Here is a 55001-nt window from a genome sequence, read left to right as displayed (position 1 = left end):
ACCGGCCTGTTCCGCGAGTTCATCCTCGGCGACGACCTGCGCGCCCCCTCGGCCGACCTGGTGATCACGGCGGAGCACGGCCACCTGACCAACTTCGCCTTCGCCTATCTGCTGTTACGCACGTTCTCCTCGGGCTGTGCGGCGCTCACCGGCGTCGAGGCGATATCCAACGGCGTGCCCGCGTTCAAGCCGCCGAAGAGCAAGAACGCGGCGACCACGCTGCTGCTGCTCGGCGTGACCGCGATCATCATGCTGGTCGGCATCGTGGTGCTGTCGCGCATGACACACCTGCAGTTCGTCGAGGACCAGACCACCCAGATCGTCTCGGGGCCGCCCGGATACGACCAGAAACCGGTGGTCGCCCAGCTCGCCGAGACGGTCTTCGGCAACGGCTCGCCGCTGCTCTACGTGGTCAGCGCGGTCACCGCCCTGATCCTGTTCCTGGCCGCGAACACCGCCTTCAACGGCTTCCCGGTGCTCGGCTCGATCCTCGCCCAGGACCGCTACCTGCCGCGCCAGCTGCACACCCGCGGCGACCGGCTGGCCTTCTCCAACGGCATCATCTTCCTGGCCGGCGCCGCGATCGTGCTGGTCTTCGCCTTCCAGGCCGAGACCACCCGGCTCATCCAGCTCTATATCGTGGGCGTGTTCGTCTCGTTCACGCTGTCCCAGGGCGGCATGATCCGGCACTGGAACCGGCTGCTGCGCACCCAGCGAGACCCCGCGCGCCGCCGCCGGATGAAACGCTCCCGGGCGATCAACGCGTTCGGCATGGGCCTGACCGGCGCCGTCCTGATCGTCGTGCTGGTCACGAAGTTCCTGCTCGGCGCGTGGATCGCGATCGCCGCGATGCTGGTCATCTACGTGACCATGCTCGGCATTCGCAAGCACTACACGCGGGTCGCCCAGGAGCTGCAGCCCACCGACGAGCGCTCGGTGCTGCCCAGCCGCAACCACGCGGTCGTGCTGGTCAGCAAGGTGCACATGCCGACGCTGCGTGCCGTTGCCTACGCCCAGGCGACCCGGCCCGACACGCTCACCGCGGTCACGGTCAACGTGGACGACAAGGACACCCGCGCCATCCAGCAGGAGTGGGAGCGCCGGCAGATCCCGGTGCCGCTCACGGTGGTCGACTCGCCCTATCGCGAGATCACCCGCCCGATCATCGACTTCGTCAAGGGCATCCGTCGCGGCTCCCCGCGCGACGTGGTCACGGTCTTCGTGCCCGAATACGTGGTCGGCCGCTGGTGGGAGAATCTGCTGCACAACCAGAGCGCGCTGCGGATCAAGAGCCGGCTGCTGTTCGAGCCGGGCGTGATGGTGACGAGCGTGCCGTGGCAGCTGCGCTCCAGCCAGGATCGCGATCTGGATCGCTTCGACCGGGGCCTGAGCCATGCGCCGCAGCGTGGTCCGCGCGCCCGCCCCGAGCCACCGGCCGAGCCCGCCGAGGACGTGCGCACATGACCGATCCCAGCCTCGATCCCGGCGTCGATCCCAGCCTCGATCTCGTCGAGGGCGACCGGGTGGAGGTCGAGGTGGGCGCGCCCGCGCACGGCGGTCACTGCGTGGCCCGCCTGGACGGCCGCGTGCTGTTCGTCCGGCACGCCCTGCCCGGCGAGCGGGTCACCGCCGAGATCACCGAGCGTCACCGTGGCTACCTGCGCGCCGACGCCGTCGAGATCCATACGCCGTCGCCGGACCGCGTCGAGCCACCGTGCCCCTACGCCCACCCCGGTGGTTGCGGCGGTTGTGACCTTCAGCACGTCGCAAGCGACGCCCAGCTGCGCTGGAAGGCCGACGTGGTCCGGGAACAGCTTCGGCGTTTGGCCGGGCTTGATTTTCCCGTACGGGTGGAAGCACTGTCCCCGGTTCTGGGGTGGCGCAGCCGCGTTCGCTATGCCGTCGACGCCGCGGGCCGTCCCGGCCTGCTGCAACACCGCTCCCACCAGGTCGTCCCCATCGACCGCTGCCGCATCGCCCATCCGGCCATCCAGGAGCTCGACCTGCTCGACCGCGAGTGGCCGGACGTCGACGCGCTGGAGGCGGTGGCCTCGACCGGCGGCGACGTGGCCGCGCTGGCCCGCCCCGCGGGCAGCGGGCCGCTGCCCGTGGACGATCCCACCGATTCCGGCGTCGGGTCCGGCGTGGTGTCCGGCGTTTTGCCTGGCGGGCGGGTCCGGCTTTCGGGCCCTGACGAGGTGGCCGAGGAGGCGATGGGACGGCGCTGGCGCGTACCCCCTGAGGGTTTTTGGCAGGTTCACCCGGCCGCTGCCGACACGCTCGCCGCGACCGTCGTCGACCTTCTCCGGCCCGCCGCCGGCGAGATCTCCTGGGACCTCTACGGCGGAGCCGGCCTGTTCGCCGCGGCCGTCACCGATCGCACGGGCGCCCGGACGACCCTGGTCGAGTCGTCGCCGATCGGCTGCGCCGCCGCCCGCGCCAACCTCGCCGACCTTCCCGCCGTCGAGATCGTCGAGGCTCGCGTGGAGACCGCGCTGCACCGCCGCCGCGTGACCGGCCCGGTCGACCTGGTGGTCCTCGACCCGCCGCGCTCGGGCGCCGGCGCCCACGTGGTGCGGGCGATCGCCGCGGCCCGCCCCCGAGCCGTCGCCTACGTGGCTTGCGACCCGGCCGCGCTGGCTCGCGACGTGGGCACGTTTGGCTCGCTGGGCTGGCGGCTGACCGCCTTGCGCGCCTTCGACTGCTTCCCGATGACCCAGCATGTCGAGTGTGTCGCACTCCTCGAGCCCGCGCCTCAGCCCCTGGTCTGACATACCTGGGTCCGATGTGCCCCGGCCCGTCCTCCGGCATCGTTGTCCGCGACGTCGTTGTTCGCGGAGTCGTTGTTCGCGGAGTCGTTGTCCGCAGCGTCGTTGTCCGCAGCGTCGTTGTCTGCAGCGTCGTTGTTCGGAGGCCAGAGGGGGTGAGGTCTAAGGCTCGGGGTAGCGAGGCAGGCGAAGGCGCCAGGCGAAGAGGGCGTAGCTGCCGCCCGCGCAGACAAGCCAGGTCACGGCGGCGTGCAGGAGGGCCCTCCACAGATAGCCGCTGTCGGCGCCGTCGACGACGTAGGTGCCCAGCTCGCGAGCCGACCAGAAGGGCATCAGGCGGGCCGCCAGGCCGGCGGGGTCGGCCAGCATCTGTACCGCGCAGATGCTCAGCAGGGCCAGCGCGCCTTCCAGCTCCCGGGGGAGGAGGGCCGCGACGAGGCTGCCCAGCGGGGCGGCGATGGCGGCGGTGAGCGTCATCATCAGGCCGGCCGCCAACGGGCGGTCGAGGCGCTGGTCGGCCTCGGCCAGCACCCAGTAACCGGCCGCCAGGACCACGCCGCCGCTGGTGAGGGCGAGGAGCCGGCCACCGATCACGGCGAGGGTGGAGGCGCCGGTCAGGCGCAGGCGAGGGTCGATGCCGCGGGAGGCGTTGACGACGAAGAGGGTGAGGGTGGAGACCGCCCAGCCGATGCCGAGGGTCAGCATGCGCACCGACTGGCCCTCCAGGTCGCGGCGCACCAGATAAAACCACAGCGGAAGGGTGACGACGAGAGCCAGCGCCACGCGCCGGCGCCCGACCTCACGCGCGGACAGGGTCGCTACCACCAGGGCGGTCATCGGGCGGCTCCGAGGTCGTAGACGTGGTTGACGTGTTGCAGGTCGTGCAGCAGGTGGGTGACGACCACGACCGCCTTCCCGGCGTCGCGCCAGGAACGGACCTGCGTCCAGAAGTCCAGGTAGGTGCCCTGGTCGAAGCCCTGGTAGGGCTCGTCCAGCAGGAGCAGGTCGGGGGCGTGCAGCTCGCCGAGGACCAGGTTGAGCTTCTGCCGCGTGCCGCCGGAGAGGTGCTGGGTGAGCTGGCCTCGATCGGGGCGCCAGGCCAGGCGGCCGGCCAGGTGCTCACCGGTGGAGCGAGCCCGCCGGGAGGCCAGGCCGGCCGCCGCGCCGAAGAGAGTGAAGTGCTCCTCGGCGGTGAGCCAGCCGACGGTGCCGCCGTCCTGGGGGACGAAACCGACGCGGCGGGCGCGGTGCACCGTGCCGGCGGTCGGGCGGGTCAGGCCCGCGCAGATGCGCAGCAGGGTGGATTTGCCGCAGCCGTTGGCGCCGACGATCGCGGCCACCTCGCCCGCTCGGACCGTCAGGTCGACGCCGGAGAAGACCGTGCGGCGGCGGTAGCGCTTGCCCACGCCGGTGAGGCGCAGCCGGACGGCGCCGGGGTGCGGGTCGGACGCCGCCGGGTGCGCCGCGGTGTTGAGCTCGGTGAGCAGGTGCCGGGCGTACAGGTACGCGGGGCCGAACAGACTGTCCGGCGCGGTGGCGGACTCGGCGGCCTGCTGGGCGGTCTCCTCGGTGAGCTCTCGCGCCCGGGCTGGCTGGAGGCCGAGCCGCAGCAGCTCGTCCTCGAAGCGGCCGGCCCAGCTGGTGCCCGGTCCGGCCCAGCTGCTGCCCGGTCCGGTCGAGCCGCTGCCCGGTCTGGTCGAGCCGCTGCCTGGTCCGGTCGAGCCGCTGCCCGGTCCGGTCGAGCCGCTGCCCGGTCCGGTCCAGCCGGTTGGGTCGCCGGGGCGGGCTTCGCCGCTCATCGGGGGGCTCCCGCGGCCACCAGCAGGTCGATGCCGTCGCGGAAGCGCTGCCACTCGGCCACCTGGGCGTCGAGGGTGGCCCGGCCGGCGTCGGTGACCGCGTAGTACTTGCGGCGGGGGCCGGATTCGGACGGCTGCCAGCTGGGCTCGGCCAGGCCCTGCTGCTCGAGGCGCAGCAGGGCCGGGTACAGGGTGCCACCGGGCACTTCGGCGACGCCGGCCGCGGCCAGGCGCTGGGCCAGGCCGTAGCCGTAGTCGGGGTGCTCGCGCAGCATCGCCAGCAGGCAGAGGTCGAGGAAGCCGTGCAGCCACGGCCGTGGTGCGTTCACCATGGCTAGGTAGGCTAGCTGCTAACCAGGCAGACTGGCTAGCCGGCGAGCTGGGCCTGGCTGGCGAGCTGGGCCTGGCTGGCGAGTTGGGCTGGCGAGTTGGGCTGGGCTGGCGAGTTGGGCTGGCGAGCTGGGCTGGGCTGGCGAGCTGGGCTTGGGGCGCGTCGGATTCAGCTGGCGCGCTCGGCCGCCTGGATCGCGTTGCGGAAGAGCATGGCGACCGTGGTCGGTCCTACGCCGCCCACCCGGGGAGTGATCGCGCCCGCCACGGCCTCGCAGGACTCGTCCACGTCGGGGAGCAGGCGGCGGCCCTCGTAGCGGACGCCGGCGCCGATGACGACCGCGCCCGGCTTCACGTGCTCGGGCTGGATGATGCCGGGGACGCCGGCCGCGGCGACCAGGATCTCGGCGCGCTGGGTGTAGCGGGGCCAGTCCTTCACGCCGGTGTGCACCACGGTGACGGCGGCGTTGGCGGTGGGGCGCTTCTGGGCCAGGAGCATGGCCAGCGGGCGGCCGAGCGTGGCGCCGCGGCCGAGGATGACCACCTCGCGGCCGGCGACGGGAATCTCGTAGTGGGCCAGCAGGGCCTCGATGCCGGCGGGCGTGCAGGGGAGGGGGCCGGGCATGCCCACGGCCAGGCGGCCCATGTTGAGCGGGTGCATGCCGTCGACGTCCTTGTCGGGGTCGAGGGTCTGCAACGCGGCGTCGTAGTCGAGGTGGGCGGGGATCGGGTACTGGATGAGCACGCCGTGCACGTCCTTGTCGGCGTTGAACTCGTCGATCACCCGCAGCAGGTCGGCCTGGGCGGCCCCGGCCGGCAGGTGGCGATGCGGCGAGGCGAAGCCCAGCTCGGCGGCCTGGCGCTGCTTGATGCGGATGTAGCCGGCGCTGGCGTCGTCGTCGCCGACCAGGATGGTGGCGAGGCTCGGGACGATGCCGCGCTCGCGCAGCTTGGCGGCGCGGGCCGTCACGTCGGCCAGGACGGCCTCGGCGACGGGCGCGCCGGGCAGGAGGCGTGCGGAAGACATGGAGACTCCTCGAGGGCACGGGAACCCAGGCGGTCGATTCCCGTGGCCGGCTCCCCGATGGTCACCCATCCCCGTGCCGCCAGTCGCGCAGAGGTTTCCCAGGATGCCATATCGCCTCGCATGTGAGCGAAGTCACCGATCCCGGTGATGTGGAGGTTGTGTGTAGGACCAGGCTCTGTCCGTTCGCGCGGCGTGCGCCCCCACCCAGCGCCGATAGACTTCGCACCCATGAGCGAAGCCCACCCCGCCTCGACCGGCCTGCTGGCGTCCATCACCTCTCCGGGTGACCTCAAGCGCCTCACTGGAGAGCAGTTGACCCTGCTGGCCGCCGAGATCCGCGACTTCCTGGTGGCCAAGGTGTCCCGCACCGGCGGCCACCTGGGGCCCAACCTGGGCGTCGTGGAGACGACCCTGGCCCTGCACCGGGTCTTCGAGTCCCCGCGGGACAGCCTGCTCTTCGACACCGGCCACCAGGCGTACGTTCACAAGATCGTCACCGGCCGGCAGGACGGCTTCGACCTGCTCCGCCAGCGCGGCGGCCTCTCCGGCTACCCGAGCCGCGCCGAGAGCGAGCACGACTACATCGAGAACTCGCACGCCTCGACCGCCCTGTCCTACGCCGACGGCATGTCGAAGGCGTACGCGCTGCGCGGCGAGGAACGGCACGTGGTGGCCGTGGTCGGCGACGGCGCGCTCACCGGCGGCATGTGCTGGGAGGCGCTCAACAACATCGCCGCCGCGAAGAACCGGCTGGTCATCGTCGTCAACGACAACGGCCGCTCGTACGCGCCGACCATCGGCGGCCTGGCCGACCACCTCTCCACGCTGCGCCTCAACCCGGGCTACGAGCGGGTGCTCGATCTGGTGAAGGACGCGCTCGGCTCGACCCCGGTGGTGGGCAAGCCGGTCTACGAGGTGCTGCACGCGGTCAAGAAGGGCATCAAGGACGCGGTCAGCCCGCAGCCGATGTTCGAGGACCTCGGCATCAAGTACATCGGTCCGGTCGACGGCCACGACATCGTCGCCATGGAATCGGCGCTGCGCCGGGCCAAGGGCTTCAACGCGCCGGTCATCGTGCACGCGGTGACCCGCAAGGGCTACGGCTACCGTCCCGCCGAGCTCGACGAGGCCGACCGCCTGCACGGCCCGGGCAGCGCCTTCGACGTCGAGACCGGCAAGCTGCTCGCCAAGCCGTCGGTGAAGTGGACGCACGTCTTCGCCGAGGAACTGGTGCGGATCGCCGACGAGCGGCTCGACATCGTCGGCATCACCGCGGCCATGGCCGAGCCGACCGGCATCGCCGCGCTCGCCCGCAAGTACCCGGCTCGCGCGTACGACGTGGGCATCGCCGAGCAGCACGCGGCGACCAGCGCGGCCGGCCTGGCCATGGGCGGCCTGCACCCGGTGGTGGCGGTCTACGCCACGTTCCTCAACCGGGCGTTCGACCAGGTGCTGCTTGACGTGGCGATGCACCGGCTGCCGGTGACCTTCGTGCTCGACCGGGCCGGCATCACCGGGCCGGACGGCCCGAGTCACTACGGCATCTGGGACATGAGCGTGTTCGGCGTGGTGCCCGGCCTGCGTATCGCGGCGCCGCGCGACGCGGCCACCCTGCGCGAGGAACTGCGGGAGGCGGTCGCGGTCGACGACGGGCCGACGATCGTACGGTTCCCGACCGGCTCGGTGGCGCCCGAGACCCCCGCCGTGCGCCGTTTCGGGCAGGTCGACGTCCTGCGCGAGGGCGACCGCAAGGACGTGCTGCTGGTGGCCGTGGGCTCATTCGCCGGGATCGGCCTCGAGGTCGCCGACCGGCTCGCCGAGCAGGGCTACGGCGTGACCGTGGTCGACCCGCGCTGGGTGCGTCCGGTGGCGATCGAGCTGATCGGCCTGGCCGGCCAGCACCGCATGGTCGTCACCCTGGAGGACGGCATCCGCGCCGGCGGGGTCGGCGACGCGGTGGCCAGCGCGCTGCGCGACTCGGCGATCGACGTGCCGTTGCGCGACTTCGGCGTGCCCACCGGTTTCCACCCGCACGGCACTCGGGCCGAGATCCTGACCGCGCTGGGCCTCACGGCGCAGGACATCGCGCGTGACGTCACCGAGTGGGTCTCCCGCCTCGAGGACGCGGCCGAGCCGCAGAGAGCCCTCTGACGAACGGGCCTCACAAAGTCGCACGGGAGAAAGCCTAAACAGCCTAAAGGCGCCGGAATGGGACCGCTTCGCGGCGGTTCCGTTATCTAGTCGTTATTTTTGGGCGATGAGCGACACGGTTGTCATCGATCTTGGCCTCGAGCGTGGCGAGCCACCCACCTACGATTCGCCGGGTCGACGGACCACCCCGATCTGGCTTCCGGCCGCGCTGCTCGCGGCGCTCGTGCTGCTGCTGACGGCCGGGTCGGTGGCGCCCGCGAAGTCGCCGCTCTCCACAGTCTTCCGCTTGCAGGTCGGCCCGGCCGACACCTACGCGATGACCGGCGACGGCCAACTGCTCGCGCAGACCTTCGGGCTGCTCACCTCGTACAACCTCGACGACGGGCGGCTGCGCTGGCAGGCCGGGCAGTCCACGCCCGCCTACCGGCTGCGGCTCGCCGACGACATCGTGCTGATGCGGCCGTGGACGACCGGCGCGACCGAGCCGGGCACCACGGCCGTCTCCACATTCACCGGCGGCGCCATGTGGGAGCGGCCCGGCAATGTCGTCAACCTCGCCGGCTCGTCGACGCTGCTCGCCGTCTCGTCGGTGCGCAGCCTCAGCGGCTCCGGCCGCCGGGTGCAAGGCCCGATCGACGCGGTCGACCCGACCACCGGGCGCACCCTGTGGACGGTGCAGGTGCCCTCGACCGCGGTGCTGCTCGGCGTGCCCGGCGTCGGCGACGACGAGTCCCGGATGCTGCTCGTCCACGACGACCGCACGCTCGCGATCCACGACCTCGAGACCGGCAAGGTGCTGGTCAGCCGCAAGGTGCCGGCCGCCGACTACAACCCGGCCAACCCGGTGGTGGCCGGCGGGCGGATCCTGCTGCGGCACCCCGGCGTCGTCGGGGCGGAGATCTCCGCGTACGACCCGGTCACCCTCAAGCAGGTCTGGACCGTGCCGGCCGGCAGCTCGTACCAGATCGAGGCCTGCGGCATCAACGCCTGCCTGAGCGGTGCGGACGGCGTGCGCGCGATCGACCCGTTCACCGGCGACACCCTCTGGGCCCAGCCCACCTGGCACAGCATCACCCAGTACGGGGAGATGTTCGTCGCGTACGGCGACCCGGACGGCACCTCACCGATCGGCGTGATCGACCCGGACACCGGCGCGCAGCAGGTCTCGCTGGAGGGCTGGCGCCCGGTCAACGGCACCGGCGAGGACGGCGGGCTGCTGCTCACGCGGTCCACCGACGGCGGAAGTCGTACCATGGTCGCCGTCGCCCGGCCGGGCGACACCAGACCGCGCCTGCTGGACACCCTGCCCCAGGGCACCGGCGAGTGCCAGGCCGCGCCCGCCCGGCTCGTCTGCCGGACGATGTACGGCGAGCTGGTCGTCTGGGCGTACCGGGAGGGGTAGGAGCGTTGGCGCTGATCGAGCTGGACCTGACCATCCAGCCCGACCCGACGCTCAGATCGCTGCCACCCGCCCACCGTTACCGGATCCCCGGCCTGCTCCTGGTCGCCGTGCTGCTGCTGGCGCTCGGCGGCGCTTCGACCGGCGCTCCCACGCTCTGGCGGCACCTCGGCGCGGTGCCCCCGCCCGGCGGTACCGAGACCCAGTCCCGGCTGGTCGGCGACCGCGTCTACACGATGGCTTCGGCCGGCGCCGAGCGGATCACCACGGCCTGGCAGCTCGACTCGCCGCCGCGCCGGCTGTGGACCGTGCGTTTCCCGGCCCAGGTGACCGGCCCCGACGACGTGGGCTTCGGCGGAGTGGAGGCCCGGCCGGCCGGCGACATGCTGCTGCTCTCCGACGGGCCGGCCACCACCGTCGTCGACGCGGCCACCGGCGGGATCCGCTGGCGCTCCCCGGTCGGCGTCACCCCGCTGGCCGGTGGCCGGATCGGCGTCACACAGACCCAGGTGTTCCGGCCCGGCACCGTCTACGACCAGGATTCGGGCGAGCCCGGCCTGCTCTACTTCTCGTCCACCGGCGAGCCGCACGTCGAGCCGCCGGTGCGCACCGAGATCCGCGGCGTCGACCTGCGCACCGGCGCGACGGTCTGGACCGACGCGGTGGGCGGCTCGGTCAACGTCTTCACCGCGCCTGGCGACGCCGCGACCGTGCTCGTGCTCGCCTCCGACCGGCTCGAGCGGATCGACGGCGACACCGGCGAGGTCGGCCGGACCCTCCGGCTTCCCAAGATCGGTGACAGCGGCCCGGCCGGCGGCTCGCTCGCCGACGGCCTGCTGCTGGTCCGGTACGGCGACTACGCCTTCGACGGGCAGGAGGTCGCCTACGCGCCCGACACGCTCGCCAAGCGCTGGCAGCGGTCCGTCCCCGAAGTGCTGCTCGACCCGCCGGACTGCGCCAACCTGCTCTGCGCCGGGCCGCGTGCCGCGCTCGACGTGCTCGACCCCGCCACCGGCCGGGCCGCCTGGCGGGCGCCGGCCGAGGTCGACCTCGGCGAGCACGACGGGTACGTGCTCGAGAAAGAGCCCGACACCGGCGCGCCGCTGCGCCTGGTCGACCGGGCCACCGGCGCCGCCCGGGTCGACCTGACCGGCTGGGACGCCGGCCTCACCGCCGACCAGAGCCTGCCGCTCGTGCTGCGCCGCAGCCTCGAGGCCGGGAAGAGCGCGTTCGGCGTGGTGCTCGCCGGCAAGGACCAGGTGCAGCTGCTCGGCGCCAGCACCGGCCCCGTCAGCGACTGCACCTCCGACCGGCATTACGTGATGTGCCGCGGGAACGAGGGCCTCGAGGTCTGGGCCTACAGCCCTTGACGGCTGCACAATGGATCCACCCGTGAGTCACCCCATGATCGATCTTGGTGAGGTGCCGGACCGCCGGGCTGCGCCGGCCACGATCCCGGCGAGCCGGCCGCCGGTGCCCTACCGCGCGCTGCTCGGCGCGCTCTCGGTGGTGATGCTCGCGCTGCTCGCGGGCGCGGCCTACCAGGCGCCCCCGCAGCAACCCACGGTGATCCCGGCCCGGCTCGGCGACACCTTCACCCTCGACGGCGACCTGATGTACGTGATCGGCACCGGCGGGGTCGACAGCTTCGACGAGGTGCGCGACCGGGTCATCACCACGTACCGGCTGCCGTCGGTGCACGTGGTCAGCCGCACCACGGTCCCGGTCCCCGGCACGGTCGTCAACGTCCAGCAGGCCGGGAGCACCGTCGTCGTGGGCTATCAGCTCGACGCCACCGGTGGGCAGGCGACCGTCGCGTACCCGGCCGGCGGCGGCCCGATGCTGTGGAAGCGGACCGCGCGTTTCGTCTCCGCCTCCATGGCCGACGGGATCGCCCTGCTCAGCGACGACGACGGCGACGTCGCGATCGACCTGGCGACCGGGCGGGAGCGCTGGCGGGTCGGTCGCCCCGCCGCCGGCTTCCTCGCCGAGAGCGGCGCCGGTCTCGGCTACCCGGACTGGCTGGTCGCGTTCTCCGACGCCCACCTGCGGTCGTGGGACGCGCACACCGGCCTTCCGATCGCCTCGGCCACCGTGCCGAGCGACCACCTCGACGGGATGATCTGGCCGGTCAGCTCGTTCCTGCTGATCAACGCCGGCGCGGGTGGCTTCGAGGGCTATCACCTGCCCGAGCTGCGACGTCTCTGGCACACGCCGGTCGACCTCAGGCAGAGCTGGATGCAGACCGATTGCGGCTCGGTGATCTGCGCCTTCCGCCAGCAGCGCGGCATGAGCGTGCTCGATCCGGCCGATGGTCACCTGCTCTGGGACTCCGACCAATGGGCATACGCGGAGCCGCTGGGTCCCTATCTGCTGGCGACCGACGGCGGGGAGGAGAGGGCTTCCTTGTCGGTGCTCGACCCGCGTACCGGGCGCCTGTTCGGGGATTTCGGCGCCTGGCAGGGGCTCGGCGTGGCCGGCGACACCGGCCTGATCTGGGGCCAGCGCGATGTCCCCGGCAGCTATCAGGTCTTCTACGGACGGCTCGACCCGACCGACCGGTCGGTAGAGGTGCTTGGCCGCGCCGACCGGGTGTCCGGCGGCTGCGAGACGGGCGCCGAGGTGATGGTCTGCCGGCTCGTCGACGCCTCGGTCGCCGTCTGGCGGCTTCGGTAGCCTTCTCTTACGGCCTCTTCACACCGGCTCGGGGAGGCTGGTGCCCTGCGGTTGCTATGGAGGTCGTGCGGTGCGCGTGCTGGTGGTGGAAGACGAGCGGAACCTGTGCGACGCGATCGCCCGGGGACTGCGGCGCAAGGGCATGGCGGTCGACGTGGCGTACGACGGTCTCCAGGGCCACGAGATGGCCTACGTAACCCGCTACGACGTGGTGGTTCTCGACCGTGACCTGCCCGGCAAGCACGGCGACGAGATCTGCGCCGACCTGGTCGCCTCCGGCGCGCTGACCCGGGTGCTGATGCTCACGGCGAGCGGCACGGTCGCCGACCGGGTCGAGGGACTCCAGCTCGGCGCCGACGACTATCTGGCCAAGCCGTTCGCCTTCGAGGAACTGGTGGCCCGGGTGCAGGCGCTCGGCCGGCGCGCGACCCCCGCCGCCCCGCCCGTACTCATGGTCGGCAACCTGATCCTCGACCAGACCCGCCGGGTGGTCACCCGCGGCGGAGTGCCCATCGAGCTCACCAACAAGGAGTTCGGCGTGCTCGAGGAGCTGCTCAAGGCCCGCGGCGGCGTGGTGTCCAGCGAGGAGCTGCTGGAGCGGGTCTGGGACGCGAACACCGACCCGTTCACCACCACGGTGCGGGTCACCATGATGACCTTGCGCAAGAAGGTCGGCGACCCACCGCTGATCGAGACCGTGGTCGGCGCCGGTTACCGCGTGCCCGAACCGGTCGGCCTCTCATGACCGTCTACCTCGGGCGCAGCCGGCGCAAGCTGGAGCTCAGTCTCCGGCCCACGCTGCGGCTGCGGCTCACCCTGCTCAACGGGATCCTGCTGGTCGGCGCGGGCGCGATCCTCGTGCTGCTCGCCTGGCTGCTGGTCGGCGACGCCATGCACCCGGTCGACGCCCTCCAACAGGGCTCGACCGTCACGCTCGCCGACGGCGCCACCCGCGACGCGACCGCTTGGCAGAACACGGTGGTCAATCGGGCCTCCAGCGAGGTGCTGGTCAAGGGTCTGGTGGCACTGCTGGCCATCGGCATCATCGGCATCGCCGGGGCGTATGCCGTGGCCGGGCGCGCGCTGCGGCCGCTGCACGCGGTCACCCAGACCGCCCAGCGCCTCGGCGAGGAGACCCTCGACCAGCGCATCCGCTATTCCGGCGCCGACGACGAAGTGGCCGAGCTGGCCCGCACCTTCGACGCCATGCTCGACCGGCTGGCCGGAGCGTTCGAGTCGCAGAAGAGATTCGTGGCGAATGCGTCGCACGAGCTGCGCACCCCGCTGGCCGTGATGCGCACCGAGATCGACGTGACGCTCAGCGACGACGAGGCCGACGTGGCCGAGTACCGCCGCATGGCCAAGGTCGTGCGCAACGCCTCCGAGCGGGCCAACGGGCTGGTCGACGCGCTGCTGGTGCTGGCCCGGTCCGAGGCGCAGTCCGGCCGGCGGCTGGTGCGGAAGGTGCCGGCCGACCTGGCCACGAGCGTGTACAACGCGCTGTCGGCGGTGAAGGCCGAGGCCGAGCGGCTCAAGCTGGACGTCACCACCGATCTTCAGCCGGCGCCGGTGGTGGGCGACCCGAGCCTGCTCGACCGGCTCGCCGGCAACCTCATCGAGAACGCGATCCGCTACAACCACCTGCTCGGCAAGCTGTGGCTGCGCACCGAGATGGTGAGCGGCCAGGCCCGCCTGATCGTCGGCAACACCGGGTACGAGGTCGAGCCGGCCGACGTGCCGGGGCTGTTCGAGCCGTTCCGCCGGGGCGGCTGGGAGCGCACGGGCTCGCGCGGGTCGGGGCTGGGGCTGTCGATCGTGCGGGCGGTCTGCGACGCGCACGGCGGGACGGTGTCGGCGGTCGCCCAGCCGGGCGGCGGGCTCGAGGTGACGGTGTCGCTGCCGACGGCCGACGCGACGCCGGTGGTGGCGGCATCGGCCGCGGTACCGCGCGGCAAGAACGTCGGCCTCGCGACCTGAGCCCGCGTCGAGCGGGCGGACAGCTTCGTCGCGGGACGCGTCAGGCGGCGCGGGCGGACAGCTTCGCCGCGTGGTGCGTCAGGCGGCGAGGGTGTGTTCGCCGGCCGCGGCCTCGCGGCGGACCGTGCGCCAGCGGGACGCGCTGATGCCCAGCTCGGCGGCGATCTCGGCCTCGGTCAGGGACGGGCGCTCGGCCTTGATGCGGTTGGCAAGGGCGACCGTCTCGGCGGGGGAGCGGCGCTCCTTCTTCTCGGGCTTCGCAACGCTCTGCGACTTCCCGGCGCCGCGGGCGGCTGGGACCGCTCGGCTCGTGGCCGCTCGGGAGGCGGCGGTGCCGCGCTGGGCCGGGACGGCGCGGCCCGAGGTGGCGGGCTGGCGCTGCTGGCGGGTCACGGCCGGGGTGAAGGCAGGGATTCCGCCGCGGTCCTGGGAGAGGGCGGCGGCGATCTCGGCGCGGGTGCGATGGTCCATCGCGGCGCGGGCGTTCTGCCCGGCGGCGACCGGGGTTGGGACCAGGCTCGGGATCGTGGTCTCGGGGACAGCCTCGGGCCGGGGCGAGACCGGTGCGGCGGCGGGCGAGTCGGCACTTGCGCCTGCGAGCCGGTCGGCTCCTGCGTCTGCAGGCCGGGCGGCTCGTGCGTCGGCTCTTGCGGCGGCGGGGGCGGCGCTCTCGTCCTCCAGGGACGAGATGCGGCCGCCCAGCTCGACCAGGCAGATGCTGGCTACCACGATCAGGCCGTCGACCGACAGGGGCAGCAGGTAGGGCGAGGCGCCCGTCTCGCCGTAGCGGGCGGCCACGCCCGCCATGTGCCAGTAGGAGACCCAGGCGGCGATGCCCGCGATCGTCGCGGTGGCGAGCAGGCGGGTCGCGGCGAGCCAGCGGCGGTGCACCGGGACGCGGGAGATCAGCTCGACGGTGAGGAGCAGGGCGAGCGGTGGCCAGGCGGCGATGGCCTGGCTGATCGGGTTGTCCAGCGCGTGCAGGACGTTGGCGACCACCGAGGCGGCCACCCCGAGGAACAGGGTGGCGCGAACCGCCCACCGGACGCGACGCAGGTGCTGCAGGACCACCACCGGGACAACTCCTCAGTCAGTCGGCAAGACCGACCCATCCTGACCGGTGCGGGTTACACGAACGCTCCCGGCGCGGAACCGTGTCCGGTCCGTGCCGGGAGCGTTGCGATCATGTGATCGAGTCGCGCGGCGTGTCGGCTTGACTGCCTCAGCTCTTCTTTTCGATCTGGGCCCGGAGCTTGGGGAACTCGGCCTTGGCCTTGGCGACCGACTTGTCGTACCAGATGAGCATGCCGACGCTGCCGTTGTCGGCCCAGCTGCAGATCGCCATGTCGGAGCCGCCGGCCTCGGAGGAGCCGCACTTCGCGGAGCCGCCCAGGGTGCCGGTCGGCGCCGACGAGATGCTGGAGACCTTGAGGCCGCCGATGCCGAGGCTGGAGATCATCTGGTCGAGCGTCTCGGCCGGGTCGTCGACCGGGGCCTGCGCCGCGGCGACGACCACGATGTCGGATTTCGCGGGCGTGCCGTAGAGCGCGCCGATCGAGCCGGTCGCGCCGGGGAACTGGCCCAGCGCCGACTCGAGCGAGTTGGCCATGCCGGCGAACTGCTCGTCGTCGAGCTTGGGGCGGCCACCCAGCGTCTTCGGCGCCGCGATCGTGGTCTTGGTGGCCTTCTGCGCCGGCTCGGTGGTCTCGCCCTGGGTGGGCGTCGGGTCGGCCGGCTCGGTCGTGGCGACCGGGTCGGCGCCGGTGGTCTTGTCGTCGTTGTTCTTCGCGATCAGCGCGATCGCCGTGCCGCCGCCGACGCAGAGCACCAGCACGATGCCGACGATCGTCAGGATGATCGGCAGCGTCTTCGACTTCTTGGGCGGGGTCGGCGGCGGGAAGCCCGGCTGGCCGAAGCCCTGCTGCGCGTAGTCGGTCTGCGCGTACGGCTGCTGGCCGTACTCGGGCTGCCCGTACTGAGGCTGGGGCTGTCCGTATTCGGGCTGCCCGTACTGGGGCTGGCCCGACTGGGGCTGGCCGTAGGTTCCCGGCTGCTGGCCGTAGGAGGGCTGGCCGTACGCGGGCTGACCCGAGGACGGCGGCTGGCCGTACTGCGGCTGCTGGCCGTAGTCGGGCTGGCCCGACGACGGGTACGCCTGCGTGGGCGGCACGTCCGGGTTGGGCTGGGCAGGGTACTGCTGGCCCTGATACGGCTGCCCGCCATAGGGCTGGCCGGAAGAAGGCTGGCCGGAAGAAGGCTGACCGTTATAGGGCGGGCCGGAGTACGGCGGCTGCGACATCAGGGCTCCATCGATCGGCTATACCACCCCAGGAGCCTATCCGTCGCCGCCAAACGGAGTCGCCCCCCACCCGGGGCAGCACGCCCCGTCCGACCGGACAAAACCCCCTGGAGTGCGACAACGCCCCGCACCAGGTGGGTGCGGGGCGTCGTCGATCCGACTACGTTGCGAAGATCACGCGGGGAGGCCACCCACGCCCTTCGGCAGGAACCGCCGGCCGGTCACCCGCTCGGCGACCCCGCTGCGGTCCAGGTACGGGGTCACGCCGCCGAGGTGGAACGGCCAGCCCGCGCCGAGCACCATGCACAGGTCGATGTCCTGCGCCTCGGCGACCACACCCTCGTCCAGCATGATCCGGATCTCCTCGGCCAGCGCGGCCAGCGCGTTCTCGCGTACCTCATCGGCGGACAACGGCGCGGGGCCGCCGGCAGCGAGCTTGACCACCTCGGGGTTGATCTCGTCGTCGTCCATGAGCGGCAGGCCGGCGTCGACGATCCGCTTGAGGGTGGGGCTGTCGGCGAAGCGCTCGGGGAACGCCCGGTGCAGCGTCTCGCCGACGTGGTAGGCGACCGCCGGGCCGACCAGCTGCAGCAGCGCGATCGGGCGCATCGGCAGGCCCAGTGGGTCGAACGTGGTGTCGACGACCTCGAGCGGGGTGCCGGCGTCGATGGCCTTGAAGACCTCGCTGGTGAAGCGTGTGAGCACCCGGTTGACCACGAACGCCGGGGCGTCCTTGACCAGCACCGACGACTTCTTCAGCTCCTTGCCGACGGCGAACGCGGTGGCCAGCGTCGCGTCGTCGGTCTTCTCGCCCTTGATGATCTCGAGCAGCGGCAGGACCGCGACCGGGTTGAAGAAGTGGAAGCCCACGACCCGCTCAGGGTGCTCGAGGTCGGCGGCCATCTCGGTCACCGACAGCGAGCTGGTGTTGGTGGCCAGGATCGCCTCGGGGGAGACGATCTTCTCGAGCTCGGCCCAGATCTGCTTCTTGAGGTCGAGGTTCTCGAAGACGGCCTCGATCACGAAGTCGGCGTCGGCGAAGACGGACTTGTCGACCGAGCCCGACACCAGGCCGCGCAGTTTGGCGGCGGTGCCCTCGTCCATCCGGCCCTTGCCGACCGTCTTCTCGATCTGGCCCAGCACGTAGCCCACGCCCTTGTCGACCCGGGACTGGTCGAGGTCGGTCAGCACGACCGGCACCTGCAGGCGGCGGGCGAACAGGAGCGCGAGCTGGGACGCCATCAGCCCGGCGCCGATGATGCCGACCTTGGTGACCTTGCGGGCCAGCGACTTGTCGGGCACGCCGACCGGCCGCTTCGCCCGGCGCTGCACCAGGTCGAAGGCGTACAGCGAAGCACGCGCCTCGTCGCCCATGATCAGCTCGGCGAGGGCCTCGGTCTCGGCCGCGGCGCCGTCCTCGAAGGTCGCGTCCTTGGCCAGGGCGAGCAGTTCGAGCGCCTTGTTCGCGGACGGGACGGCGCCGTGCAGCCGCTGGTCGAGCTGCTGCTTGGCGAAGAACAGCACCCCGTCCCACATGTCTTTGTCGACCTCGGGGCGCTCGACCGTGACAACGCCGTTCACCACGCCGGCGGCCCACTCCAGCGAGCGCTCGAGGAAGTCGGCCGGCTCGAAGAGCGCGTCGGCGACGCCCAGTTCGGCCGCCTGCTTCGGGCGCAGGACCTTCTGGGTGAGCGGGTTCTGCAGGATGACCTGGGCCGCGCCCGGCGCGCCGATCAGGTTGGGCAGCAGCTGGCTGCCGCCCCAGCCCGGGACCAGGCCGATCGCGACCTCGGGCAGGCCGAGGGCCGCCGCGCCGCCGGAGACGGTGCGGTAGTGGCAATGCAGCGCCACCTCGAGCCCGCCACCGAGCGCCGCGCCGTTGATGAAGGCGAAAGTCGGAATTGTCGAATTCTTCAGCCGGGCGAAAACCCGATGCCCCAGCTCGCCGAGCTCAACTGCCTGCGCCTTGTCTGAAATGTACGGAATGCCGGTGATGTCAGCGCCGACGCAGAAAATGTATGGCTTACCGGTCAAGGCGATGAACGCCGGGTCGGCCGCCGAGGCGGCGGTGATCGCCGCATCCAGGGACGCAAGCCCACCGGGCCCGAAGCTGTTCGGCTTCATGTAGTCGAGCCCGTTGTCCAGCGTGATCACCGCGGCCTTCCTGGCCAGCCCCGGCACCTGGACAAACCGGACGAGAGCCTTCGTCACGACCTCATTCGGGTGCTCGATGGTCACTTTGCCGCGCCTTCCCAGTTCGGGTTCTCCCAGATCACGGTGCCGCCCATGCCGATGCCGATGCACATGGCGGTGAGGCCGTAGCGGACCTCGGGGTGCTCGGCGAACTCCCGAGCCAGCTGCGTCATCAGCCGCACGCCCGAGGAGGCGAGCGGGTGACCGATCGCGATCGCGCCGCCCCACGGGTTGACCCGAGGGTCGTCCTCGGCGATGCCGTAGTGGTCGAGGAACGCGAGCACCTGCACCGCGAACGCCTCGTTCAGCTCGAACAGGCCGATGTCGTCGATCGTCAGGCCGCCCTTCCGGAGCGCCTTTTCGGTCGACGGGATCGGTCCGTAGCCCATGATCTCCGGCTCCACGCCGACAAATCCGAACGAAACGAGCCGCATGGCCACCGGCAGCCCCAGTGAGCGAGCGCTGGCCTCATCGGCCAGCAGCGCCGCCGTGGCGCCGTCGTTGAGGCCGGCGGCGTTGCCCGCGGTAACCCGCCCATGCGGCCGGAACGGCGTCTTCAGCGTCGCAAGCTTCTCGAGCGAAGTCTCCCGGGGCGCCTCATCGACGGTCGCGAGCCCCCAGCCCTCCTCGGCGCTGCGAACGGCCACCGACACCAGATCGGGCTGCAGCTTGCCGTCCGCGTACGCCTTGGCGGTCTTGATCTGCGAATGGAGCCCGTACCGGTCGACCCGCTCCTTGGTGATCTCCGGAAGGCGATCGTGCAGGTTCTCGGCCGTCGAGCCCATCACCAGCGCCGACGGGTCGACCAGCTTCTCGGCCAGAATGCGCGGGTTGGGGTCGACGCCCTCGCCCATCGGGTGCCGGCCCATGTGCTCGACGCCGCCCGCGATCGCGAAGTCGTAGGCGCCCATCGCGATGCCGCCGGCCACGTTGGTCACGGCGGTCATCGCGCCCGCGCACATGCGGTCGATGGCGTAGCCCGGCACGGTCTTGGGCAGCCCCGACAGCAGCGCCGCCGTGCGCCCGATGGTGAGCCCTTGATCGCCGATCTGGGTGGTGGCCGCGATCGCGACCTCGTCCACCCGCTCGGGCGGAAGCTGAGGATTGCGCCGCATCAGCTCGCGAATGCAGCGAATGACCAGGTCATCGGCGCGGGTCTCGGCATACATGCCGCCCGCCTTGCCGAACGGTGTGCGGACGCCGTCGACGAAGACGACCTCACGTACTTCACGGGGCACAGGAGCCTCCTCGAGCGCAATTTTGAGGCAATGCTACTCACCGGTAACTAAGGCGTGCCACCGCCCCGCAGATATGTCACAGGTGGGTTACCAAAACCATGCGGACCGTCGCTTGGTGCGACGGTCCGCGAGGATCAGGCTGCTGGCGGGGGGTCGGGCAGTACTTCGGCCAACTGCACCGCGAGCAGCGTGACCTGCCAGTTGCGGGCTCCGAAGCCGCGCAGGGTGTCGGAGACGGTCTGCGCGCTCACCTCGTCGGGTGGTGACCAGGCGAGGCGGCGGATGTAGTCCGGACTTATCAGGTTTTCGGGGGGTAGGCGGTTGGCCTCGGCGGTGGTGACGACGACCCCTCGGCAGCGGGCCAGACGCGCGGCGGCGATCGGGTCGCGCTCGGCCCAGCGGTGGGGCGGCGGCGGGCCGTCCATCGGCTGGTTGATCGGCAGCGCGTCGTCGGGCAGCGCCCGGGCCTCGTCGAGCGCGTCGAGCCAGACCCGGGCCAGACGGCGGACCGAGCGGCCGCCGAAACCGGGTATGCCGAGCAGCGTGCGCTCTTCCTTGGGATCCGATTCGGCGGCCGCGACGATCGCCGAATCGGGCAGTACGCGACCGGGCGCCGAGTCGCGGCGGGCCGCCACGCCGTCCCGGGCGTACCAGAGCGCCCGCACTCGAGATTGAGCGCGCGCTCCCCGTACCCGATGAATGCCGGACGTGCGACGCCACGGATCGGGCCGCAGCCGCGGCGGCCGGTCGGCCGACGCGACGAGCGCGGCGAACTCCTCGGCGGCCCAGGCCGACTTCCCCTGGCGATCCAGCTCGGCGGCGAGATGGTCGCGCAGGTCGGTCAGCAGTTCCACGTCGAGAGCCGCGTAGGTCAGCCACGACTCCGGCAGCGGGCGGGTGGACCAGTCCGCGGCGGAATGGTGCTTCTCGAGGGAGAACCCGAGAAGCTGCTCGGTGAGCGCGGCGAGGCCGACGCGCTCGAAGCCGGCCAGACGCGCGGCCAGCTCGGTGTCGAACAGGCGGCGCGGCTTCATGCCCACTTCGGCCAGGCACGCGAGGTCCTGGCTGGCGGCGTGCAGTACCCACTCGCTCTCGGCCAGGGCGGCGTCGAGCGTGCGCAGGTCGTCGAGGGGCAGTGGGTCGATCAGGACCGTCCCGGCGCCGGCGCGGCGCAGCTGCACCAGGTACGCCCGCTGGGTGTAGCGGTAGCCGGAGGCGCGCTCGGCGTCCACGGCGACCGGCCCGGAGCCGGCCGCCATCTTGGCCACGATCTCGGCCAGCTCGGTCGCGGACTCGACCGGTCGGGGGGTGCCCTCGCGGGGGGCGGTCAGCGGGACGGCGGCGGGCAGGGGGTCGGGACCGCCAGACGTCGGGTCGGGCGGCTCGGGGAGCGGTCGTCCGTCCCCTGCCGGCTCTGGCTCGTCCCGACGGCGCAGGGGTGCTTCGTCGGTCACTCCGTAACCGTACGGGTGCACCACCCCACCGATGTGCAGCCGGGTCCCGGCGCGTCGGTTCTCGATCTAAAGCCGACTCATCCGAAAAGGCTTCTCGTCCGTATAACCTCTCGCAGCGCCGAGACTCGGGAGGCCGTGCCGGATGACCACGACGTACGACCCGTTCATCCCTGCCGACGGCACCGACCAGCGCCGATACGACGGGCGCCGGCGCGCCGAGGAGCGGGGAGGCGGGCCTGCGTGGGAGCCGGAGCCCCGCTGGGAGCCGCAATATCAGCAGCAACAGCAGTACACAGAGCCGGAACCCGTACGGGAGCGCTGGGAAGCTGAGTCAGCACCCGAGCGCTGGGAAGCCGGGCAGCAACGCTGGGAGCCGGAGCCGCCGCAGCATCCGCGGTCGTGGCAGAGCAGCGGGCTGACCGGGTCGTTCCCGGTGGCGGCCGAGCCCGAGCCTTCCTCCCGCCGCGGCCGGGCCCGGGTGAAACCGCTGCTGATGGGCCTGGTGGCGGTCCTGGTGGTGGTGGCGGGCTGGCAGGCGTACCGGATCGAGAGCATGAACAGCGACAACGCCTCGCTGCACTCGGTGCTCGCGACCGAGAAGAACCGGACCGACCGGCTGGAGAAGCAGCTGGCCGGGGTCTTCGACCCCGAGGCGGTGTCGTCGAAGGTGTTGCCGAGCGTCTTCCGGGTACGCGCCGGCGAGTTCACCGGCACCGCGTTCTCGGTCGGCACGAAGGCGGCGAACGGGCAGTCGAACCTGTTCACCAACTACCACGTCGTCGCCGACGTGTGGACCGGTGGCGGCAAGGCGGTGACGCTCGAGCGCGGCAGCACGAAGATCAGCGCCACCATCGTGAAGGTCAGCAAGGGCAAGGACCTGGCACTGCTGCGCGCCAACCAGGAGATCGCGGGCCTGGGCACGGCGACCGCCCAGGTCAAGCCCGGCCAGCAGGTGGTTGTGGTGGGCGCGCCGCTCGGCCTCGACGACACGGTCACCACCGGCGTGATCAGCGCCTATCGACCGGACGACCCGGACGGCCCGACGATCCAGTTCGACGCGCCGATCAACCCCGGCAACTCGGGCGGCCCGGTGGTGAATGCGAACAACCAGGTGGTGGGGCTCGCGACCGCGAAGGCGAAGGACGCCGAGGGCATCGGCCTGGCCATCCCGGTGAAGACCGCCTGCGACACGTTCGCCGTCTGCTGAGCCCTCCGCTGGTCGGCCCGGCTCTGGTCGGCCCGGCTCTGGTCGGCCCGGCTCTGGTCGGCCCGGCTCTGGTCGGCCCGGCTCTGGTTCGGCCCGGCTCTGGTTCGGCCCGGCTCTGGTTCGGCCCGGCTCTGGTTCGGCCCGGCTAGCCGACGCGGTGGCGGTCGTTCAGGGCGGTCACCCCGGGCGGCGGCAAGCCCGCGGTCGAGGCGAGCATCGCGCACCAGCCGAGCAGGTGGGCGGCCGTGTCGGTGGAGGTCGGCGTCCAGGAGGCGCGCACCTCGAGGTCGGCCGTGGGCGCCGGCCCGGCCAGCTCGCCGAAGCGGGTCGACGCGGTCTGCGTGATCGTGCCGCCGATCGCCGTGTACGACGCGGCGTGCTGCTCGAGCGCGTCGGTCAGCCAGGTCCACGCCACCGCGGGCAGCAGCGGGTCGCCGGCCATGTCGGGCTCCAGCTCGGCGGTGACCAGGGTGACCAGCCGCAGATCGCCGTGCCAGGCCTCGTGCCCGGCCGGGTCGTGCAGCAGGATCAGCCGGCCGCTGGCGACCTCGTCGCCGCTGCGCAGCACGGTCGCGCTCAACGCGTACGAGAACGGCGCCAGCCGTTGCGGCGCCGGAATCTCTTCGAGGAGGATCTCGGGTCTCGGCCCGGCCGCCCGCAGCCCGTCCACGGCGCGAGCGAACGCGTCAGGGGCAGCGGAGGGGGTCGCCATGCCGGAAGCCTATGCCGATCCCCGGTGTCCGTCGTCGATCGCCGCGCCGAACGTCCGTGCCTTCGCGGGTGATCGCCTGGTAATCGATGAGATGGCGGCACATGGCACGATTGCGCGGTGACTCTCGACGATTCGCCGTTGGTGCGGGCGTGCCGCGGCCAGGACGTGCCGCATACCCCGGTCTGGTTCATGCGGCAGGCCGGGCGCTCGCTGCCCGAGTACCGCAAGATCCGCGAGGGCATCGGCATGCTGGAGTCCTGCCGCCGACCGGATCTGGTCACCGAGATCACCCTGCAGCCGGTCCGCCGGCACAACGTGGACGCGGCGGTCCTGTACAGCGACATCGTGGTGCCGATCGCGGCGGCCGGCGTCGATCTGGACATCGTGGCCGGCACCGGCCCGGTGGTCGCCGAGCCGATCCGCACCGAGAAAGACCTCGCCCGGCTGCGGCCGATCACCGCCGACGACGTCGCGTTCGTGGCCGAGTCGGTGCGGCTGCTCGTCGGCGAGCTCGGCAAGACCCCGCTCATCGGGTTCGCGGGCGCGCCGTTCACGCTGGCCAGCTACCTCATCGAGGGCGGTCCGTCGAGGACATACACCAGGACCAAGGCGATGATGTACGGCGAGCCGGGGCTCTGGCACGCCCTGCTGACCCGCCTCTCCGGCATCACGCTGGCGTTTCTGCGCACGCAGATCGAGGCGGGTGTCAGCGCTGTCCAGCTGTTCGACTCGTGGGCCGGCGCGCTCTCCGAGGCCGACTACCGCGAGTTCGTGATGCCGCACTCGCGCGAGGTGCTGGCCGGTCTGGCTAACGAGGACGTGCCGCGGATCCACTTTGGTGTGGGAACCTCCGTGCTGCTGCGCGCAATGGGCGAGGCCGGCGCCGACGTGGTCGGTGTCGACTGGCGTACGCCGCTGGACAGCGCCACGAAGCTGATCGGGCCGGGCCGTTCGGTGCAGGGCAACCTCGATCCCGCCGTGCTGTTCGCGCCGTGGGAGGTCGTCGAGCGGGAGGCTCGCCGGGTGCTCGACGAGGGCCGCGCCGCCCCCGGTCACGTCTTCAACCTCGGCCACGGCGTGCTGCCCGAGACCGAGCCCGAGGTGCTGACCCGCCTCGTCGAGCTGGTGCACACCGCGTCTGCGCGCTGACCCGTCCCGGGCCCGGCGCGTCTTGGGCCCGGCCCGTCTTGGGGCGGGCTCACACCCACCGACCCCGGTGGTGGCCCCGGGTGGTGGCCTGGGATGGTGGATGACGTGCGGAAGCGGGTTGCGGTCATCGGCGGCGGCATCGCCGGCCTGGCCGCCGCGGTGCGGCTGAGAGATCTCACGCCGGCGGCGACCGACATCATCGTGTACGAGCAGAGCGGCGTCCTCGGCGGGAAGCTGCGCACCGGCGAGCTGGGCGGCCTGCCGGTCGAGCGCGGCGCCGAGTCGTTCCTGACCTCCTCGCCGGACGGCGGCGAGTCGGCGGCCGTGGCGCTCGCGAAACGTCTCGACCTCGGTCCGTCGCTGGTGCACCCGGCCACCGTGCCGGCGGCGCTGTCGATCGGGGGCCACCTCACGCCGATCCCGGGCGGCACGCTGATGGGCGTCCCGGCCGATCCGTCGTCGCTGGGCGGCGTCGCCGGCGCGTCCGGGCACGACATCGACGAGGGCCATCCGTTGCTGGCCGAGGGCGCCGACATCGCGGTGGGCGCGCTGGTCCGCTCGCGGTACGGCGCCGCGATCGTCGACCGGCTGGTCGACCCGTTGCTCGGCGGCGTCTACGCGGGCCGGGCCGACGGCCTGTCGCTCGAGGCGACCGCGCCGCAGCTGGCCGCCGCCGCCCGGGTGGAGCACACCCTGGGCGCGGCCGTCCGTGCCGCTCAGCGCGCGCGGGCCAAGACCGCGGGGCGGCCGGTCTTCTCGGCGGTCGAGGGCGGCATGACCCGGCTGGTGGCCGCGGCGGCCGCGGCGGGCGGGGCGCGGATCAGTCTCGGTCTTCCGGTACGCGACATCTCCCGCACCGCGCACGGCTGGCGGCTGCTGCTCGGGCCCGCGCCCGCTCCGCAGACCGACGACGTCGACGCAGTGGTGCTCGCGGTTCCGGCCCGGCCGGCCTCGCGGCTGCTCGCGGGGATCTCGGCCGAGGCCGCCGAGGCCGTCGGCGTGCTCGACTACGCGAGCGTCGCGCTGGTCGGGCTGGCGCTGCCGCCGGGGACGCCGTTGCCCGAGCTGTCCGGGTTCCTGGTGCCGCCGAGCGAGGGGACGCTGGTCAAGGCGGCGACGTTCGTCACCCGCAAGTGGCCGCACCTCTCCCGGGACGCCGGGCCGGTCGTGGTGCGGGCCTCGCTGGGGCGCTTCGGTGAGCAGGAACGGCTGCAGTTCGACGACGGGGTGCTGCTCGACCGGGCCCGGCGCGAGCTGGGAGAGCTGATCGGCGAGGAGTTGCCGCCGCCGGCCGCGTCCTGGATCCAGCGGTGGGGCGGCGGGCTGCCGCAGTACGCGCCGGGGCACCGCGACCGGGTGGCGTTCGCGCGGGGCGAGCTGCCGCCGGGGCTGGCGCTGGCCGGGGCCGCCTTCGACGGGGTCGGCATTCCGGCGTGCATCGCGAGCGGCGAGCGGGCGGCCGAAGACGTGAGCAAGGCGTTGGCCGCATGAGGGGCCTCAGCGGGGATAGCGCCGCCGAAGACGTGAGCAAGACCTTGGAGGGTTGATGAGCGAGCAGACGAACGCGGCCAGGATCAACGAGCTGAACGCGTCCATCCGGTACACGATGTGGTCGGTGTTCCGGGCCGCGACGCCGCTGCCGGCCCTTCGTGATGAGCTGTCCGGCGAGGTCGACGGCCTCTTCGAGCAGCTGGCCGCCCATCCAACCGCCCCACCCGCCGCCCAAGAGCGGACTGAAGGCTGCCAGGAGGTGACGATCCGCGGCACGTACGACGTGTCGGGGCTGCGCGCCGACGCCGACGTGATGATCTGGTGGCATTCCGGGTCGCCGGACGCGCTGCAGGACGCGTACGGGCTGTTCCGGCGCACCGCGCTCGGGCGCCACCTCGCACCGGTCTGGTCGCAGATGGCGCTGCACCGGCCGGCCGAGTTCAACAAGAGCCACCTGCCGGCGTTCCTGGCCGGGGAAGAGCCGCGGTCGTACCTGTGCGTGTACCCGTTCGTCCGCTCCTACGAGTGGTACCTGCTGCCCGACGACGAGCGGCGGTTCATGCTGGCCGAGCACGGCAAGATGGCCCGCGGCTACCCGGACGTCCGGGCGAACACGGTGGCGTCGTTCGCGCTGGGCGACTACGAGTGGATGCTCGCCTTCGAGGCCGACGAGCTGCACCGGATCGTCGACCTGATGCGCGACCTGCGGGCCGCGACGGCACGGCGGCACGTGCGCGAGGAGGTTCCGTTCTACACGGGCCGCCGCCGCTCGGTCAGCGAACTGGTTGCGGCGCTGCCGTAGGGTCCTGGCCGGTCAGCAAGGCCTTTCGCATGGGAATGTGCGGAATGCCGTCCTCGACGAACTCTGGGCCGGTCTGTTCGTAGCCGAACTTGGCGTAAAAATTCTTGAGGTGCGCCTGGGCGTCCAGCACGCTCGGGCGATCACCGATGACCTTCAGCGCCTCGGCGACCAGCGTGCCGGCCAGCCCGCTGCCGCGGGCGTCCGGCGCGGTGACCACACGACCGATGCGCGGAACCTCACCGTCGTCCAAAATACGCAGGTACGCCCGGATTGCACCGGCCCGTTCGATCCAGATATGCCGGGTTCCTGGCTCGGCGTCCCGTCCGTCGGGATCGAGGTAGACGCAGTTCTGCTCGACCACGAAGACCTCGCTGCGGAGCCGGAGAATCGCGTACAGCGTGGGGGCGTCGAGGTCGGCGAACGAGGCGTGACACAGGTCGTATCGGGCTTCCGGAGACATGTGGCAGATCGTATTGCGGCGCGGCGTCACCCGTATCGTGGCCGCCCGTTGTACGGATGTAAGCCCGAGCTGTGGAGGTCTTCATGATCAAGAAGAGCCGGCTGTTCGGCAACAAGACCCGGGTGACCTTCTGCCTGCCCGCCGACGCCCCGCCGGGGCAGGTCAGCGTGGTGGGCACGTTCAACGGCTGGAAGCCCGGCGAGCACGAGCTCAAGCTGCGCCGGGACGGGACGCGGACGGTCAGCGTGCCGCTTCCGCCCGGCAACCACGCGTTCCGGTACCTGGCCACCGACGGGGTGTGGCTGGACGACGACCACGCCGATGTGGTGGGGCCGGACGGAAGCGAACTGCGCCTGTAGCCGCTTCTGGTGAGCCCTGATTCCGGCCCGTGAGGGCCGGTGGCCGCGCGCGGCCGTATCCGTCATGAGAGGGTCGCGCGGCACCTGCGCGTGTCTCGCCCTTCGGGCGTGGTGGCGGTGCTTCCGCTGCTCGGCGTGGTTCTGCTTTGCGCGTACGAATCATGGTTTTGGGGTTTTTGGGTCTGTTGACCGCAAGCGAACCGGAAAAGCTCTCATTTATGGTTAATCTGGCGACATGACCATGTACGAGACCTCGGACCTGCACAAGCGTGTCGCGCGGTACGAGGCGGCGGTTGATGAGCTGCGGGCGGCCCACCAGGACATCCGGACCGTGCTGCTCGATCAGGTGCTGTACGAGCGGTGGCAGCAGATCGGGGCCGAGCTCGGGTTCGCCGTGGCGGCCGGGACCGCTCAGGCCGGCGCGCAGCAGCAGGATCTCGGCGCGATGAATCAGCAAATTCCGCAGATGTCGGAATCCTGGGCCGGATAGGACCTCCGTCGTGCGTCACCTCCGCTGCCACCGGGGTGACGCCGGCGGAGCCACGGCGGCTAGGTTTGCTGCATGGCTGTCGACACCCAGTACGAGGACCTGCTGCGACGGGTTCTTACCACCGGAACTCCGAAGACCGACCGCACGGGCACCGGGACGGTGAGCCTGTTCGGCGAGCGGCTGCGCTACGACCTGTCGGAGACGTTTCCGCTGATCACGACGAAGCGGGTGCATTTCAAGTCGATCGCGGTCGAGCTGCTGTGGTTCCTGCGCGGCGACAGCAACGTGGGCTGGCTGCGCGACCAGGGTGTCACTATCTGGGATGAATGGGCCGACCCATCCGGTGAGCTCGGGCCGGTCTACGGGGTGCAGTGGCGGTCCTGGTCCACCCCCGACGGCGGGCATGTCGATCAGATCGCCGGCGTGCTCGAGACGCTGCGCAAAGACCCCGACTCGCGGCGGATGATCGTGTCGGCGTGGAACGTCGCGGAGCTGCCGTCGATGGCGCTGGCGCCGTGTCACGCGATGTTCCAGTTCTATGTGGCCGACGGGAAGCTGTCGTGCCAGCTCTATCAGCGTTCGGCCGACCTCTTCCTGGGGGTGCCGTTCAACATCGCCTCGTACGCGCTGCTGACCCGCATGGTGGCGCAGCAGGCGGGGCTGGCGCCGGGCGACTTCATCTGGGTCGGCGGGGATTGCCACATCTACAACAACCACGTCTCGCAAGTGTCGGAACAGCTGACGCGGCCGGCATTCGAGTTCCCCGCACTGGAGATCGCGGCGGCCTCGTCGCTCTTCGACTACGCCTTTGACGACTTCACGCTGGTGAACTATCAGCACCACCCGGCTCTGCGGGCGCCGGTGGCGGTGTGACCGTGCACATGATCTGGGCGGAGGCCCGGGATCGGGTGATCGGGGCCGCCGGCCGGATTCCTTGGAAGCTGCCGGGGGAGCAGGCCATGTTCAAGGAGCGGACCATGGGCGGGACGGTGGTCATGGGGCGGGCGACGTGGGAATCGTTGCCTGCCGCCGTCCGGCCTCTGCCGGGGCGGCGGAACGTGGTGCTGACTCGTGCTGCCGCTTTTGACGCGCCGGGCGCCGTGGTTGTGCGGTCGGTCGACGAGGCCCCGCTCGCCGAGGACGTCTGGATCATGGGCGGGGCGGCGGTCTACGAGGCGTTTCTGCCGAAAGCCGAGCACATTTTGCGTACGCGCATCGATCTTGACGTTGCCGGAGATACGCGGGCGCCGGTGCTGGACGACTCCTGGGTTGTCACGGATTCGTCGGGCTGGCAAACGGCTCCGAACGGGCTGAAGTACGTCGTGGAGGACCTGGCGCGCGTCTGATGCTGTCGGCACGGTGGTTGCTGTCGGCACGGTGGTTGCTGTCGGCGCCGTGGTTGGGCGACGCCGACCTTGCCCGATTTTTCTGGATTTATTATGCCTTCGGCTCCAGATGGATCGACAGGCTGTTCACGCAGTGGCGAGTGTTCTTGTCGGTGAAGTGCTCGCCGCGGAACACGTGGCCGAGGTGCGAGTCGCACCGCGCGCAGCGGATCTCGACGCGGACCATGCCGTGGGCGCGATCTTCGATCTCCTTGACCGCCCCGGGGATGGCGTCGTCGAAGGACGGCCAGCCGCAGTGCGAGTCGAACTTGTAGTCACTGGGGTACAGCGCGGCGCCGCAGGCGCGACACTCGTACGTACCCTCGGTTTTGGTGTCGACGTACTCGCCGGACCAGGGCGCCTCGGTCCCGGCCTGGCGGAGAACCCGGAACTCCTCCGGGCTGAGGCGGACCCGCCACTCGTCCTCGGTGGCGGGCAGGGTGGTGTCGTTTGTTGCCATGCTCCAAAGGTACGTCGATGTGTCCCGACGCACGCCGAGTGCGGCCGTTGCCATCGCCACACCCGTTGGGCCGTGCATGGAAGATGCATCGCCCGCGACTTTCCGTCCCACCTGCCGGCAGGCTCTCGGCCGCGGCCTCTACCTCGGCGGGGTCGTGGCCGTGGTCGTCGTGGCCGCCGCCGCGGTCGTGGCGCCGCCGGGGTGGGTGTGGCCGATGCTGGCCTTCGGGCCGCCGGCGGCCGGGGGGCTGCTGGGCATGATGGCCGGGCGCTGCACCGGCACCGAGATCAGCGCGGGCGGGATCCGTACGCTGTCGGTCTTCGCCAATGACCTGGCGCCGTGGCACCGGGTGGTGGATCTGCGGGCCGAGCGGCGGGGCGGCCGGACGGTGGTGTCGGTCTATCTGGACTCCGGGGCGAGTGTCCAGCTCCAGGCTCCGTACGACGGTGGTCTGTTCGCCGCCGACCCTCGTTTCGAAGTAAAGATGTTCGCTTTGTCCCATATATGGCGAAGTAACCGTTTCGGTGGTCTTCCGGGATGATGACCCGCCGAGCGGCGTTAGCGGGTAAATCGGGCAATTGACGCTAAGCTCCCGTTCGGACCTGGAAATACCGCAACAGAACGGGATAACTCCTCATGAGTGCAACTCGCCGGATTCTGGCCGCCGGACTGCCCGCGGCCGCCGCCCTCGTCTTCGCCGCCTCACCGGCAATGGCGATGGGCGACCACGCCGCCCGCCCGGCCGCCACCGCCTCGGCGTGCCCTGCGGGCGCGCGCGACAACTGCGATTACGGCGCCACCGGCGCCGGCGGATACGGCAACGCCGGCGCGGGGACTCCGGGCGGCGGAGCCCCCGGCGGCGCGGCTCCGGGTGGCGCAGCTCCGGGTGGCGAGGCTCCGGGGGGCGCGGCGACGCCGGCCCACACCCGCGGCCAGGGCGGCTACAACACGCCGACGACGCCGGCCACGACCGTGCCGACCAGCCCGTCCGCGCACGTCGACACCGTGCCACCGACCGCGGCCACCCCGAGCACGACGGTTCAGGCCGCCACGCCGACGCCGAGCCAGAGCACGGGCGGCGGGGTCAGCGCGGGGCACGCCCTGCCGGTGACCGGCGCTCCGATGGGCGCGATCATCTCGTTCGGCGCGCTGATGGTGGCCGCCGGAGCCGCCTCGGTCTGGTACACGCGGCGTCGTCGCAGCGTCTGATCTTGGCTTCTCGGTTTCGCGGGCCGCCCGGCAACACGCCGGGCGGCCCGTTCCTTTCCGCGGCTTCCGTGCGCGGCTTCCGTGCGCGGCTTCCGTGCGCGGCTTCCTTTTCGTGGCTCCGGCCGCGCTTGGCCGGCTGCGTTTTGCCCGGCTTGCCGGGCGGATCTTCCGGGCCGGGCGGCATAGGGTCGGTGCATGCCGAAAGCCGCAGCGGAAGAGCATGAGATCGCCGGCCACACCGTCCGGCTGAGCAGCCCCGACAAGGTCGTCTTTCCCGGCCGGGGCTTCACGAAGCGCGACGTCTTCGAGTACTACCTGGCCGTCGGCGACGGCATCCTGCGCGCCCTGCGCGACCGGCCCACCACGCTGCAGCGCTTCCCCGACGGCATCGAGGGCGAGGCGTTCTACCAGAAGCGCATCCCCACCCGCGGCGTGCCGCCCTGGATCCAGACTGCGAAGATCACCTTCCCGAGCGGCCGGGGCGCCGACGAGCTCTGCCCGGCCGACCTCGCGCACGTCGCCTGGGCCGCGCAGATGGGCACCATCGTCTTCCACCCGTGGCCGGTGCGGGCCTCGGCCCCCGACAACCCCGACGAGCTGCGCATCGACCTCGACCCGCATGAGGGGACCGGCTTCGCCGAGGTGGTGGCCACCGCCGGCGTGATCCGCGAGGTGCTCGCCGACCTGGGCTGGGTCGGCTATCCCAAGACTTCCGGCGGCCGCGGCGTGCACGTCTACATCCGGATAGCGCCGCAGTGGTCGTTCGTGCAGGTGCGGCGGGCGGCGATCGCGTTGGCCCGCGAGGTCGAGCGGCGCGCTCCCGATCGGATCACCACGGCCTGGTGGAAGGAGGAGCGCGGCGAGAAGGTCTTCCTCGACTTCAACCAGATGGCCCGTGACCGCACGATCGCCTGCGCGTACTCGCTGCGGGCCAACGGCCGGGCCACCGCGTCGGCGCCCGTCACCTGGGACGAGCTTCCTTCCGTCGAGCCGGACGATTTCGATCTCCGGACCCTGCCGGCCCGGTTTGCGAAGATCGGCGACCCGCACGCCGGGATCGACGACGTGGCGCACGACATCACGCCGCTGCTGGAGTGGTCCGAGCGCGACGAGCGCAACGGGCAGGGCGACATGCCCTATCCGCCCGACCACCCGAAGATGCCGGGCGAGCCGCCGCGCGTGCAGCCGAGCAAGATGAACAAGGCGAACTGGCCCAAGGAGGACGCCTAGAGCGTCAGCTTCATGCCCTCGTGGGAGGCGGTGAAGCCCAGCGACTCGTAGAACCGATGCGCGTCGGTGCGTCGCTTGTCGGTCGTGAGCTGCACGACCCGGCAGTTCTTCTCGCGGGCGCGCTCTATCGCGTACGCCATCAGACGGCGCCCTATGCCGCCGCCGCGACGGTCGGTCGTGACCCGGACCGCCTCGATGGTCATCCGCCACCCGCCGCCGCGGCTCAGCCCCGGCGTGAACGTGAGCTGGCAGGTCGCGACGATCTCGCCGCCCCCCTCGCCCGCCGCGCCTGCCTCGGCCACGATCAGCTCGTTGCCTGGGTCGGCGTCGATCGCCTCGAACGCGGCCCAGGTCGCCGCGTCGACCTCCTCGGGGACGACGCCGAAGCCGCGAGCCCGGCTGATGTCGTCGTCGGCGAGCAATTCCAGGATGGCGGGCACGTCCGACCGCCCGGCCGAGCGGAACTTCAACTCTTCCGGCCTCCCCTCGACGTGCGCCTCTGGGGCACGATGGTCGCCATGCACGTCCTGCTCACGCCCTTCCGGAGGGTCTATCGCGCGGTCGTCTGGCTGGCGAACTCACCGCGGACCCTGATCCTTGCCTACGCCCTGCTGATCATCGTTTGCAGCTCGGCGTACCACTACTTCGAGAAGAGCGCCTCGTACGGCGACTCGCTCTGGTGGGCGATCGTGACCGCCTCCACCGTCGGGTACGGCGACATCTCCCCCTCGACCTGGGAGGGCCGGGTGCTCGCCGGGATCCTCATCTCGGTCATGGTGCTCCTCGTCATCCCGCTGATCACCGCTCATTTCGCGAGCAAGCTGATCGTGGACGCCGACGCCTTCCGCCACGAGGAACAGGAGGAGCTCAAGCACAACCTGCGACGCGTACGAGTGCTGCTCGAGGCCCTCGCCGAGCGGGAGGGTGTCACTTTGCCGGACACCGCAGTCCCTCCTGCGGCACCTGGAGATCGATGAGGTAGTCGTCGACCGCCTTCACGATGCAGGGGGTGCTCGGGTACGCCGTGTGGCCCTCGCCCTGCCAGGTGAGCACGTGACCGACGCCCAGCATTTTCGCCAGGTCGGCGGTGTTCTCGTACGGCGTGGCGGGGTCGCCGGTCGTGCCGACCACGACGATCGGCGGGGCGCCGGTGGCCGGGCCGGCCGGGTACGGGTCGCGCTCGCCGGGCCACACGCTGCACGACAGCATGCCGACCGCGAGCGACGCGCCGAACAGCGGGTACTTCGCGCGCCATTCGCCCTGAAGCTTGCGGATCTCGGCGACGCTCGGCACGTCCTTGGTGTCGGCGCAGTTCACCGCGAGGTTGGCGTCGAAGAGGTTGCTGTAGGTGCCGTCGGGTTTGCGCTCGGCGTACTGGTCGGCGAGGTTGAAGATCCCCTTGGGGTTGCCCTCCTTGAGCGCGGACACGGCGCCGGCGAGCGCCGTCCAGCCCGACTCGTTGTAGAGCGACGAGATCACCGCCAGGAAGATCCAGCCGGAGGTCGCCTTGCGGCCGTCGGTGTAGGGCACCGGGTTCTTGTCGGCCGCGGCCATCGCGTCGGTGACCGCCTTGCGCGCGTCGGGCGCGATCGGGCACTTGGCCGGCGTCTGCTTGCACCAGGCGGAGAAGTTGGTGAAGGCGCGCTCGAAGCCCTTGGCCTGCGACTCGGAGCCCTGGACGTAGGTCTGCTCGGGGTCGATCGCGCCGTCGAGCACCAACGCCCGGATGTTGGTCGGCGACTGCTGGGCGTAGGTCGCGCCGAGCAGCGTGCCGTAGGAGAACCCGAGGTAGGTCAGCTTCTCGTCGCCGACGGCGGTGCGGATCGCATCCATGTCCTTGGCGGCCTGATTGGTGGAGAAGTTGACCAGCTGGCCGCCGTACTTCCGGCCGCAGCCGTCCACGATCTTCTTGGTCAGCGCGACGTAGCTGTCGAACTGGGCCTGGCCGGCTGGGTCGGGCGGCGCCCCGAAGTTCGCGTCCTGGTCGGCGTCGCTGATGCACTTGACCGGGTCGGAGCGGCCGACGCCGCGAGGGTCGAAGCCGAGGATGTCGAACCGGTCGGTGATCGCGGTGGGCAGGCCGCCGAGCGCCTCACCGTAGGAGAGGTAGACCGCGGTGTCGACGCCCGAGCCGCCCGGGCCGCCGGGGTTGATCAGCAGCGAGCCGATCCGGTTCTTCTGCGTCTTGGAACGGATGCGGATCACGGAGATGCCGTACGTCTGGCCGCTGTTCGAGCTGTTCCAGTCGCGAGGGACGTCGACGGTGGCGCAGTCGTAGGTCATTCCGGCGGCGCCGCGGCCGACCAGTTGCTCGGGAACGTCGGAGCAGTCGCTCCAGTCGGCAGTGCCGCCGCCGAGCGGCGCGCTCGAGCCGTTGCCCTCCGGGGTGGGCTCGTTCGACCCGTCCGGGGCGAAGGTGGGCACGGTGCAGCCCGAGACGGCGAGAACCGTCGCGAACAGAAGTCCGGCGACCAGACGGAGGCGACGCGGCACGATCACGGCCTTTCCACGGCAACGCTTGCTGGACCGAGGCTAGCCGGTCGGTCTGACAAGAACCTTCAGCGGCTGGTGAGCACCTCGGCCAGGTTGAACTGGACCGGGCGCTCGAGCTGCTCGTACGTGCAGGAGTGGGGGTCGCGGTCGGTTCGCCAGCGCTCGAACTGCGCGGTGTGCCGGAAGCGGATGCCCTCCATGTAGTCGTAACGCACCTCGACCACGCGCTCGGGGCGCAGCGGCGTGAACGACAGATCCTTGCCGTTGTTCCAGCGGCTGTACTCGTTCTTGCGCGGGGTGCGCTCGCCCTGCTCGTGGGCCGCCCAGTCCCACGGGTGCCCCTCGAAGCTGGTGACCAGGGGCTGGAGCTCGCGGAACAGTTCCTCGCGGACGGCGACGGGGAAGGCGCCGATCACGCCGACCGACACCAGCACGTCGCGCTCGTCGTAGAGGCCAAGCAGCAGGGAGCCGATCCTGTCCTCGGCGGACTTGTGCACGCGGTAGCCGGCGACGACGCAATCCGCCGTACGCTTATGTTTGATCTTGGTCATCACCCGTTTGTCGGGCTGATAGGTCAGGTCGCGGCTCTTCGCGATCAACCCGTCGAGGCCGGCGCCCTCGAATTCCGCGAACCACCGCTGCGCGGTGGGAAGATCGTCGGTGGCCGGTGTGATGTGCACCGGTGGCTGCGCATTCTTGAGTACGTCTTCCAGCCGTGCCCGCCGCTCGGCGAAGGGGCGCTCGGTCAGATCTTCGTCGCCGATCGCCAGCAGGTCGAACGCCACGAAACTGGCCGGGGTCTGCTCGGAGAGCAGCTTGACCCGGCTCGCCGCGGGATGGATGCGCTGCTGGAGCGCCTCGAAGTCGAGCGTGTTACGCGCGGTGTCGGCCACGATCACCTCGCCGTCGATCACCGCCCGCTCGGGGAAGTTTTCCAGGATGGCCCGGACGACCTCGGGGAAGTACCGGGTCATCGGCTTCTCGTTGCGACTGCCGATCTCGACCTCGTCGCCGTCGCGGAAGATGATCGAGCGGAAGCCGTCCCACTTCGGCTCGTACACCTGGCCGGGCGGAATCTCGGCGACGGGCTTGGCGAGCATCGGCTTGACCGGCGGGCTGATCGGCAGATCCATGCCACCCAGTCTGCCGCTTGAGCCGCCATCCGGAAGCCCCGTTTTCCGGCCTTTACTCTCCCCCAGGGGGAGACCACACACTCGTCGCATGACCACGCAACACCTCGAGACCCTCGCGATCGGTGAGTTCGGCCGCCTGGCCGGCCTACGAGGCCGTCTCCAGCCACGTGGCGGCCAACGGGCTCGTGCCGTGCGGGCCCGAGCGCGAGATCTACCTCAACCGCTGGGACCGGGTCTCCGGGACCGATCCGTTCGTACACGTCGCACAGCCGATCGAGGAGTGAACGTCATGGACTACACGCGACAGACCAGGTACTCCGACCCGCGGGCGCACGCGGCGCTGTTCGACCCGCTGCCCGCCGACCCCGACGCCATCGGGGAGGTGATCCGCAATCTCGTCTCCCACTACCGTGCGTCCGGCATCGCTTTCCCGCCCGACCGGCTGGCCGAGATCGACAGTCGCTGGGCCGACCGGCTGATCGACGCCGACCGTCGGCGCTTCGACACCCCGCTCGCCGAGCCGCGCGCCCCCGAGCAACGCATCGTCGGCTGCTGCCGAGATTTCACGCTGCTCACCGTGTCGGCGCTGCGGCACAAGGGCATTCCGGCGCGCAGCCGCATCGGCTTCACCGACTATCTCAGCCCCACCTGGCACCACGACCACGTCGTCGCGGAGTACTGGGACGGCGGCCGCTGGATCGCCACCGACACTCAGATGGACATCGCCGACCTGCGTCTCGGCCCGGGCGGGTTGCGCACGGCGGCTCAGGTCTGGTCGGCCCACCGGCGCGGCGAGATCGACGTCGAGACGTTCGGCGTCGACCCGGGCGTCGACGATCTCCGCGGGGCCTGGTTCGTCCGCAACTACCTCATCTACGAGCTGGCCCACCGCCGCGGCGACGAGCTGCTGCTGTGGGACCTCTGGGGAGACGCGACCCGCGGGCTGCTCGGCGACCCGTCCCTGATCGACGAGGTGGCCGACCTGCTCCAGGCCGCCGACGCCGGCGACAAGGCGGCCGAGCACAAGCTGGCCGACCACTACGCCACCAACCCGCGGCTGCGCCCGGGCAGGTACGTGAAGTGCGCGTCCCCAGCCGCCGCCGACGTGGTCACGGCCGACCTCCAGCGCGATGCTGCCTGACCAGCGGCTATCTGACCAAGAGCTCCAGCAGTCGCTCCAGCTCGGCGGCCGGGTCGGCGGCCAGGCCCATGTGGACCGGGCCGGCACGCAAGATGGTGCTGCGCGGGGCGACCAGCCAGCGGAAACGCTCGCCCGGCTTCATGTCGACAGCCGCGCCGGCGCCATTGCAGGTCGCCTCCCACGAGGTCAGTGCGGCGGTGATCGCAGCGACGTCGGCCTGCGGGTCGAGGCAGCGCAGCCGTTCCTCGTGCAGGTGCGTGCGGGCGGCCAGGAAGTCGAGGCGCTGGCAGTAGAGAACCACGCCGACGTTGATCAGCTCACCGCGTTCGATCCGAGGGACGGCCTGGATGATGGCGTACTCGTACGGGATTCTCATGGCAGCCACGCCTCCGGCTGAGCGGCCCGCCGGGTCAGATGGGTCAGGTAGGCGTCGCGGTCGCCGTCGTCGAGCCACTCGTCCGGGACCAGCTCCAGCACCTCGGCGAGCAGTTCCGGGGTCAGGCGCTCGGCCAGGGCGGGACCCTCCGTGGCCAGGGCGGTGGCGTATGGCTTGAGCACGTGGTCGTCCCATTTGTAGGGCCGGTGCACCACGCTCTCGGCGCGCGGCCAGTTGTGGTGGAAGTAGAGGGTGGCGCCGTGGTCGATCAACCAGAGGGCGTTGTGCCACATCAGGAGGTTCGGATTGCGCCAGCTGCGGTCGACGTTCTCGACGAACGCGTCGAAGGCGACGACCCGGGAGGCCAGGGCCGGTTCGACCGGGTGGGCGTTCGGGTCGTATCCGAGCGAGCCCGGCAGGAAGTCCATGCCGAGGTTGGCGCCGGCGCTCGCCTTGATGAGCTCCTGCACCTCCTCGTCGGGCTCAGCCCGCGCGACGACCGGGTCGAGGTGCACGACGGCGAGCTCGGGCACCGGCAGCCCGAGGCGTCGTCCCAGCTCTCCCGAGACCACCTCGGCGACCAGCGCCTTGGGCCCCTGCCCCGCCCCGCGAAACTTCACCACGTAGGTACCGAGATCGTCGGCCTCGACGACCCCGGGCAGCGACCCACCCTCACGAAGGGGCGTGACATACCGCAGAGCATTGACCTGACGAAACACGCCGCCAACCCTAACTGCCCCTGATCAACGAGAGGCCCGGCCCCCGCAACCGACAGTGAATCCACCCAGCTCTTCGGCCCGCCGGCTCTTCGGCCGCCAGCTCTCCCCGCCAGGCTGTTGGCGGCTGGGTCTTCACCCGGGCCGCGAGGGCGCCGACGAGTTTTGCGGGGAACGGCTGGGCCGCGGGTGGATGCCCGCGGCCCAGGGACGGAGTGACAGGAATTGAGGTGATCGGTCAGACGGTGTCGGGGCCCTGGCGGCGTAGCTCGTCGACCTTTGTCATGGCCTGGCGCAGGTCGGAGAGCCACTCCTCGGTGTGCTGGCCGACCAGCTTTACGCACCAGGCGAGGGCCTCGGAGCGGGAGCGGGCCACGCCGGCGTCCACCAGGGTGTCCAGGATCTGGCGCTCCGGCTGGCGCAGGCGGGTCATCACCGGGGCTGCCAGGTGGGTGAACAGCTCGTTGGTGTCGCCGCAGCGTAGGCCCCAGGCGACCTTTCGCTGGTAGCGATGTTCGATCTGGCGGGCCACCCGGATGCGGTCGTCGCGGGTGTCTTCGCGGAACTGGTTGATGCGGCCTGCCTGGGCCGACGCGCGGTCGGCGTCGGTGGAGTCGGGGCCCAGGTCGGGCTCGGGCACGCGGGCCCAAATGATGATCTCGTCGCGGTCGACGACCACCTCGGGGCGTTCGGTGAACCAACCGTCGGGGATGGCGCCGGTTACCCAGGCGGCGGCGTCATCGGCGTTGGGGGGCTCTACTCGGCCTCCCGGTGGAGTGGGACGAAAGCGCATTCCAACCTCCCCATACGAACGTGATTACAGGATTACACCGTTACAGCGGTTGCTGCCATCACGTTCGCTGGGGGCGGAAACACGCGGGTGGAAAGACGCGGGCGGGGAGGCCGGCGGGCGGAGTTGGTCAGTCGTGCTTCGCCATCTGGGCGTCGCGGAGGGCGGCGTGCATCTCCCACGGTGGCTGCGGGAGGACGTGGCCGGTCTCGAGGAGGGACTTGAGGTTGGCGAAGACGGCCGGCCAGCCGTGGGAGATGGCCTGGACTGCCTCGTCGTCGGCGAGGTTCTCGTGGGTCACGGTGAGGCGGACTATCTCGTGGTAGGGCTCTATGTCGAAGGTGACCGTCGAAGGGGCGCCGGCCGAGCCGGCGGGGTCCTCGAAGGTGATGACCAGGCGCTTCGGGGGCATGGCCTCCAGGACCTCCCCTACGACATCCGCGATGCCGGAGTCGTCGGTGCGGACGTGCTTCCACGGTGAGCCGGGCTGCCAGTCCGAGACGTTGCTGTGGCCCCAGTAACTCGCCGTGAGGTTGGCGTCGGTCAGGGCCTCCCAGACTCGCTCGGGAGTGCTCTGGATGTAGGTGACGTAGACGTACGCGGGCTTCTCGGTCATGTCTCGCTCCTCCGCGTTCTGCTTGATGGCGGCCAGCGCGCGCAGCCTCGGCTCCTCGAAGGGGGCCAGCCACCGCTGCTGGATGTCGTAGATCGGGACCGGGTTGAGGTAGTGCAGCTTCTCCCGGCCGCGACGGACCGTGCTGATCAGGTTGGCCTCTTCGAGGACGGACAGGTGCTGCGTCGCCGACTGGCGGGCTATGTCGAAGGGGCCGCAGAGCTGGCCCAGCGTCTGGCCGTCCTGTCTTCGCAGGCTGTCGAGCAGCCGTCGCCGGGAAGGGTCGGCGAGTGCCTTGAACACCTTGTCCATGTCGCTGCTCACGAACCCATTATGCAGGCAGACACCTGCATAACGTCAAGTGAGCACACGAAAAAAGGGCGACCGCCGAAGCGGTCGCCCTTTTTGAGCCGGGATCAGGCGATCTGCTGCCACCAGCCGTCGACGGCGGGCGGGTTGTCGACGTCGACGCGCTCGCCGGGGCGGGGGATGGCCAGCCGTACGTCGCGGGCCTTGGCCTCGGCCCACGCGCGGTTGGCCGGCTCGGGCCACTCGTGCAGGGCCAGGTTGAACGTCGCCCAGTGCACGGGGATCATCAGGCCACCCTGGACGTCGACGTGCGTGGCGACGCCGTCCTCGGGGATCATGTGGATGTCGGGCCAGGCGTCGCCGTACGCGCCGACCTGGATCAGCGTGACGTCGAAAGGGCCGTGCTCGCGGCCGACCTCGGCGAAGCCGGGGAAGTAGCCGGTGTCGCCGGAGTAGAAGGCCTTCCGGGTGGGGCCGTTGATCACCCAGCTGGTCCAGAGCGTCTCGTCCCTCGTGAAGCCGCGGCCGGAGAAGTGGCGGGCCGCGGTGGCGATGAACTCGAGGCCGGCGACCTTGGCGCGCTCGTTCCAGTCGAGCTCGATGATGCGGGTCGCGGGGACGCCCCAGCGCTCGAGGTGGGCGCCCACGCCCAGCGGGACCAGGAACGGCGCGGCCTGGAGGTCGACCAGGTTCTGGATCGTCTCCATGTCGAGGTGGTCGTAGTGGTCGTGGGAGATCAGCACGGCGTCGAGCGGGGGCAGGTCGCGCAACGCCACCGGCGGCTCGTGCAGGCGCTTCGGCCCGGAGAGGCGCGAAGGGGAACAGCGCTCGCTCCACACCGGGTCGAGCAGGACGCGGCGGCCCTCGATCTCGACCAGCGCGGAGGAGTGGCCGTACCAGGTGACGTGCAGGCCCTCGGCGTCGAGGCCGGGCATCGGGGCGACCACCGGGATCGGCAGGCGCGGGTGACGGGCCTCGCGGTCGCGCAGGGCCGCGGCGGCCAGGCGCGGCATGGACGCGGGGGTCACCTCGGCGGCGGGGACGGTGTTGTGGAACTTGCCGCCGGAGTACTGCGGGCTGGCCAGGACGCGGGCCAGGCGGTCGCCCTTGGACTTGCCGCCCATCTGGCGGGGGATGTCCTTGGCCACCCACACCGCCGCGGCGCCCAGTGCCAGCGCCACCAATGCTCCGGTACGTCCTCGCTTCGCCATCCGCCCAGTCTGACGAACCGGAGTCGTGGTCCGCCACCTGCGTGACGGCGATGGGGCCCGTGACTATCGACACCCTTCAGAAAGCTAAGGCAGGGCGGCCCGGAAAGCCGGGGAGCGGCCGGGTCGGAAAGCCGGGGAGCGGCCGGGTCGGAAAGCCGGGGAGCGGCCGGGTCGGAAAGCCGAGCCGGGGCGGTGGCCGGGGCGCGGGGCCGGTGATCAGGGGCGGTAACGTTGCGGGGCATGGACGACGCGCGGGCTCAACGGCTCTTCGGGGACAGCCTGGTCGCGCCGGGTGATCTCGCTTCCGGCCCGTACCGGGTCGACCGGGACCGGATCGTCAGCTCACCCTTCTTCGCTCGGCTCGCGGGCGTCACCCAGGTGATCAGCCCGGGCGGGGCCGGCCTGCTCGTGCACAACCGGATGACGCACAGCCTCAAGGTCGCCCAGGTGGCCCGGGCGATCGCCGAGCGGGTCCTAAAACGCGATAAATCGGATTTGTCGGAGAAGTTGGGCGGATGCGACCCCGATGTCGTGGAGGCTGCGGCTCTCGCTCACGACCTCGGGCACCCGCCGTTCGGGCACCTCGGCGAACGGGTGCTCGATCAGCTGGCCCGGCACCGGCTGCGGATTCCGGACGGCTTCGAGGGCAACGCGCAGTCGTACCGGATCGTGACCAGCACCGAGATCCGGGGCGAGGCCACGATCGGGCTCAACCTCACCAACGCGGTCCGGGCCGCGATCCTCAAGTACCCGTGGACCCGGCACGGCGAGGCCCGGTTCATGGACCCGCCGCCGCGGGGCGCCACGCCGCCGCCGGACGACCCCGAGGGCGGATCGGCCAAGTTCGGCGCCTACCTGACCGAGGTCGACGACATGGTCGCCGCGCGAGCGCCGTTCGCCGGGCGGGTCGCGGACTGGCAGCAGACCGTCGAGGCGTCGGTGATGGACACGGCGGACGACATCGCGTACGCGATCCACGATCTTGAAGACGTGCACCGGGTCGGCGTGCTGCAGCAGGGCGCCGTGGCCGCCGAGCTGATGGCCTGGCAGCGCTGGGGGCCGGCGACCGATCTCGGGCGGGCCGGCGGGGCGATCGAGTCGCTGCGGCGGCAGCTGCACCGCAAGGACGGGTGGATGGCCGACGACGAGGCGTTCTCCGCGGCGGTCGAGCTGGTGCGGGCCGAGCTGGTCGACGGGCTGCTGGCGCGGCCGTTCGACGGGTCGTTGGAGGCGGAGGCCCAGGTCGGCGCGTTCTCGGCGACCTGGACGCGGCGGCTGGTCGAGTCGATCGAGCTGGTCGGGCAGCCCGCGGTCCGGTCCGGGCACGTGCAGCTGGCCACCGCGCAGTGGCACGAGGTGCAGATCCTCAAGTTCGTGCAGAACCGGTTCGTGCTGGCCCGTCCCGACCTGGCGCTGCACCAGCGCGGCCAGGCCCGGCTGCTGGCGTCGCTGGTGGAGGCGCTGCTGTCCTGGCTCACCGACCCCGACGAGGAGCAGCGGATCCCGCGCCGGCTGGGCGACCTGGTCGAGCTGGCCGAGACCGAGCTGCCGGAGGGCACGCCCGACCGGATCGGCCAGGCCCGCGGCCGCGCGGTGATCGACTTCGTGGCGGGGCTGACCGACAACCAGGCCGTCGGCCTGATGGAGGCCCTCTCCGGCCGCTCGCGGCAGCTCTGGACGGATGCGTTCGTGCTCTGACGTGCCGGGGTGAGGTTCTTCGGCGTTTGCATGATCGTCGTGTCGGGTGGCGTTCGGGATCCGGGTCATCACCGGCTCGACGCTCGAGACCACCGGGGCGCTGGAGCAGATCTCGGGTACGGCGTTGTATGCGTCCGCCTTCTACGGCGGCCTGTTGTTCCTCTTTCCGCGGGCGAGGGCGGCCGTGCTCGCGGCTGCGTCGGTGGGCTTCTGCTGGGCCGTGGAGCTCTTCCAACTCACGGATGTTCCGGCGCGGCTCGCCGAGCACAGCGTGGTGGCGCGTCTGGTGCTGGGTGAGAGCTTCGACCCGGCCGATCTCGCGTGGTACGTGCTGGGGGTGGCGCTGGCCGTGGGCGCGCATCGGGCGTATGTGGCCGCCGGCCCGGTGGCCGGGGACGGCCCGGAGGTGCAGCCGGCCGGTCCGCTGCGGCGGGGACGGCGATAGCTGCGGTTGGGGCGCGGCCCTCGCCTCGTACGAATAAATGGTCTTGATTCAGCGTGCCGGGTTGAAGGCGGCGGCGATATAGCGATATAAATTGCCTATCCCGACATATTGATTATATCGGGAATTTGTCAGCCCTCATTTCGTCCGGTGTCGTCCGGGATCGACCCTGTGGATCTTCGTGGCGGCGCAATCTGGTTTCGGGTGGGGCCGGGGCGGCGGCTCCACCCGATTCAGCCGGCCGGCTCGGGAAAATCGGCCAGCTCGGGGAAATCGCGCAGGAGAGCCGCGGCGAGCGGGCTCTTCACCTCGCGGTACGTGGCGAGCGCGGCGCGGAGGTGGGCCTGGTCGGACGAGGACCGGCCGATGCCCTCGTGGGCGCGGGCCCGCTCGAGCGGGACGTTGGTGTGCTCGGAGAGCGCGAGCGCCTCGCGGTGACGGGCGGCGGCCTCGGCGGGCCGGCCCAGCGTCAGCTCCACCCGGCCCAGGTTGTTCAGGGCCTCCTCGAGACCCGGCCGATAATCGAGGTCGCGCAACACGGCAATGGCAGCGATGATTTCCGTACGGGCGTCCGCGGGGCGCCCGAGGTGGTGCAGGGCGTTGCCGAGCTCGTTGCGGGCGACCGCCTCGCCGAGCGGGTTGCCAAGGTCGCGGAACTGCTCGATCGCCCGCCGCTGGCAGGCCGCCGCCGTCTCGTGCTCCCCGGCCAGGCAACGCGCGACGCCCAGCTGCGAGAGCGCGTCCGCCGACCCGAGGCGCTCGCCGAGCTGCCGGAAGATCTCGAGCGCCCCGGTCAGCGAGTCGATCGCCGCCGTGTAGTGGCCGCCGAGATACTGCGCGGGGCCGAGATAGTTCAGCGCGGTCGCCTCGCCCAGCCGGTTCTCCAGGCCGCGCGCCAGATCGCGGGCGGCGGTCAGCGTCGCGGCGGCGGGCTCGTAGCGGGCCAGCAGGTACTGGGTGACGCCGTACTCGGCGAGGGCGGTCGCCCGGCACGGCAGATAGGTCGAGCGGCGTGACGTCGCGGCGGCGCGCGCGGCGATGTCGTGGGCGCGCTGGTAGTCGCCGGACAGCCGTGCCGTGACCGCCAGCGACGTGGTCGCCATCGTCTCGCCGGTCGGGTCGCCGAGCTCGGCGAAGCTGCGGGCCGCGTCGGTGAGCACAGCGGTGGCGGCGGCGAACCGGCCGTCGAAACGCAGCGCCATGCCCAGGTAGTTCAGCGCGTCGGCGCGGTCCACCCCGGACTCGGCGAGATCGGCGGACTCGCGCAGGGCGGCGATGGCGTCGGCGTAGCGGTCCGCGAGGGTGCACGCCAGGCCGTACGCCATCAGGGCCGCGGCGACGCCTTCACCGGTGCGGCGGGCGGCGCGCACCCCGGTCTCGTGCACCTGGAGAGCCAGGTCCCAGGGGCCGGCCTGCCGCAGGTACGGGAAGACCGCGTCGGACAGCGCCGCGACCTCGGCCGGATGACGCTCCCAGGACCGGGCCACGCAGCCGGCGATGTTCGCGACCTCGGCCCGCAGCCAGCGGGTCGCCGACTCGTGCGTGTTCACCGGCGGGCCGGGCGCGGCTCGTTCCGCAGGACGCGGGCGGGTCGCATAGAAGGAGCAGGCCTCGCGGGCGGTGTGGAGGAAGTAGCGGAGCAGCCGGCCCTCCGCCCGCTCCCGTTCGGCCGGCGTGTCGTCGTCGCCGCGGCGGATGGCGTACTCGCGGATCAGGTCGTGGAAGCGGAACCGGTCCTGGCTCGCCTCGTCGATCAGGTGGTTGGCGTAGAGGCCCTCCAGGCGGGCCGCGGCCACGTCCCGGCGGGTGTCGAGGACGGCCGCGGCGGCCCAGGCGTCCAGGTCGACGCCCGGGTGCACCGACAGGCGCCGGAAGCTCTCCCGCAACGTCGGGTCGAGCGCGCCGTACGAGACGTCGAACGGGGCATTCGCGGCGCCGTCGCCGCCGAGCTCCTCGAGGAGCCGCTCGACCGACCAGGACGGGTGCATGCGCAGGCGGGCGGCGAGCAGCGACACCTGCAGCGGCAGATAGCCGCAACGGGCCACGACGGTGCGGACGGCCTCGTTCTTCTCGCCGCCGGCGATGGCGGCGAACAGGTCGCTCGCCTCGTCGGGTGTCAGCGTGTCCACCCGCAGTGGCTGGGCGTGGACCAGGCCGGGCATCCGGTTGCGGCTGGTGATCAGCACCAGCGAGCCGGGCGCGCTCGGGATGAGGGGCTCGACCTGCGCGGCGTCGACCGCGTCGTCGAGCAGCAGCAGGAAACGCTTGTCGTGGGTCTGATGGCGCCAGATCGCGGCCCGGGCGTCCGTGTCGACCGGCATGACCGCGGGCGGCACCCCGACCGCCCCGAGCAGCGCGGCCAGCGCTTCCGCGGTCGTCAGCGGCTTGCGGTCGGGGCGGTGGCCGCAGAGATTGAGGAAGAGCCGCCCGTCCGGGAAACGGTCGCCGAGCTGGTGCGCGGCGTGGACGGCGATCGCGGTCTTACCCACGCCCGGCATCCCGTCGAGGAGGAGCACCGCCTCCTTCGCCGCGAGCAGCGCCTCGATCTCGGCATGCCGCCCGACGAACGAGACGATGTCCGGCGGCAGTGACTCGGTCGCGACCGGCGCGTCCTCGTCGACGCGCCGCCGCCGGCGCTCGGCGTCGAAGATCTCGACCAGCGTGTTCAGCTCGGCGCGCCACCGGGCCGGGTCGACCGGCAGGCTCATGACGTTGCCGTGCTGCCGTGCGTAGGTCACGCAGGTCTCGACGTACGGCCGGACGAAGTCCCATTGCGGGGGCTCCTTGACCTCGCCGTTCAGGACGGCGTAGAGCTGGCTGCGGCCCCGCGGGATCGCCGGGTTGCGGGCCAGCGAGTCGATCGAGGGGCCGCCGGCCTCGAGGCGCAGGCGCCGCAGCCGCGAGCAGAACGACCGAAGCGCCTCGGCCGCCGAGGTCGTCTCCTCCGTCATGGACCCATGGTTGCCCCCGGGCATCCGGACTGGCACCCACGGACGGGTGATGAATGGTGGGATGCTCTCCGGCGTGGAGTCTCACACCTTGTGCGACTTTCATGTTCAGGACGCGAGGGTGGCATCAAATCGGTCATCGTGACCATTGCTTCGCACCGGGGCGGTTTCTAGGCTCGGCGTGTTCCGTCAACGATCAGGTGTGCGAGGGGGTCTCCACCCATGACCAACAGCAATCCGACATCGTCGAGCGCCTATGAGTACCTGGACAACGTCGGTCCGGAGGAGCAGGCGCGGCTCGAGGCCGTCCGCCGCTACCGGCTCGTCGATCAGCCGGTCGAGGACGCGTACGACCGGATCGCGTTCGTCGCGGCGGCCATCTTCGACACCCCGATCGCCACGGTGTCGCTGGTCGAGCAGGACCGGGTGTGGCTGGCCGCCTGCCAGGGCCTCGGCGGCGTGCGCGAGGTCGGCAAGGAGCCCGGCCTGTGCGCGTCGGTGATCGCCCAGGACGACGTGTATGTGATCAACAATGCGGCCGTCGACCCGCGCACGCTCGAGCACCCGCTCGTCCGCGGCGAGCTCGGCCTGCGGTTCTACGCGGCCGCGCCGATCCGCACCCACGACGGCTACCGGCTCGGGACGGTCAACGTGATCGACAACCGGCCGCGCGACGCCACGCCGCGCCAGCTGCGGGCGCTCGAGCACCTGGCGTCGATGGTGTCGGACGAGCTCGAGCTGCGGCTGATGGTCATTCGCAGCGCTGCGGCCGAGCAGCGGATGCGCGAGACGGTTAGCTGACGGCCGATATCGGGTAGTGCGCAGGCATGCGCACCCCCCGAACCATCGCGGTTGTCGCCCATCAGCGGAAAACGCTCGACGGTGGGCTCGACGAGTTGCGTCGCCGGCTTTCGTCCTTCGGAGTGTCGGAGCTGCTCTGGCACGAGGTGCCCAAGAGCCGGAAGGCGCCCAAGAAGGTTCGCGCCCTGCTGAAGAAGAAGCCGGATCTGCTGATCGTCTGGGGCGGGGACGGGATGGTGCAGCGGACGCTCGATGTCGTCGCCGGCACGAAGACCCCAGTGGCGATCATGCCGGCCGGCACGGGCAATCTGCTGGCCACCAATCTCGGCATACCGGCCAACCTGGAAGAAGCGCTTGATATCGCGTTTCATGGCCGTCGGCACCGGATCGACCTCGGGAAGCTCGGCGGCGAGCATTTCGGCGTGATGGCCGGTGTCGGCTTCGACGGCGCCATGATCCGCGACGCCGACCGGAAGCTGAAGGACCGGCTCGGCAAGCTCGCCTACGTCTGGACCGGCCTGCGTCACGTCAACGGGGAGCCCGCCTCCGCCCGCATCATGGTCGACGGCGTGAAGTGGTTCGACGACGAGGCCAGCTGCGTGCTGATCGGCAACGTCGGCACGATCACCGGCGGCATCCAGGCGTTCGACGACGCCCAGCCTGACGACGGCTGGCTCGACGTCGGCGTGGCCACAGCCCACGGCGCGCTCGAGTGGGCGCGGGCACTGGGCACGATGGCGGTCGGCCGCTCCGACCGGTCCCCGTTCGTCCGCACCACCCGGGCCCGGCGCATCGACGTCAAGCTCAAGACCAAGATGGAGTACGAGCTGGACGGCGGCGCCCGCTCGTCGACCAAGAGCTTCTCGGCCGTGGTCTCGCCGGGCGCGGTGAAAGTGTGTCTCCCGCGACATTGATCAAAAGTCCACAATGTATCGACACGGGGCGTTGCTGTGTGATCACATCCGGCTATGACCCCTTCCCCCGGGCCTGATCGCGAGTCGTGGCAGCGCGACTTCGAGCAATTGATGCACGACGATCCGGGTGGGGCGGCCGACGCCCTCCTGGTGCTGTGGCCCGACGTCGAGTCCGATACCGGCATGGTCGACCTGCTGCGCGCCAACACCGAGGCTCTGCTGCGCAACGGCGGCGGCGCGCTCTGGGCGGGCGGTCTGCATCCGGTCGTGTTCCGGGCCGGCAACAGCCTCTCCCACCAGGGCCTGCTGCCCGCGGCCACGGCATTCTGGGAACGCCTGCTGCCCGTCGCGTCGGGACGCCTCGGCGCCGATCACGCCGACACGCTCACCATCAAGAACAACCTCTTCTGGGCGTACGGGCGCGGCGGCGACCCGGCACGTGCCCTCGACGGCTTCCGCGACCTGCTGGCAGCCCGCAGCCGCGTGCTGGGACCCGACCACGAGAACACGCTGGCCACCCGCCACGCGATGGCGACCTGGCAGGATGCCACCGGCGACCACGCCGGCGCGGCCGCCGCGATGCGTTCGCTCGTCGACGACTACGAGCGCACGCTCGGCCCCGACCATCGCGACACCCTGAACACCCGGATAGCCCTGGTCGAGATCGTCGGCCCGGCCGACCCGGCGGCGGCGGTGGCCGAGCTGCGCCCGCTGCTGGACGACTTCCGCCGGGTGCTCGGCCCCGACCACCCCGAGGTCCTCGAGGTCGAGGTCGAGCTTTCGTCGTGGCTGGCCGAGACGGGCGCTTTCGACGAGGCGTTGTCCCGGGTCGACCGGTTGCTCGACGACTACGAGCGCGTCCTCGGCGCGGCCCACCACGACACGCTGATGCTGCGCTTCCTGGCGGCCGACATGCGCGCCCGCACGGGCCGCCACCGCGAGGCCACCGAGGCGATGCACTCCCTCCACGGCGACGTGGTCGGCCTGATCAACCAGGGGCGCCACGAGGTGGAAGACCTGAGGACCTCGATCGAGTCCTGGTCCTAGCGCGCCGCGGGTCAGTGGCCGTCGGTTTCCTCGGCCCAGACACGCCAGTTGTCGATGACGCCGTACAGGGGTGGGGTCAGCCAACCGGGCGCGGAACGGCGGAAGACGCCGGGTTCGATGTGGCCCGCGCCGTCGGGGAGAGCGCCCATCAGGTGTGGGAGCAACTCGGACAGGTTGGCCCAGTGGACCAGCTCGGGGTCGGCGGGCCAGGCGCCGATCACCACTCCGGCCGGGACTCCCCGGCGGTTCAGGGCTTCGAGGGTCAGGGCGGTGTGGTTGAGGGTGCCCAGGCCGGCGCGGGCCACCACGACGGTCTTGACGCCCAGGGTGATGGCCAGGTCGGCCAGCGTCCAGGCCTCGCCGGAGGGGCGGACGCCCATGGGGACCAGGAGGCCGCCGGCGCCTTCGACCAGGACCAGGTCGTGCTTGTCGGCCTCGGCGCGGATGGCGTCGACCACCTCGTAGAGCTCCAGCGGGGGCAGCTGGGCGACCGTGGCGGCGGCCAGGGGCGCCATGGGCTCGGGGTATTCGGCCAGGGTACGGGTGGTGTCGGGGGCGGCCAGGCGGGTGATCACCTCGATGTCGGTGGGCGCGCCGGTGGCCGTGCCGGTCTGGCCGGGCTTGATGACGGCCACCCGCAGGCCGGACGCCTGGGCGGCCGCGGCGATCGCGGCGGTGACGATGGTCTTGCCGACGTCGGTGTCGGTGCCGGTGACCAGGACGATGCCGCGCCACTCGCCGTGGTCGGGGCGCTGGGGGGCGGGCTGGGCCTGGGCGGAGAGCTCGGTGGCGACCTCGTCGCCGAGGGATTCGCCGAGGGATTCGCCGAGGGATTCGCCGGTGGATTCGCCGGTGGTGAAGTCGTCGGGGGTCAGCTCGGGGCCCACGGGAGCGGGGGGAGCCGGGGCCGGGGACACCGGGGCGTCCAGGGGAGCCGAGGCCGGCTCGAACGGCTGAGGGCCATCGGGCGTGCGGACGGGCTCGGCCGGCGGCGCGGTCTCCGCGAGCGGCGCGGGCTCGGCGGGAGGGGCGGCCTGGGCGGGAGGGGCGGCCTGGGCGGGAGGGGCGGCCTGGGCGGGAGGGGCGGCCTGGGCGGGAGGCGCGGCCTGGGCGGGAGGCGCGGGCTCGGCGGGACCAGGTGCTTCCTCCGCCGGGGCGGTTTCCGCCGGCCGGGTCGTCTCCGAGAGCGAGGCAGACTCCACTTCGACGGCGCGAGTGGTGTGAAGGGCGACGGGCCGCTCGGAGTCCTGGTCAGCGGCGGCGGAGTCATCCGCGGGGACGAGGGCCGGCTCGTCGTCGCTGCCGAGGAAGTCGTCGGCGGTCAGCGGCTCGGCGTCGGCGAGGGCGGGCTCAGCGTCCGCCGGACCAGGATCCGCCGGCCCAGGGTCCGCCGGTTTGTCGCCTGCCGGCTTGTCGGCCGGGGAGTCGGCCGTCGGGGGCTGGGCGGGGTCGTCGCTGCTTGTGGCGTTGTCGTCCGGGCTGGTGTCGCCGTTGCGGGCTTCGGTGAGCAGCGATGTGGACGCAGGGGCCGGGCGCGGTGACGGGACCGCGGGACGGATGGCCACCGCGCCGGGCGAGCCCTGGGGGAGCGGCCCACCCACCACCGGCGCGGCTCGGCGGACCTCGGGCATGGGGACCGATGGGGGCGCCATGGCCATCGCCTGTGCGACGCCGGCCACGGGCGTGCTGGTGAAGCCGTCCGGGCCGGGGGTGAAGACCAGGTTCGCGGCGCGGAGGCGGCTGAGGTCGAAACTGCTGGCGGTCATGGGGCGCACTCCACGATGACGTCGAGGGCGTGGGCGAACGCGGCGTCGGGAACGCCTGCGTTCAGGGTAAGCCTGAGCCGGGAGGAACCGTCGGGGGTGGACGGTGGGCGGAAGCAGCCGACGGCCACGCCTCGATCACGGCAGTCGGCGGCCCAGGCGACGGCGGCCTCGGGGCCGGGGGCCATCACCGAGAGCACACCGGCGGCGGGAGGCCGCACGTCGAAGCCGGCCGCGGCGAGCCGGCGCACGATCTGGGCGCCGCGGGCGGCCAGCAGGGCGCGGCGGTCTTCGGCGGCGCGGGCGATCTCGACCGCCGCGGTGACGCCGCCGACCACCGCCGGCGGCAGAGCGGTGTCGTAGATGAAGGTGCGGCCGGTGTCGATCAGGTGGTCGATGAACTGTTGCGGGCCGGCCACGACGCCGCCGGCGCCGCCCAGGGACTTGGACAGGGTGGCAGTGACGATCACGTCGGGCTTGCCCGCCAGGCCGGCCGCGACGACGCCGCCGGCGCCGGACGGGCCGAGGACGCCGAGCGCGTGCGCGTCGTCGACCAGCAGCAGCGCGCCGCGGGCCGACGTCACCTCGTGCAGCGCGCGCAGCGGGGCGAGGTCGCCATCGACCGAGAAGACCGACTCGGTGACGACCATGGCGGGTTGCCCGGGGTGCGCGTCGAGAATCGCCGCCACCCCGGCGGGGTCGTTGTGGGGCGCCACCATCGTGCGGGCGCCGGAGATCTTGCAGCCGTCGATCAGGGAGGCGTGGTTGTAGGCATCGGAGACGACCAGGTCGCAGACGGCGGTCAGGCCACGGACGGCGGCGAGGTTGGCCAGGTAGCCGGAGGAGAAGACCAGCGCGGCCGGTGCGCACAGCCAATCGGCGAGCGACGCCTCCAAGGCCGCGTGGGCGAGCGTGGAGCCTCGCACCAGACGGGAGCCGGTCGCGCCCAACCCGTACGCGTGCAATGAGGAAGCGGAAGCCGCGATCACCGCGGGATGGACGCTGAGCCCGAGATAGTCGTTGCCGGCCAGGTCGACGACGTCGTCGCCGGCCGGACGAGGGCGCAATTGACGGGTGAGCCCGGCCTTGGCCCTGCTCCCGGCGAGGCGCTCCAGCGCTTCCAACCAGCCCGTCAAGGCACCCCCAACGATCACGAGAAAGGGAAACTACCACCCACCACCGACAGTCCTACCGCCTGCGAAGGTCTGTAGGGTACGGGCATGCAAGAGATCCTCGAACAGGTGCTAGCGACCGGAGTCGGCCTCGACGAGGCGGGCATCCTGGAAGCCCTCAGAGCCCCCGACGAGGATCTCCCCGAGCTGCTTCAGCTGGCTCACGACGTACGCATGAAGTGGTGTGGTCCCGAAGTTGAAGTTGAGGGCATCGTCTCGCTGAAGACCGGCGGCTGCCCGGAAGACTGTCACTTCTGCTCGCAGTCGGGGCTGTTCACCTCGCCGGTGCGCTCGGTCTGGCTCGACATCCCGTCGCTGGTCGAGGCGGCCCGGCAGACTGCCGCGACGGGCGCGACCGAGTTCTGCATCGTCGCCGCCGTGCGCGGGCCCGACCAGCGCCTCATGGACCAGATGCGCGAGGGCGTCAAGGCGATCAGGGAGGCGGTCGACATCCAGGTCGCCGCGAGCCTCGGCATGCTCTCCCAGGCGCAGGTCGACGAACTGGTCGAGATGGGCGTGCACCGCTACAACCACAACCTCGAGACCTGTCGCTCGTTCTTCCCGAACGTGGTGACCACGCACTCGTGGGAAGAGCGCTGGGGCACCCTCACGATGGTGCGTGACTCGGGCATGGAGGTCTGCTGCGGCGGCATCCTCGGCCTGGGCGAGACGGTCGAGCAGCGGGCCGAGTTCGCGGCGCAGCTGGCCGAGCTCGATCCGCACGAGGTGCCGATGAACTTCCTGAACCCGCGTCCGGGCACGCCGCTCGGCGATCAGCCGGTGGTCGACGGTAAAGACGCGCTGCGGGCGATCGCCGCGTTCCGCCTGGCAATGCCCAGGACCATTCTTCGGTACGCGGGCGGCCGGGAGATCACGCTGGGCGACCTCGGGACGCGCGACGGCTTGCTCGGCGGCATCAACGCGGTGATCGTCGGGAACTACCTGACCACGCTCGGGCGCCCGGCGACCGACGACCTGGCCCTGCTCGAAGACCTGAAGATGCCGGTCAAGGCCCTCTCGGCGACGCTCTGATGTACTGCGACCGCTGCGGCTTCCCGACCACCGGTGGCGACCACGGGGCATGTGAGGCGGCCCGCAAGCTGGAGCCGCCCCGCTACTGCCCGGAATGCCGCCGGCGCCTGAAGGTGCAGGTCGTGCCGACCGGGTGGACCGCCACCTGCGTCGAACACGGAACGCGGACTAGCTAGCCACCGGGGCCGAGTCGCCGATCGACTCGCGGCCGGGCACCGGCAGCGTCACGCTGACCATGGCGCCGTCCCGCTCGGCCGGGCCCTCGCCGACCCGGCGCAGCGTACGCAGCATCGCCACGTTGTCGGCGCCGGTGTGCGCGACCAGCGCGGCGAAGCGGCCCTTGCCGGCCCAGGCCAGCAGCCGGCGGGCCAGGGCGGTGCCGAGGCCGCGGCGCTGCCAGCGGTCCTCGACCAGGACCGCGATCTCGCCCAGGTCGCCCTCGGCAAGCAGGTTGGCCATCGCCACGACCGTGCCGTCGCCGTCGACCGCGAGCAGGGTGCGCCCGCCGGCCGGCTCGAGCAGCCGCCGCAGGCGCGCGTCGCTCGGCGCGCCGCCGCCCAGGTAGCGGCTGTGCAGCGAGGCCGCCGAAGCGCGCTCGTGCAGGCCGCGGACGCCGTCGAGGTCGTCACCCGTGGCGGTGCGCAAGGTGAGCTCGGCGCCGTCGGGCAGCAGCAGCGCGGTCTGCTCCTGGTGGCGGCGCACCATCGTGCCGGCCACCTCGACCAGGGCCTGCGCCCGCGCGTACTCGGCCGGGGTGAACGACGGCCGGGAGCGCAGCACCTCGTAGGAGCCGCCGGCCGGGTCGGCCAGCATCATCCGCGAGTCGTCGTAGCCCGGGCGGCCCGGCAGCGGGTCGGGCCGCCAGCGGACCTCGGCCGCGTCGAGCAGGGCGACCAGCGCCTCGCCCAACGCGTCCGGGTCGTGCACCAGTCGCCCGGCCAGGGCGAGTGCCCGGGTCGGCTGGTCGGCGAGGCCCTCGGCCTCGGCCCGCGCCACGAACGCGTCGCGGCCGCGGCCCCGGGCGACCGCCCCGAGCAGGTCGGCCTCGGTGAGCGCGTCGGGCGCGTCGACGAGGAAGTCGTCTACCGCGCCGGCCTCGGTGGTGTGCACCTGGACGGCGAGGATGTTGACCGATTTCAGCGCGAGGCTGGCGGTCAGTACGGAAAGGTAGCCCGGCCGGTCGTCCACCGTTGCCCGGATCCGCCACAGCGCCATGATGAGGCACTCCCTTCGGCTGTCCTCCCTCAATACTGCCTGGGCGGTGTTAACCGGACATTGCCTGAGCTGCGGTTTCCGGGGAGAGTCCGATCACATGACGGCCGGCACAGCGGCCGCGTCCAGGCGGTCGCCGAGGATCACCGCGGCCGCACGGACCAGCTGCGCGACCCGGTCGACCTCGGTGATGTGGAAGCCCGCGGCGGGCATCTCGTCGTCGTCCTGCCGGGCGACCACCAGCACCAACCCGGCCCGGCCGAACGGCGCGACCGCGTAGCGGATGCCCTCGGGGCCGGTGATCGGGCGGGCCCGCAGCGGGGTGATCTCGGGCAGCTGCAGCGGGCCGGGTGCACGCCAGCTCGCGTACGCGATCGTGGCGTCGCCGCCGAGGTTCAGCGTCGGCTCGGCCGGCAGCGGGCGGGGCGCGCCGGAGCGGGCGGCCCAGTCGGCCGGGACCACGGCCGCGGCGGCCCAGTCGGCGGCCAGCAGGCCGGGGACCGCGTCGACGAGCGTGGCGAGGCCGTCGGCGGGGTTGGCGGCGACCTGGGCGAGCAGCTCGGCGTCGTGGCCGCCGTTGACGGGGGCGCCGATCGCCTTCCACACGCCGTCGACCTGCACGCCGGGGATGGCGGCGAGGCCGGCGAGGAGGCGCTCGACCCGGGAGGCGCCCGGCCAGACCACCGTGAAGTCGTCGACGGCGCGGCCGCCGAGACGTTCCAGCACGACGACCTGGACGATGTCGGCGCCGGCGACGCCGAGCGTGCGGGCCACCTGGCCGAGGGCGCCGGGACGGTCCGGCAGGGTGACTCGTACCCGCAGCAACATGCAACTCCTCCCGTCGAGAAGGCGGCGAAGCGAGGCCGCCCCCGTAGTTGTCCACCCTGCCAAATTGGCGTTTCGACCGGGTTGCGTGGCCGTGTCT

The 55001-nt window shown here is 71.7% G+C and carries 53 protein-coding genes and 1 pseudogene (1 of these 54 cut by a window edge); 29 read left to right on the top strand and 25 right to left on the bottom strand.

Translation table 11 applies throughout. From position 1 onward, the window contains the following. Both ACIA5D_RS00810 and ACIA5D_RS00805 read left to right on the top strand, forming a co-directional pair. A protein-coding gene (locus ACIA5D_RS00810) for an APC family permease (protein ID WP_396027737.1) crosses the window boundary here: on the top strand, positions 1–1464 show its 3' portion. It extends 567 nt beyond the left edge of the window; only the last 1464 of its 2031 coding nucleotides appear in the window; its start codon lies off the left edge, out of view; it ends in the stop codon at positions 1462–1464. Then, positions 1461–2771, top strand: coding sequence for a class I SAM-dependent RNA methyltransferase (locus ACIA5D_RS00805; RefSeq protein WP_396027736.1), 1311 nt, complete (start codon positions 1461–1463; stop codon positions 2769–2771). Before ACIA5D_RS00810 ends, ACIA5D_RS00805 begins: the two co-directional genes overlap by 4 nt. A gap of 159 nt (positions 2772–2930) precedes the next feature. On the opposite strand, the gene ACIA5D_RS00800 is transcribed toward ACIA5D_RS00805, so the two are convergent. The 4 genes from ACIA5D_RS00800 to ACIA5D_RS00785 form a co-directional block, all read right to left on the bottom strand. After that, entirely contained in the window at positions 2931–3605 is a 675-nt protein-coding gene (locus ACIA5D_RS00800) for a hypothetical protein (protein ID WP_396027735.1), read from the bottom strand. After that, on the bottom strand, positions 3602–4567 hold the full coding sequence (locus tag ACIA5D_RS00795; RefSeq protein WP_396027734.1) for an ATP-binding cassette domain-containing protein: 966 nt from the start codon (positions 4565–4567) through the stop codon (positions 3602–3604). Before ACIA5D_RS00795 ends, ACIA5D_RS00800 begins: the two co-directional genes overlap by 4 nt. Then, a complete protein-coding gene (locus tag ACIA5D_RS00790; RefSeq protein WP_396027733.1) occupies positions 4564–4899 on the bottom strand; it encodes a PadR family transcriptional regulator in 336 nt (111 codons plus the stop codon). The genes ACIA5D_RS00795 and ACIA5D_RS00790 overlap by 4 nt, the downstream gene beginning before the upstream one ends. Positions 4900–5066: 167 nt before the next feature. Then, positions 5067–5924, bottom strand: a complete 858-nt coding sequence (locus ACIA5D_RS00785; protein WP_396027732.1) for a bifunctional 5,10-methylenetetrahydrofolate dehydrogenase/5,10-methenyltetrahydrofolate cyclohydrolase — start codon at positions 5922–5924, stop codon at positions 5067–5069. 228 nt (positions 5925–6152) lie between these two features. Here ACIA5D_RS00785 and dxs point away from each other — a divergent pair, with 228 nt between their 5' ends. From dxs to ACIA5D_RS00755, 6 genes are all read left to right on the top strand, one after another. Next, entirely contained in the window at positions 6153–8075 is a 1923-nt protein-coding gene (gene dxs, locus ACIA5D_RS00780; protein WP_396027731.1) for a 1-deoxy-D-xylulose-5-phosphate synthase, read from the top strand. A gap of 106 nt (positions 8076–8181) precedes the next feature. Beyond that, positions 8182–9477, top strand: coding sequence for a PQQ-binding-like beta-propeller repeat protein (locus tag ACIA5D_RS00775; RefSeq protein ID WP_396027730.1), 1296 nt, complete (start codon positions 8182–8184; stop codon positions 9475–9477). Positions 9478–9482: 5 nt separating this feature from the next. Then, positions 9483–10844 (top strand): PQQ-binding-like beta-propeller repeat protein, encoded by a 1362-nt coding sequence (locus tag ACIA5D_RS00770; RefSeq protein WP_396027729.1) that lies wholly within the window; start codon positions 9483–9485, stop codon positions 10842–10844. Between the two features lie 22 nt (positions 10845–10866). After that, the gene (locus tag ACIA5D_RS00765; RefSeq protein ID WP_396027728.1) at positions 10867–12150 is read left to right on the top strand and encodes a hypothetical protein; all 1284 of its coding nucleotides are present in this window, start codon (positions 10867–10869) and stop codon (positions 12148–12150) included. Positions 12151–12220: 70 nt separating this feature from the next. Beyond that, positions 12221–12895 carry a response regulator transcription factor gene (locus ACIA5D_RS00760; protein ID WP_396027727.1) on the top strand — a complete coding sequence of 225 codons (675 nt, stop codon included), beginning with the start codon at positions 12221–12223 and terminating at the stop codon, positions 12893–12895. After that, positions 12892–14127: a sensor histidine kinase gene (locus ACIA5D_RS00755; RefSeq protein ID WP_396027726.1), complete on the top strand. Its 1236-nt coding sequence runs from the start codon at positions 12892–12894 to the stop codon at positions 14125–14127. Before ACIA5D_RS00760 ends, ACIA5D_RS00755 begins: the two co-directional genes overlap by 4 nt. Positions 14128–14205: 78 nt before the next feature. Here ACIA5D_RS00755 and ACIA5D_RS00750 read toward each other — a convergent pair whose 3' ends face one another. From ACIA5D_RS00750 to ACIA5D_RS00730, 5 genes are all read right to left on the bottom strand, one after another. Further along, complete coding sequence (locus ACIA5D_RS00750) at positions 14206–15201, bottom strand: DUF2637 domain-containing protein (protein ID WP_396027725.1); 996 nt, start codon at positions 15199–15201, stop codon at positions 14206–14208. Positions 15202–15349: 148 nt separating this feature from the next. Further along, positions 15350–16426: a hypothetical protein gene (locus ACIA5D_RS00745; protein ID WP_396027724.1), complete on the bottom strand. Its 1077-nt coding sequence runs from the start codon at positions 16424–16426 to the stop codon at positions 15350–15352. Positions 16427–16600: 174 nt separating this feature from the next. Beyond that, positions 16601–18664 carry a 3-hydroxyacyl-CoA dehydrogenase NAD-binding domain-containing protein gene (locus ACIA5D_RS00740; protein ID WP_396027723.1) on the bottom strand — a complete coding sequence of 688 codons (2064 nt, stop codon included), beginning with the start codon at positions 18662–18664 and terminating at the stop codon, positions 16601–16603. Beyond that, positions 18661–19857 carry a thiolase family protein gene (locus ACIA5D_RS00735; RefSeq protein WP_396027722.1) on the bottom strand — a complete coding sequence of 399 codons (1197 nt, stop codon included), beginning with the start codon at positions 19855–19857 and terminating at the stop codon, positions 18661–18663. Before ACIA5D_RS00735 ends, ACIA5D_RS00740 begins: the two co-directional genes overlap by 4 nt. A 134-nt stretch (positions 19858–19991) precedes the next feature. After that, a complete protein-coding gene (locus tag ACIA5D_RS00730; protein ID WP_396027721.1) occupies positions 19992–21311 on the bottom strand; it encodes a ribonuclease D in 1320 nt (439 codons plus the stop codon). Between the two features lie 142 nt (positions 21312–21453). On the opposite strand from ACIA5D_RS00730, the gene ACIA5D_RS00725 reads away from it, so the two are divergent. Further along, the gene (locus tag ACIA5D_RS00725; protein ID WP_396027720.1) at positions 21454–22518 is read left to right on the top strand and encodes a S1C family serine protease; all 1065 of its coding nucleotides are present in this window, start codon (positions 21454–21456) and stop codon (positions 22516–22518) included. 145 nt (positions 22519–22663) lie between these two features. Here the strand turns inward: ACIA5D_RS00725 and ACIA5D_RS00720 are convergent, their stop codons facing one another. Continuing rightward, entirely contained in the window at positions 22664–23230 is a 567-nt protein-coding gene (locus ACIA5D_RS00720; RefSeq protein WP_396027719.1) for a DUF3000 domain-containing protein, read from the bottom strand. 117 nt (positions 23231–23347) lie between these two features. Between ACIA5D_RS00720 and hemE the strand changes: the two genes are divergently transcribed. From hemE to hemQ, 3 genes are all read left to right on the top strand, one after another. Next, positions 23348–24379 (top strand): uroporphyrinogen decarboxylase, encoded by a 1032-nt coding sequence (hemE, locus tag ACIA5D_RS00715; protein WP_396027718.1) that lies wholly within the window; start codon positions 23348–23350, stop codon positions 24377–24379. Positions 24380–24472: 93 nt separating this feature from the next. Next, positions 24473–25870 carry a protoporphyrinogen oxidase gene (hemG, locus tag ACIA5D_RS00710; protein ID WP_396027717.1) on the top strand — a complete coding sequence of 466 codons (1398 nt, stop codon included), beginning with the start codon at positions 24473–24475 and terminating at the stop codon, positions 25868–25870. 55 nt (positions 25871–25925) lie between these two features. Beyond that, complete coding sequence (gene hemQ, locus ACIA5D_RS00705) at positions 25926–26672, top strand: hydrogen peroxide-dependent heme synthase (RefSeq protein WP_396027716.1); 747 nt, start codon at positions 25926–25928, stop codon at positions 26670–26672. On the opposite strand, the gene ACIA5D_RS00700 is transcribed toward hemQ, so the two are convergent. Then, positions 26644–27132 carry a GNAT family N-acetyltransferase gene (locus tag ACIA5D_RS00700; protein ID WP_396028553.1) on the bottom strand — a complete coding sequence of 163 codons (489 nt, stop codon included), beginning with the start codon at positions 27130–27132 and terminating at the stop codon, positions 26644–26646. The genes hemQ and ACIA5D_RS00700 overlap by 29 nt on opposite strands. A gap of 83 nt (positions 27133–27215) precedes the next feature. Here ACIA5D_RS00700 and ACIA5D_RS00695 point away from each other — a divergent pair, with 83 nt between their 5' ends. The 4 genes from ACIA5D_RS00695 (at position 27216) to ACIA5D_RS00680 (ending at position 29327) form a co-directional block, all read left to right on the top strand. After that, positions 27216–27491 (top strand): isoamylase early set domain-containing protein, encoded by a 276-nt coding sequence (locus ACIA5D_RS00695; protein WP_396027715.1) that lies wholly within the window; start codon positions 27216–27218, stop codon positions 27489–27491. Between the two features lie 235 nt (positions 27492–27726). After that, positions 27727–27981 (top strand): hypothetical protein, encoded by a 255-nt coding sequence (locus tag ACIA5D_RS00690; RefSeq protein WP_396027714.1) that lies wholly within the window; start codon positions 27727–27729, stop codon positions 27979–27981. Between the two features lie 72 nt (positions 27982–28053). Next, positions 28054–28854 (top strand): thymidylate synthase, encoded by an 801-nt coding sequence (locus ACIA5D_RS00685; RefSeq protein WP_396027713.1) that lies wholly within the window; start codon positions 28054–28056, stop codon positions 28852–28854. Next, on the top strand, positions 28851–29327 hold the full coding sequence (locus tag ACIA5D_RS00680) for a dihydrofolate reductase (protein ID WP_396027712.1): 477 nt from the start codon (positions 28851–28853) through the stop codon (positions 29325–29327). The genes ACIA5D_RS00685 and ACIA5D_RS00680 overlap by 4 nt, the downstream gene beginning before the upstream one ends. Positions 29328–29418: 91 nt before the next feature. Here the strand turns inward: ACIA5D_RS00680 and msrB are convergent, their stop codons facing one another. Beyond that, positions 29419–29826, bottom strand: coding sequence for a peptide-methionine (R)-S-oxide reductase MsrB (gene msrB, locus ACIA5D_RS00675; RefSeq protein WP_396027711.1), 408 nt, complete (start codon positions 29824–29826; stop codon positions 29419–29421). Between the two features lie 76 nt (positions 29827–29902). Here msrB and ACIA5D_RS00670 point away from each other — a divergent pair, with 76 nt between their 5' ends. The 3 genes from ACIA5D_RS00670 (at position 29903) to ligD (ending at position 32265) form a co-directional block, all read left to right on the top strand. Continuing rightward, entirely contained in the window at positions 29903–30367 is a 465-nt protein-coding gene (locus tag ACIA5D_RS00670; RefSeq protein ID WP_396027710.1) for a hypothetical protein, read from the top strand. Between the two features lie 95 nt (positions 30368–30462). After that, complete coding sequence (locus ACIA5D_RS00665; protein ID WP_396027709.1) at positions 30463–31035, top strand: hypothetical protein; 573 nt, start codon at positions 30463–30465, stop codon at positions 31033–31035. 195 nt (positions 31036–31230) lie between these two features. Continuing rightward, positions 31231–32265 (top strand): non-homologous end-joining DNA ligase, encoded by a 1035-nt coding sequence (ligD, locus tag ACIA5D_RS00660; protein WP_396027708.1) that lies wholly within the window; start codon positions 31231–31233, stop codon positions 32263–32265. On the opposite strand, the gene ACIA5D_RS00655 is transcribed toward ligD, so the two are convergent. Continuing rightward, complete coding sequence (locus tag ACIA5D_RS00655; RefSeq protein WP_396027707.1) at positions 32262–32735, bottom strand: GNAT family N-acetyltransferase; 474 nt, start codon at positions 32733–32735, stop codon at positions 32262–32264. The two genes, ligD and ACIA5D_RS00655, sit on opposite strands and share 4 nt — an antisense overlap. Positions 32736–32783: 48 nt before the next feature. Here ACIA5D_RS00655 and ACIA5D_RS00650 point away from each other — a divergent pair, with 48 nt between their 5' ends. After that, the gene (locus tag ACIA5D_RS00650; protein ID WP_396027706.1) at positions 32784–33242 is read left to right on the top strand and encodes a potassium channel family protein; all 459 of its coding nucleotides are present in this window, start codon (positions 32784–32786) and stop codon (positions 33240–33242) included. Here the strand turns inward: ACIA5D_RS00650 and ACIA5D_RS00645 are convergent. Together ACIA5D_RS00645 and ACIA5D_RS00640 are read right to left on the bottom strand one after the other, a co-directional pair. Further along, positions 33193–34758: an alpha/beta hydrolase gene (locus ACIA5D_RS00645; protein WP_396027705.1), complete on the bottom strand. Its 1566-nt coding sequence runs from the start codon at positions 34756–34758 to the stop codon at positions 33193–33195. The genes ACIA5D_RS00650 and ACIA5D_RS00645 overlap by 50 nt on opposite strands. A 65-nt stretch (positions 34759–34823) precedes the next feature. Continuing rightward, complete coding sequence (locus tag ACIA5D_RS00640) at positions 34824–35891, bottom strand: ATP-dependent DNA ligase (RefSeq protein WP_396027704.1); 1068 nt, start codon at positions 35889–35891, stop codon at positions 34824–34826. Between the two features lie 122 nt (positions 35892–36013). Here ACIA5D_RS00640 and ACIA5D_RS00635 point away from each other — a divergent pair, with 122 nt between their 5' ends. Beyond that, entirely contained in the window at positions 36014–36175 is a 162-nt protein-coding gene (locus tag ACIA5D_RS00635; protein WP_396027703.1) for a hypothetical protein, read from the top strand. 5 nt (positions 36176–36180) lie between these two features. Further along, a complete protein-coding gene (locus ACIA5D_RS00630) occupies positions 36181–37032 on the top strand; it encodes a transglutaminase-like domain-containing protein (protein WP_396027702.1) in 852 nt (283 codons plus the stop codon). Positions 37033–37039: 7 nt separating this feature from the next. Here ACIA5D_RS00630 and ACIA5D_RS00625 read toward each other — a convergent pair whose 3' ends face one another. The 5 genes from ACIA5D_RS00625 to ACIA5D_RS00605 form a co-directional block, all read right to left on the bottom strand. Further along, positions 37040–37408 (bottom strand): DUF3037 domain-containing protein, encoded by a 369-nt coding sequence (locus ACIA5D_RS00625; RefSeq protein WP_396027701.1) that lies wholly within the window; start codon positions 37406–37408, stop codon positions 37040–37042. After that, entirely contained in the window at positions 37405–38127 is a 723-nt protein-coding gene (locus tag ACIA5D_RS00620) for a HipA family kinase (RefSeq protein WP_396027700.1), read from the bottom strand. Before ACIA5D_RS00620 ends, ACIA5D_RS00625 begins: the two co-directional genes overlap by 4 nt. 235 nt (positions 38128–38362) lie before the next feature. Beyond that, complete coding sequence (locus tag ACIA5D_RS00615; RefSeq protein WP_396027699.1) at positions 38363–38917, bottom strand: hypothetical protein; 555 nt, start codon at positions 38915–38917, stop codon at positions 38363–38365. Between the two features lie 127 nt (positions 38918–39044). Then, positions 39045–39851 (bottom strand): ArsR/SmtB family transcription factor, encoded by an 807-nt coding sequence (locus ACIA5D_RS00610; protein WP_396027698.1) that lies wholly within the window; start codon positions 39849–39851, stop codon positions 39045–39047. Between the two features lie 92 nt (positions 39852–39943). Further along, positions 39944–41047 (bottom strand): MBL fold metallo-hydrolase, encoded by a 1104-nt coding sequence (locus ACIA5D_RS00605; protein WP_396027697.1) that lies wholly within the window; start codon positions 41045–41047, stop codon positions 39944–39946. 240 nt (positions 41048–41287) lie between these two features. Between ACIA5D_RS00605 and ACIA5D_RS00600 the strand changes: the two genes are divergently transcribed. Next, on the top strand, positions 41288–42745 hold the full coding sequence (locus ACIA5D_RS00600) for a deoxyguanosinetriphosphate triphosphohydrolase family protein (RefSeq protein WP_396027696.1): 1458 nt from the start codon (positions 41288–41290) through the stop codon (positions 42743–42745). A gap of 46 nt (positions 42746–42791) precedes the next feature. Then, positions 42792–43190, top strand: a complete 399-nt coding sequence (locus tag ACIA5D_RS00595; protein WP_396027695.1) for a DUF2809 domain-containing protein — start codon at positions 42792–42794, stop codon at positions 43188–43190. A 230-nt stretch (positions 43191–43420) separates the two neighbouring features. On the opposite strand, the gene ACIA5D_RS00590 is transcribed toward ACIA5D_RS00595, so the two are convergent. Further along, positions 43421–46138: a tetratricopeptide repeat protein gene (locus tag ACIA5D_RS00590; protein WP_396027694.1), complete on the bottom strand. Its 2718-nt coding sequence runs from the start codon at positions 46136–46138 to the stop codon at positions 43421–43423. Between the two features lie 219 nt (positions 46139–46357). On the opposite strand from ACIA5D_RS00590, the gene ACIA5D_RS00585 reads away from it, so the two are divergent. The 3 genes from ACIA5D_RS00585 to ACIA5D_RS00575 are packed head-to-tail and all read left to right on the top strand — an operon-like array spanning position 46358 to position 48897. Beyond that, a complete protein-coding gene (locus ACIA5D_RS00585) occupies positions 46358–46936 on the top strand; it encodes a GAF domain-containing protein (RefSeq protein ID WP_396027693.1) in 579 nt (192 codons plus the stop codon). Positions 46937–46962: 26 nt separating this feature from the next. Next, positions 46963–47850, top strand: coding sequence for a diacylglycerol/lipid kinase family protein (locus tag ACIA5D_RS00580; protein WP_396027692.1), 888 nt, complete (start codon positions 46963–46965; stop codon positions 47848–47850). A gap of 54 nt (positions 47851–47904) precedes the next feature. Further along, positions 47905–48897: a tetratricopeptide repeat protein gene (locus ACIA5D_RS00575; protein WP_396027691.1), complete on the top strand. Its 993-nt coding sequence runs from the start codon at positions 47905–47907 to the stop codon at positions 48895–48897. Positions 48898–48908: 11 nt separating this feature from the next. Here ACIA5D_RS00575 and bioD read toward each other — a convergent pair whose 3' ends face one another. Next, positions 48909–49622: a dethiobiotin synthase gene (gene bioD, locus ACIA5D_RS00570; RefSeq protein ID WP_396028552.1), complete on the bottom strand. Its 714-nt coding sequence runs from the start codon at positions 49620–49622 to the stop codon at positions 48909–48911. Between the two features lie 1037 nt (positions 49623–50659). Next, entirely contained in the window at positions 50660–51796 is a 1137-nt protein-coding gene (locus tag ACIA5D_RS00565; protein ID WP_396027690.1) for an 8-amino-7-oxononanoate synthase, read from the bottom strand. An 84-nt stretch (positions 51797–51880) separates the two neighbouring features. Between ACIA5D_RS00565 and bioB the strand changes: the two genes are divergently transcribed. Both bioB and ACIA5D_RS00555 read left to right on the top strand, forming a co-directional pair. After that, on the top strand, positions 51881–52864 hold the full coding sequence (bioB, locus tag ACIA5D_RS00560) for a biotin synthase BioB (RefSeq protein WP_396027689.1): 984 nt from the start codon (positions 51881–51883) through the stop codon (positions 52862–52864). Further along, a pseudogene (locus tag ACIA5D_RS00555) lies at positions 52810–53040 on the top strand (hypothetical protein); the annotation flags it as partial. The gene bioB and the pseudogene ACIA5D_RS00555, both read left to right, overlap by 55 nt. On the opposite strand, the gene ACIA5D_RS00550 reads toward ACIA5D_RS00555, so the two are convergent. Then, the gene (locus ACIA5D_RS00550; RefSeq protein WP_396027688.1) at positions 53033–54079 is read right to left on the bottom strand and encodes a GNAT family N-acetyltransferase; all 1047 of its coding nucleotides are present in this window, start codon (positions 54077–54079) and stop codon (positions 53033–53035) included. The pseudogene ACIA5D_RS00555 and the gene ACIA5D_RS00550 sit on opposite strands and share 8 nt — an antisense overlap. A gap of 93 nt (positions 54080–54172) precedes the next feature. Beyond that, positions 54173–54904 carry an amino acid-binding protein gene (locus ACIA5D_RS00545; protein ID WP_396027687.1) on the bottom strand — a complete coding sequence of 244 codons (732 nt, stop codon included), beginning with the start codon at positions 54902–54904 and terminating at the stop codon, positions 54173–54175. Between the last annotated feature and the right edge of the window lie 97 nt (positions 54905–55001).

This window comes from Actinoplanes sp. NPDC051513 (genome assembly GCF_044454685.1).
In the GTDB taxonomy this organism is placed as follows: domain Bacteria; phylum Actinomycetota; class Actinomycetes; order Mycobacteriales; family Micromonosporaceae; genus Actinoplanes.
Note: the sequence above shows the minus strand (reverse complement) of the source record. Positions and strands in the feature narration are given on the sequence as shown.

Excerpts from the sequence above, each read along its gene's own strand:
- ACIA5D_RS00805 (WP_396027736.1), top strand. The coding sequence starts at position 1,461 with ATGACCGATCCCAGCCTCGATCCCGGCGTCGATCCCAGCCTCGATCTC.
- ACIA5D_RS00800 (WP_396027735.1), bottom strand. The coding sequence starts at position 3,605 with ATGACCGCCCTGGTGGTAGCGACCCTGTCCGCGCGTGAGGTCGGGCGC.
- ACIA5D_RS00795 (WP_396027734.1), bottom strand. The coding sequence starts at position 4,567 with ATGAGCGGCGAAGCCCGCCCCGGCGACCCAACCGGCTGGACCGGACCG.
- ACIA5D_RS00790 (WP_396027733.1), bottom strand. The coding sequence starts at position 4,899 with ATGGTGAACGCACCACGGCCGTGGCTGCACGGCTTCCTCGACCTCTGC.
- ACIA5D_RS00785 (WP_396027732.1), bottom strand. The coding sequence starts at position 5,924 with ATGTCTTCCGCACGCCTCCTGCCCGGCGCGCCCGTCGCCGAGGCCGTC.
- dxs (WP_396027731.1), top strand. The coding sequence starts at position 6,153 with ATGAGCGAAGCCCACCCCGCCTCGACCGGCCTGCTGGCGTCCATCACC.
- ACIA5D_RS00775 (WP_396027730.1), top strand. The coding sequence starts at position 8,182 with ATGAGCGACACGGTTGTCATCGATCTTGGCCTCGAGCGTGGCGAGCCA.
- ACIA5D_RS00755 (WP_396027726.1), top strand. The coding sequence starts at position 12,892 with ATGACCGTCTACCTCGGGCGCAGCCGGCGCAAGCTGGAGCTCAGTCTC.
- ACIA5D_RS00745 (WP_396027724.1), bottom strand. The coding sequence starts at position 16,426 with ATGTCGCAGCCGCCGTACTCCGGCCCGCCCTATAACGGTCAGCCTTCT.
- ACIA5D_RS00725 (WP_396027720.1), top strand. The coding sequence starts at position 21,454 with ATGACCACGACGTACGACCCGTTCATCCCTGCCGACGGCACCGACCAG.
- ACIA5D_RS00720 (WP_396027719.1), bottom strand. The coding sequence starts at position 23,230 with ATGGCGACCCCCTCCGCTGCCCCTGACGCGTTCGCTCGCGCCGTGGAC.
- hemG (WP_396027717.1), top strand. The coding sequence starts at position 24,473 with ATGGTGGATGACGTGCGGAAGCGGGTTGCGGTCATCGGCGGCGGCATC.
- hemQ (WP_396027716.1), top strand. The coding sequence starts at position 25,926 with ATGAGCGAGCAGACGAACGCGGCCAGGATCAACGAGCTGAACGCGTCC.
- ACIA5D_RS00700 (WP_396028553.1), bottom strand. The coding sequence starts at position 27,132 with ATGTCTCCGGAAGCCCGATACGACCTGTGTCACGCCTCGTTCGCCGAC.
- ACIA5D_RS00695 (WP_396027715.1), top strand. The coding sequence starts at position 27,216 with ATGATCAAGAAGAGCCGGCTGTTCGGCAACAAGACCCGGGTGACCTTC.
- ACIA5D_RS00690 (WP_396027714.1), top strand. The coding sequence starts at position 27,727 with ATGACCATGTACGAGACCTCGGACCTGCACAAGCGTGTCGCGCGGTAC.
- ACIA5D_RS00685 (WP_396027713.1), top strand. The coding sequence starts at position 28,054 with ATGGCTGTCGACACCCAGTACGAGGACCTGCTGCGACGGGTTCTTACC.
- msrB (WP_396027711.1), bottom strand. The coding sequence starts at position 29,826 with ATGGCAACAAACGACACCACCCTGCCCGCCACCGAGGACGAGTGGCGG.
- ACIA5D_RS00670 (WP_396027710.1), top strand. The coding sequence starts at position 29,903 with ATGGAAGATGCATCGCCCGCGACTTTCCGTCCCACCTGCCGGCAGGCT.
- ACIA5D_RS00665 (WP_396027709.1), top strand. The coding sequence starts at position 30,463 with ATGAGTGCAACTCGCCGGATTCTGGCCGCCGGACTGCCCGCGGCCGCC.
- ligD (WP_396027708.1), top strand. The coding sequence starts at position 31,231 with ATGCCGAAAGCCGCAGCGGAAGAGCATGAGATCGCCGGCCACACCGTC.
- ACIA5D_RS00650 (WP_396027706.1), top strand. The coding sequence starts at position 32,784 with ATGCACGTCCTGCTCACGCCCTTCCGGAGGGTCTATCGCGCGGTCGTC.
- ACIA5D_RS00640 (WP_396027704.1), bottom strand. The coding sequence starts at position 35,891 with ATGGATCTGCCGATCAGCCCGCCGGTCAAGCCGATGCTCGCCAAGCCC.
- ACIA5D_RS00630 (WP_396027702.1), top strand. The coding sequence starts at position 36,181 with ATGGACTACACGCGACAGACCAGGTACTCCGACCCGCGGGCGCACGCG.
- ACIA5D_RS00625 (WP_396027701.1), bottom strand. The coding sequence starts at position 37,408 with ATGAGAATCCCGTACGAGTACGCCATCATCCAGGCCGTCCCTCGGATC.
- ACIA5D_RS00615 (WP_396027699.1), bottom strand. The coding sequence starts at position 38,917 with ATGCGCTTTCGTCCCACTCCACCGGGAGGCCGAGTAGAGCCCCCCAAC.
- ACIA5D_RS00605 (WP_396027697.1), bottom strand. The coding sequence starts at position 41,047 with ATGGCGAAGCGAGGACGTACCGGAGCATTGGTGGCGCTGGCACTGGGC.
- ACIA5D_RS00600 (WP_396027696.1), top strand. The coding sequence starts at position 41,288 with ATGGACGACGCGCGGGCTCAACGGCTCTTCGGGGACAGCCTGGTCGCG.
- ACIA5D_RS00590 (WP_396027694.1), bottom strand. The coding sequence starts at position 46,138 with ATGACGGAGGAGACGACCTCGGCGGCCGAGGCGCTTCGGTCGTTCTGC.
- ACIA5D_RS00585 (WP_396027693.1), top strand. The coding sequence starts at position 46,358 with ATGACCAACAGCAATCCGACATCGTCGAGCGCCTATGAGTACCTGGAC.
- ACIA5D_RS00580 (WP_396027692.1), top strand. The coding sequence starts at position 46,963 with ATGCGCACCCCCCGAACCATCGCGGTTGTCGCCCATCAGCGGAAAACG.
- ACIA5D_RS00575 (WP_396027691.1), top strand. The coding sequence starts at position 47,905 with ATGACCCCTTCCCCCGGGCCTGATCGCGAGTCGTGGCAGCGCGACTTC.
- bioB (WP_396027689.1), top strand. The coding sequence starts at position 51,881 with ATGCAAGAGATCCTCGAACAGGTGCTAGCGACCGGAGTCGGCCTCGAC.
- ACIA5D_RS00550 (WP_396027688.1), bottom strand. The coding sequence starts at position 54,079 with ATGGCGCTGTGGCGGATCCGGGCAACGGTGGACGACCGGCCGGGCTAC.
- ACIA5D_RS00545 (WP_396027687.1), bottom strand. The coding sequence starts at position 54,904 with ATGTTGCTGCGGGTACGAGTCACCCTGCCGGACCGTCCCGGCGCCCTC.